The 55182-nt window shown below is 69.0% G+C and carries 55 protein-coding genes (2 of these 55 cut by a window edge); 29 read left to right on the top strand and 26 right to left on the bottom strand.

Annotation, left to right across the window (positions count from 1 at the left end):
* The 5 genes from OMP43_RS01975 to OMP43_RS01995 form a co-directional block, all read left to right on the top strand.
* Window positions 1-868, top strand: partial view of a multidrug effflux MFS transporter gene (locus OMP43_RS01975; RefSeq protein WP_280277875.1) — the 3' portion only. 365 nt of this gene lie to the left of the window's left edge; the window shows 868 of its 1233 coding nt (coding positions 366-1233); its start codon lies beyond the left edge, outside the window; the stop codon is at window positions 866-868.
* 60 nt (window positions 869-928) lie between these two features.
* Complete coding sequence (locus OMP43_RS01980; RefSeq protein WP_348538584.1) at window positions 929-1285, top strand: DNA primase; 357 nt, start codon at window positions 929-931, stop codon at window positions 1283-1285.
* 46 nt (window positions 1286-1331) lie between these two features.
* Window positions 1332-1922 (top strand): YdeI/OmpD-associated family protein, encoded by a 591-nt coding sequence (locus OMP43_RS01985; RefSeq protein ID WP_280277876.1) that lies wholly within the window; start codon window positions 1332-1334, stop codon window positions 1920-1922.
* A 212-nt stretch (window positions 1923-2134) separates the two neighbouring features.
* A complete protein-coding gene (locus OMP43_RS01990; protein WP_280277878.1) occupies window positions 2135-2551 on the top strand; it encodes a biopolymer transporter ExbD in 417 nt (138 codons plus the stop codon).
* Window positions 2552-2610: 59 nt separating this feature from the next.
* Window positions 2611-2994, top strand: coding sequence for an MliC family protein (locus OMP43_RS01995; RefSeq protein ID WP_280277880.1), 384 nt, complete (start codon window positions 2611-2613; stop codon window positions 2992-2994).
* Here the strand turns inward: OMP43_RS01995 and OMP43_RS02000 are convergent.
* Window positions 2984-3187, bottom strand: coding sequence for a hypothetical protein (locus tag OMP43_RS02000; protein WP_280277881.1), 204 nt, complete (start codon window positions 3185-3187; stop codon window positions 2984-2986). The two genes, OMP43_RS01995 and OMP43_RS02000, sit on opposite strands and share 11 nt — an antisense overlap.
* Window positions 3188-3251: 64 nt before the next feature.
* On the opposite strand from OMP43_RS02000, the gene OMP43_RS02005 reads away from it, so the two are divergent.
* On the top strand, window positions 3252-3644 hold the full coding sequence (locus tag OMP43_RS02005; RefSeq protein WP_280277882.1) for an acyl-CoA thioesterase: 393 nt from the start codon (window positions 3252-3254) through the stop codon (window positions 3642-3644).
* Between the two features lie 87 nt (window positions 3645-3731).
* Here the strand turns inward: OMP43_RS02005 and ppc are convergent, their stop codons facing one another.
* Window positions 3732-6404 carry a phosphoenolpyruvate carboxylase gene (ppc, locus tag OMP43_RS02010; protein ID WP_280277884.1) on the bottom strand — a complete coding sequence of 891 codons (2673 nt, stop codon included), beginning with the start codon at window positions 6402-6404 and terminating at the stop codon, window positions 3732-3734.
* 79 nt (window positions 6405-6483) lie between these two features.
* The gene (locus OMP43_RS02015; protein WP_280277885.1) at window positions 6484-7497 is read right to left on the bottom strand and encodes a L,D-transpeptidase; all 1014 of its coding nucleotides are present in this window, start codon (window positions 7495-7497) and stop codon (window positions 6484-6486) included.
* A gap of 99 nt (window positions 7498-7596) precedes the next feature.
* Here OMP43_RS02015 and OMP43_RS02020 point away from each other — a divergent pair, with 99 nt between their 5' ends.
* Window positions 7597-8445 (top strand): oxygenase MpaB family protein, encoded by an 849-nt coding sequence (locus tag OMP43_RS02020; protein WP_280277887.1) that lies wholly within the window; start codon window positions 7597-7599, stop codon window positions 8443-8445.
* On the opposite strand, the gene OMP43_RS02025 is transcribed toward OMP43_RS02020, so the two are convergent.
* The 10 genes from OMP43_RS02025 to recF form a co-directional block, all read right to left on the bottom strand.
* Window positions 8442-8840, bottom strand: coding sequence for a septal ring lytic transglycosylase RlpA family protein (locus tag OMP43_RS02025; protein ID WP_280277889.1), 399 nt, complete (start codon window positions 8838-8840; stop codon window positions 8442-8444). The genes OMP43_RS02020 and OMP43_RS02025 overlap by 4 nt on opposite strands.
* 132 nt (window positions 8841-8972) lie before the next feature.
* Entirely contained in the window at window positions 8973-9761 is a 789-nt protein-coding gene (locus OMP43_RS02030; RefSeq protein ID WP_280277890.1) for a DUF4198 domain-containing protein, read from the bottom strand.
* A gap of 47 nt (window positions 9762-9808) precedes the next feature.
* Complete coding sequence (locus OMP43_RS02035; RefSeq protein WP_280277891.1) at window positions 9809-10936, bottom strand: ABC transporter permease; 1128 nt, start codon at window positions 10934-10936, stop codon at window positions 9809-9811.
* Window positions 10933-12099, bottom strand: a complete 1167-nt coding sequence (locus OMP43_RS02040; RefSeq protein ID WP_280277892.1) for an ABC transporter permease — start codon at window positions 12097-12099, stop codon at window positions 10933-10935. The genes OMP43_RS02035 and OMP43_RS02040 overlap by 4 nt, the downstream gene beginning before the upstream one ends.
* Window positions 12100-12104: 5 nt before the next feature.
* Window positions 12105-13139, bottom strand: a complete 1035-nt coding sequence (locus OMP43_RS02045; protein ID WP_280277893.1) for an efflux RND transporter periplasmic adaptor subunit — start codon at window positions 13137-13139, stop codon at window positions 12105-12107.
* Window positions 13136-14500: a TolC family protein gene (locus OMP43_RS02050; protein ID WP_280277895.1), complete on the bottom strand. Its 1365-nt coding sequence runs from the start codon at window positions 14498-14500 to the stop codon at window positions 13136-13138. Before OMP43_RS02050 ends, OMP43_RS02045 begins: the two co-directional genes overlap by 4 nt.
* A 290-nt stretch (window positions 14501-14790) precedes the next feature.
* Entirely contained in the window at window positions 14791-15156 is a 366-nt protein-coding gene (locus tag OMP43_RS02055; protein ID WP_280277897.1) for a hypothetical protein, read from the bottom strand.
* Between the two features lie 203 nt (window positions 15157-15359).
* Window positions 15360-17900: a DNA topoisomerase (ATP-hydrolyzing) subunit B gene (gene gyrB / locus OMP43_RS02060; protein WP_280277898.1), complete on the bottom strand. Its 2541-nt coding sequence runs from the start codon at window positions 17898-17900 to the stop codon at window positions 15360-15362.
* Window positions 17901-17961: 61 nt separating this feature from the next.
* Window positions 17962-18483, bottom strand: coding sequence for an energy transducer TonB (locus OMP43_RS02065; protein WP_280277900.1), 522 nt, complete (start codon window positions 18481-18483; stop codon window positions 17962-17964).
* 63 nt (window positions 18484-18546) lie between these two features.
* Window positions 18547-19626, bottom strand: coding sequence for a DNA replication/repair protein RecF (recF, locus tag OMP43_RS02070; protein ID WP_280277901.1), 1080 nt, complete (start codon window positions 19624-19626; stop codon window positions 18547-18549).
* A 121-nt stretch (window positions 19627-19747) separates the two neighbouring features.
* Between recF and OMP43_RS02075 the strand changes: the two genes are divergently transcribed.
* On the top strand, window positions 19748-20503 hold the full coding sequence (locus OMP43_RS02075) for a hypothetical protein (RefSeq protein WP_280277902.1): 756 nt from the start codon (window positions 19748-19750) through the stop codon (window positions 20501-20503).
* 15 nt (window positions 20504-20518) lie between these two features.
* Here OMP43_RS02075 and OMP43_RS02080 read toward each other — a convergent pair whose 3' ends face one another.
* Window positions 20519-21283, bottom strand: a complete 765-nt coding sequence (locus OMP43_RS02080) for a Coq4 family protein (protein ID WP_280277903.1) — start codon at window positions 21281-21283, stop codon at window positions 20519-20521.
* 160 nt (window positions 21284-21443) lie between these two features.
* Here OMP43_RS02080 and OMP43_RS02085 point away from each other — a divergent pair, with 160 nt between their 5' ends.
* Window positions 21444-21662 (top strand): helix-turn-helix transcriptional regulator, encoded by a 219-nt coding sequence (locus OMP43_RS02085; protein WP_280277905.1) that lies wholly within the window; start codon window positions 21444-21446, stop codon window positions 21660-21662.
* Window positions 21625-22305, top strand: a complete 681-nt coding sequence (locus OMP43_RS02090) for a hypothetical protein (protein ID WP_280277906.1) — start codon at window positions 21625-21627, stop codon at window positions 22303-22305. The genes OMP43_RS02085 and OMP43_RS02090 overlap by 38 nt, the downstream gene beginning before the upstream one ends.
* A 219-nt stretch (window positions 22306-22524) precedes the next feature.
* Here the strand turns inward: OMP43_RS02090 and dnaN are convergent, their stop codons facing one another.
* Together dnaN and OMP43_RS02100 are read right to left on the bottom strand one after the other, a co-directional pair.
* Window positions 22525-23637 (bottom strand): DNA polymerase III subunit beta, encoded by a 1113-nt coding sequence (dnaN, locus tag OMP43_RS02095; protein WP_280277907.1) that lies wholly within the window; start codon window positions 23635-23637, stop codon window positions 22525-22527.
* A gap of 137 nt (window positions 23638-23774) precedes the next feature.
* The gene (locus OMP43_RS02100) at window positions 23775-24383 is read right to left on the bottom strand and encodes a porin family protein (protein ID WP_280277909.1); all 609 of its coding nucleotides are present in this window, start codon (window positions 24381-24383) and stop codon (window positions 23775-23777) included.
* Between the two features lie 310 nt (window positions 24384-24693).
* On the opposite strand from OMP43_RS02100, the gene OMP43_RS02105 reads away from it, so the two are divergent.
* Window positions 24694-25341, top strand: coding sequence for a histidine phosphatase family protein (locus tag OMP43_RS02105; RefSeq protein ID WP_280277911.1), 648 nt, complete (start codon window positions 24694-24696; stop codon window positions 25339-25341).
* Window positions 25338-25799 carry a hypothetical protein gene (locus OMP43_RS02110; protein WP_280277912.1) on the top strand — a complete coding sequence of 154 codons (462 nt, stop codon included), beginning with the start codon at window positions 25338-25340 and terminating at the stop codon, window positions 25797-25799. Before OMP43_RS02105 ends, OMP43_RS02110 begins: the two co-directional genes overlap by 4 nt.
* A 129-nt stretch (window positions 25800-25928) precedes the next feature.
* Here OMP43_RS02110 and OMP43_RS02115 read toward each other — a convergent pair whose 3' ends face one another.
* Together OMP43_RS02115 and OMP43_RS02120 are read right to left on the bottom strand one after the other, a co-directional pair.
* Window positions 25929-26327 (bottom strand): DUF4168 domain-containing protein, encoded by a 399-nt coding sequence (locus tag OMP43_RS02115; protein WP_280277913.1) that lies wholly within the window; start codon window positions 26325-26327, stop codon window positions 25929-25931.
* Window positions 26328-26433: 106 nt separating this feature from the next.
* The gene (locus tag OMP43_RS02120; RefSeq protein WP_280277915.1) at window positions 26434-27312 is read right to left on the bottom strand and encodes a LysR family transcriptional regulator; all 879 of its coding nucleotides are present in this window, start codon (window positions 27310-27312) and stop codon (window positions 26434-26436) included.
* Window positions 27313-27405: 93 nt separating this feature from the next.
* On the opposite strand from OMP43_RS02120, the gene OMP43_RS02125 reads away from it, so the two are divergent.
* The 7 genes from OMP43_RS02125 to OMP43_RS02155 all read left to right on the top strand — a co-directional run bounded on the left by OMP43_RS02125 (window position 27406) and on the right by OMP43_RS02155 (window position 34099).
* Window positions 27406-28341, top strand: a complete 936-nt coding sequence (locus OMP43_RS02125; protein ID WP_280277917.1) for an NAD(P)H-binding protein — start codon at window positions 27406-27408, stop codon at window positions 28339-28341.
* A gap of 28 nt (window positions 28342-28369) precedes the next feature.
* On the top strand, window positions 28370-29605 hold the full coding sequence (gene rlmN, locus OMP43_RS02130) for a 23S rRNA (adenine(2503)-C(2))-methyltransferase RlmN (protein WP_280277918.1): 1236 nt from the start codon (window positions 28370-28372) through the stop codon (window positions 29603-29605).
* Window positions 29602-30504 carry a hypothetical protein gene (locus OMP43_RS02135; protein ID WP_280277920.1) on the top strand — a complete coding sequence of 301 codons (903 nt, stop codon included), beginning with the start codon at window positions 29602-29604 and terminating at the stop codon, window positions 30502-30504. Before rlmN ends, OMP43_RS02135 begins: the two co-directional genes overlap by 4 nt.
* A gap of 43 nt (window positions 30505-30547) precedes the next feature.
* Window positions 30548-31306 (top strand): sulfite exporter TauE/SafE family protein, encoded by a 759-nt coding sequence (locus OMP43_RS02140; RefSeq protein WP_280277921.1) that lies wholly within the window; start codon window positions 30548-30550, stop codon window positions 31304-31306.
* 17 nt (window positions 31307-31323) lie between these two features.
* Entirely contained in the window at window positions 31324-32013 is a 690-nt protein-coding gene (locus tag OMP43_RS02145; RefSeq protein WP_280277922.1) for a cytochrome b/b6 domain-containing protein, read from the top strand.
* Window positions 32010-32747 carry a molybdopterin-dependent oxidoreductase gene (locus OMP43_RS02150; RefSeq protein ID WP_280277924.1) on the top strand — a complete coding sequence of 246 codons (738 nt, stop codon included), beginning with the start codon at window positions 32010-32012 and terminating at the stop codon, window positions 32745-32747. The genes OMP43_RS02145 and OMP43_RS02150 overlap by 4 nt, the downstream gene beginning before the upstream one ends.
* A gap of 89 nt (window positions 32748-32836) precedes the next feature.
* On the top strand, window positions 32837-34099 hold the full coding sequence (locus tag OMP43_RS02155; protein WP_280277925.1) for a cyclopropane-fatty-acyl-phospholipid synthase family protein: 1263 nt from the start codon (window positions 32837-32839) through the stop codon (window positions 34097-34099).
* Here the strand turns inward: OMP43_RS02155 and OMP43_RS02160 are convergent.
* Window positions 34087-34506, bottom strand: a complete 420-nt coding sequence (locus OMP43_RS02160) for a DUF1801 domain-containing protein (protein ID WP_280277926.1) — start codon at window positions 34504-34506, stop codon at window positions 34087-34089. The genes OMP43_RS02155 and OMP43_RS02160 overlap by 13 nt on opposite strands.
* 112 nt (window positions 34507-34618) lie before the next feature.
* Between OMP43_RS02160 and OMP43_RS02165 the strand changes: the two genes are divergently transcribed.
* A complete protein-coding gene (locus OMP43_RS02165) occupies window positions 34619-35836 on the top strand; it encodes an argininosuccinate synthase (RefSeq protein WP_280277928.1) in 1218 nt (405 codons plus the stop codon).
* Between the two features lie 207 nt (window positions 35837-36043).
* Here the strand turns inward: OMP43_RS02165 and OMP43_RS02170 are convergent, their stop codons facing one another.
* Window positions 36044-36772: an AraC family transcriptional regulator gene (locus OMP43_RS02170; RefSeq protein ID WP_280277929.1), complete on the bottom strand. Its 729-nt coding sequence runs from the start codon at window positions 36770-36772 to the stop codon at window positions 36044-36046.
* Window positions 36773-36923: 151 nt separating this feature from the next.
* Here OMP43_RS02170 and OMP43_RS02175 point away from each other — a divergent pair, with 151 nt between their 5' ends.
* From OMP43_RS02175 to OMP43_RS02185, 3 genes are read left to right on the top strand one after another with little or no spacing between them, the layout of a single operon-like run.
* A complete protein-coding gene (locus OMP43_RS02175; RefSeq protein WP_280277930.1) occupies window positions 36924-38636 on the top strand; it encodes a hypothetical protein in 1713 nt (570 codons plus the stop codon).
* On the top strand, window positions 38636-40186 hold the full coding sequence (locus OMP43_RS02180) for a hypothetical protein (protein ID WP_280277932.1): 1551 nt from the start codon (window positions 38636-38638) through the stop codon (window positions 40184-40186). Before OMP43_RS02175 ends, OMP43_RS02180 begins: the two co-directional genes overlap by 1 nt.
* Before the next feature lie 9 nt (window positions 40187-40195).
* A complete protein-coding gene (locus tag OMP43_RS02185) occupies window positions 40196-41977 on the top strand; it encodes a hypothetical protein (protein WP_280277934.1) in 1782 nt (593 codons plus the stop codon).
* Window positions 41978-42120: 143 nt separating this feature from the next.
* On the opposite strand, the gene OMP43_RS02190 is transcribed toward OMP43_RS02185, so the two are convergent.
* Genes OMP43_RS02190 through OMP43_RS02205 form a run of 4 tightly spaced genes read right to left on the bottom strand, consistent with a single transcriptional unit; the run spans window position 42121 to window position 46579 of the window.
* A complete protein-coding gene (locus OMP43_RS02190; protein WP_280277936.1) occupies window positions 42121-43260 on the bottom strand; it encodes a GNAT family N-acetyltransferase in 1140 nt (379 codons plus the stop codon).
* 45 nt (window positions 43261-43305) lie between these two features.
* The gene (locus OMP43_RS02195) at window positions 43306-44577 is read right to left on the bottom strand and encodes a mechanosensitive ion channel domain-containing protein (protein ID WP_280277937.1); all 1272 of its coding nucleotides are present in this window, start codon (window positions 44575-44577) and stop codon (window positions 43306-43308) included.
* Window positions 44574-45758 carry a cystathionine beta-lyase gene (gene metC / locus OMP43_RS02200; RefSeq protein WP_280277939.1) on the bottom strand — a complete coding sequence of 395 codons (1185 nt, stop codon included), beginning with the start codon at window positions 45756-45758 and terminating at the stop codon, window positions 44574-44576. Before metC ends, OMP43_RS02195 begins: the two co-directional genes overlap by 4 nt.
* Window positions 45755-46579 (bottom strand): sulfurtransferase, encoded by an 825-nt coding sequence (locus tag OMP43_RS02205; RefSeq protein WP_280277940.1) that lies wholly within the window; start codon window positions 46577-46579, stop codon window positions 45755-45757. Before OMP43_RS02205 ends, metC begins: the two co-directional genes overlap by 4 nt.
* A gap of 53 nt (window positions 46580-46632) precedes the next feature.
* On the opposite strand from OMP43_RS02205, the gene queF reads away from it, so the two are divergent.
* From queF to OMP43_RS02220, 3 genes are all read left to right on the top strand, one after another.
* Entirely contained in the window at window positions 46633-47079 is a 447-nt protein-coding gene (gene queF, locus OMP43_RS02210; protein WP_280278096.1) for a preQ(1) synthase, read from the top strand.
* Between the two features lie 144 nt (window positions 47080-47223).
* Window positions 47224-49488: a glycosyltransferase family 4 protein gene (locus OMP43_RS02215; RefSeq protein ID WP_280277942.1), complete on the top strand. Its 2265-nt coding sequence runs from the start codon at window positions 47224-47226 to the stop codon at window positions 49486-49488.
* Window positions 49489-49531: 43 nt separating this feature from the next.
* A complete protein-coding gene (locus tag OMP43_RS02220; RefSeq protein ID WP_280277943.1) occupies window positions 49532-50818 on the top strand; it encodes a glycoside hydrolase family 130 protein in 1287 nt (428 codons plus the stop codon).
* A gap of 34 nt (window positions 50819-50852) precedes the next feature.
* Here OMP43_RS02220 and OMP43_RS02225 read toward each other — a convergent pair whose 3' ends face one another.
* Window positions 50853-52877 (bottom strand): oligopeptide transporter, OPT family, encoded by a 2025-nt coding sequence (locus OMP43_RS02225; protein ID WP_280277944.1) that lies wholly within the window; start codon window positions 52875-52877, stop codon window positions 50853-50855.
* 203 nt (window positions 52878-53080) lie between these two features.
* Here OMP43_RS02225 and OMP43_RS02230 point away from each other — a divergent pair, with 203 nt between their 5' ends.
* The 3 genes from OMP43_RS02230 to OMP43_RS02240 all read left to right on the top strand — a co-directional run bounded on the left by OMP43_RS02230 (window position 53081) and on the right by OMP43_RS02240 (window position 55038).
* Window positions 53081-53404 carry a metalloregulator ArsR/SmtB family transcription factor gene (locus tag OMP43_RS02230; RefSeq protein WP_280277945.1) on the top strand — a complete coding sequence of 108 codons (324 nt, stop codon included), beginning with the start codon at window positions 53081-53083 and terminating at the stop codon, window positions 53402-53404.
* On the top strand, window positions 53401-53829 hold the full coding sequence (locus OMP43_RS02235; RefSeq protein ID WP_280277947.1) for an SRPBCC domain-containing protein: 429 nt from the start codon (window positions 53401-53403) through the stop codon (window positions 53827-53829). Before OMP43_RS02230 ends, OMP43_RS02235 begins: the two co-directional genes overlap by 4 nt.
* A gap of 141 nt (window positions 53830-53970) precedes the next feature.
* The gene (locus tag OMP43_RS02240) at window positions 53971-55038 is read left to right on the top strand and encodes an AI-2E family transporter (protein ID WP_280277949.1); all 1068 of its coding nucleotides are present in this window, start codon (window positions 53971-53973) and stop codon (window positions 55036-55038) included.
* Window positions 55039-55152: 114 nt separating this feature from the next.
* Here OMP43_RS02240 and OMP43_RS02245 read toward each other — a convergent pair whose 3' ends face one another.
* Window positions 55153-55182, bottom strand: the final stretch of a protein-coding gene (locus OMP43_RS02245) for a helicase HerA-like domain-containing protein (RefSeq protein ID WP_280277950.1). Its footprint extends 1638 nt past the window's final position; 30 of the gene's 1668 nt are visible here — the last part of the coding sequence; its start codon lies beyond the right edge, outside the window; its stop codon occupies window positions 55153-55155.

Below are 55182 nucleotides of genomic sequence, written 5' to 3' on the forward strand. Positions count from 1 at the left end.
GGCGGCGGGCGCGCGCGTCGTCTCGGTGGCGCTGGTGCGCGACTGTTTCGCCGGCCGGGCAATGGCGCGGGTGATGAGCCTGGCCTTCATCGTCTTCATGGCCGCGCCGATCGTCGCGCCGAGCCTGGGGCAGCTGATTCTCTATGCCGGGTCGTGGCGGCTGATCTTCTGGGCCGTCGCCGCGCTCGCGTGCCTGGTGGTGCTGTGGTTCTGGCTGCGCATGCCCGAGACGCTGGGGCAGGAGGGGCGGCTGTCGCTCAGCCCGGCGCGGGTGCTCGCCGATTACGGCCTGATGCTGCGCGATCGCCAGGCAGTGGGCTATACGATCGGCATCATGCTGCTGTCGGGCGGCATGTTCGGCTTTATCGGCTCGGTGCAGCAGGTGATGGACGACGTGTTCCACGCGCCCGAGCTGCTGGCGGTCGTCTTCCCCTGTGTCGCCTCCACCATGGCGCTGGGCTCGTTCCTCAATTCGCGCCTGGTGATGCGGATGGGCATGCGCCGCATCTCGCACACGGCGCTCTCCGGCATGATCGTCTTTGCCGCGATCCACCTCGCCGTGGCCTGGAGCGGATTCGAATCGATCTGGAGCTTCACGCTGCTCCAGGCGCTGATGATGGGATGCGTGGGCCTTTCCACGTCCAACTTCTCGGCGATGGCGATGGAGCGGATGGGCGAGATCGCCGGCACCGCCTCGAGCCTGCAGGGCTTCGTCACCACGCTCGGCTCGGCGCTGATCGGCGCGGCGATCGGCCAGGCGTTCGACGGCACCACCGTGCCGCTCTACACCGGATTCCTGCTTATGGGCCTCATCGCTTTCGTGGTAGTTGCCGTGACCGAGCGCGGACGCATGTTCCGCCCCAGCTAGGGAACGCTCGGGCACGATCGCCGTTCGCACTGGGAAGGGTCCGCCGCGGTGGCGGGCGCCGTGAAGCGAGGACGAGGGATGGGTGGCTATCAGGTTCCGGGGCGCGGCCCAGGCGATGACGGGTTCGACGAAGAGGGCTATGACGAAAGCCAGCGCGCCGAGATCCTCGAGGCGACCACCGACGGCCCGAGCGACGGCAATGTCCTGACCGACATGGCACCCGATCTCGGCGCCGACGCCGATGACGACGAAGACGATCTGCGCATGGTCGACGACGAGATCGGCGAGGAGGACGAGGAGGGCGGCCAGCGCCCGCGCGCCATCTCCGAGGACGAGATCCAGGACGGGTTCGATGAAGACGAGCTGGCGGACGACGATGATCTGGACGATGCCGATGGGGACGCGCTCGAGCCCTGAGCGCCGCTATTGACGTTGCGCCCGGGGCGGCGGAACATGCCGCCCCATGGCCAGCGATCCTCGGGTAGACGCCTATATCGAGAGCCGCGCCGCGTTCGCGCGGCCGATCCTGCAATGGATTCGCGCGCGCTTCCACGCCGCGCTGCCCGAAGTGGAGGAGACGATCAAATGGTCGCACCCCTTCTTCACGCTCGGCGGCCGGCCCTTCGCCAACATGGCCGCGTTCAAGGCGCATGCCAGCTTCGGCTTCTGGAACCGGCAGGACAATGAAACCGGCAGGGAAGGCGAGGCGATGGGCCAGTTCGGCCGCATCGAATCGCTGGACGACCTGCCTGGCGCGGCGGAAGTCGAGCGGCTGATTCGCGAGGCGGCGGCGCTGGCGGCCGAAGCGAAGCCCGCCCGGCCGCGCGCCGCGCCCAAGGGCGAGGCGGCGGTGCCGCCCGAACTGGCCGAGGCGCTGGCGGCCGACGATGCCGCCGCGGCCGCCTTCGATGCTTTTCCACCGAGCTGCCGCCGCGAGTATTGCGAGTGGATCGCCGAGGCCAAGCGGCCGGAGACCAGGGCCAAGCGCGTCGCCGAGGCGGTCGCCTGGATGCGCGAGGGGAAGCGGCGGAACTGGAAGTACGAGAATTGCTGAGGGGCTGACGTCCCGCTCCCCTTCGGCCCCTATCCCCTTGGGACAAGGCGTGCCCAATGGCCGTCATCCCCGTGAAGGCGGGAATGACGGAGGGATACTTGCTTCAGCGAGATACGTGCCCGCCTTCAGGGGGGGATAGCGGAGAGGGAGTCGGGCATTGCCATCCGCATTTCCCTATGTGATGTTACATCATCATAACGAGGAGAGGTGCCATGATCCGTGCCGTCCGTGCTCGCCGCATTCCCGATACCGCCCCGATCGGCGCGATCAACATCACCCCGTTGATCGACGTGATGCTGGTGCTGCTCGTCGTGATCATCATCGCCATCCCGATCGCCTCGCACAAGGTGCCGGTCGATCTGCCTTCGGGCCGGATCCCGGTCGCCGATCCGTTGCCGCCTTCCGTCCTCGCGATCGACCGGCAGGGCGCGCTCCATTGGAACGGCGTGGCGCTGCCCGACGCGGCGCTGCCCGAGCGGCTGGCGGCGCTGCAGAAATCGGGCGCAGTCCTCCATCTGCAGACCGATCCCGAGGCACGCTACGACCGGTTCGACGGGATTCTCGCCACCGTGAAGCGCGCGGGCATCACCAGGCTCGGCTTTGTCGGCAACCGGCCGCTCGAAGACTAGGCTGGCGGAACGGGCGCATCGGGCTATTCGTTACGTTTCCGGACGAAAGAGGAATCCCGATGCGCCTGACCCTGACTGCCCTGCTCGCGCTCGGCGCCTGCTCCAGCCCGCAGCCCGCCGCCGAACGCAACGTCGTGCAGGCGGAGGCCACCAACATCACCGACGACGCCTCGCCCGCGCCGGTCGACAAGGCGCCGGTCGCCGACGATCGCGCCGCCGTGCGCTTCCGCTGCATGGACGGCGTGCGCATCGTCGCGCGCTTCGATACGGAAAAGGACACCGCGACCGTCACCCGCGACGGGCGGACGCTCGTGCTGCCGCAGCAGCGCATGGCCTCCGGCGTCCGCTATTCGGACGGGAGCACGACCTTCGAGGGCAAGGGCGACGCCATGTCGTTCGAAGCGCCCGGCCGGCCGCCGATCGCCTGCACGGTCATCCGTTGACGAAATTCTCGAGCACCGCCAGGTCGCTGTTGCTGACGTTCGTGCCGGTCGCGTCCTCGATCATGGCGGCGGCCTGATGGCTCTCCTTGTCGCCGAAGCCGATGAAGGTGATGGCGGTGAAGATCACGCCCGCGGCCCAGAGCAAGGCGGCCCAGCGGCTGCGGAAGATCCGGGAGGGATGGCGCGGGATCATGATGCCGGGCTAGCAGCGCGCGGTGAAGACCGCGCTTCCGAGATTGGTTAAGCTGGAAGGACGCATGGCGAGCTATACCGCGACGATCACGGCCGGTTCCCAGGACATCGACGAGCTCGGGCACGTCAACAATGCGGTGTGGGTGAAGTGGATCCAGGACGTGGCGGTGGCGCATTGGCATGCGGTTGCCGCGCCCGCGCACCGGGACGCCTATATCTGGGTCGTGACCCGGCACGAGATCGACTATCGCGGCAACGTGACCGAAGGCGAGACGGTCACCGTCGAGACCTGGGTCGCCGAGCCGCCGCGCGGCGCGCGCTTCGACCGGCACATGAAGTTCACCGGCGCGGACGGGAAGGTCCGCGTCGAGGCCCGGACGACCTGGGCGATCCTCGACCGCGCGACTCAGCGCCTGATCCGCGTGCCGGCGGAAGTGGCGGCGCCGTTCCTCGAATAACCGTCATCCCGGCGAAAGCCGGGACCTCGGGCGAAGGCGCGGGACGAGAGCCGCGCGAGACCCCGGCTTTCGCCGGAGTGACGGAAACTACCCGCTGTTCCTGAGCGCCGTCGCGATCGCGTTGATCGAGAGCAGGATGCCCTCGCCGATCCGGGGGTCGTCCTCGCCCGCGCGGTGGCGCTTGAGCAGCTCGATCTGCAGCAGGTTCAGCGGCTCGATATAGGGCAGGCGCAGGCGGATCGACGTCTCCAGCCCCGGATGCTTCTCCAGCAGCCGCGTCTGCCGGGTCGCCTGGAGCAGCCCGTCATGCGTCTTCTGCCACCCCTCGCGGATCCGGCCGAAGATCGCGTCGCGCAGGCCGGGATCCTCGACCAGCGCGGCATAATGGGCGGCGATCTCCATGTCCGACTTGGCCAGCACCTGCTCCATGTTCGCCAGGGTCGAGGCGAAGAGCGGCCAGGCCGTCGCCATCTCGCGCAGCAGGCCCTTGTCCGCGAACGCTTCCAGCGCCTGGCCCACGCCGTACCAGCCCGGCAGCATGATCCGCGCCTGCGCCCAGCTGAACACCCAGGGGATGGCGCGCAGGTCCTCGATTGCGTCGGACTGTTTCCGGCTCGCCGGGCGCGAGCCGATCTTCAGGCCGGCGATCTCGGCGATCGGCGTCGCCTGGCGGAAGAAGCCGCGAAAGCCCTCGGTCTCGTAGACCAGTCCGCGATAGGCCCTGAACGCGCTGTCCGAGAGCTGGTCCATCGCCGCGGCGAAGCGCGCCGCATCGGCCTTGCCCAGCTTCTCGGGCTCGAGGCTGGCGAGCAGCGTGGCGGAAGCCATCGCCTCGAGGTTGGTGCGCGCGCTCTCGCGCGTGCCGTATTTCGCGGCGATGATCTCGCCCTGCTCGGTCACGCGGATGCGGCCCTGCACCGTGCCCTTGGGCTGGGCGAGGATCGCCGCGAAGCTCGAGCCGCCGCCGCGCCCCACCGCGCCGCCGCGGCCATGGAACAGCTGCATGCCCAGGCCCGCCTTCTCGAACACCGGCTTCAGCGCCGTCGAGCCGCGCGAAAGCTGCCAGGTCGAGGTGAGGTAGCCGCCGTCCTTGTTCGAATCGGAATAGCCGATCATCACTTCCTGATGCCCGCGCTTCGCCGCGATCGCCGCGACTTCGGGCAGGCCGAGCCAGGCTTGCATGATCGCCGGCGCGCCCTCGAGATCGCCGATCGTCTCGAACAGCGGGATCGCCATGATGTGCGCCTGGGGCACGTCGCCCGGGATGTAGAGCCCTGCTTCCTTCAGCAGGATGTGCACCTCGAGCAGGTCCGACACCGATTGCGACATCGAGACGATGTAATGGGTGATGCACTGGCGCCCATATCGGGCATGGGCCTGGGCCGCGGCGCGGACGATGGCGAGCTCGGACGCCGTCTCTTCCGAATATTCGGCATAGGGGCTGGTGAGCGGGCGGGCGCTGGCCAGTTCCCTGCGGAGGATCTCGACGCGCTTCTCTTCGGGGAGCGACGCATAATCCCCGGTCACGCCGCCCGCCTTGAGCAGCTCGGCGATCACGCGCTCGTGCACCGCGCTGTTCTGGCGCATGTCGAGCGTGGCGAGGTGGAAGCCGAACGTCTCCACCGCGCGAATCAGCCGGCCCAGCGCGCCGCCGGTGGCCAATGGCCCATCGCCTTCGTCCGCCAGCGCATGGGCGATCGTCACCAGCTCCTCGCGGAACTCGCCCGGATTGGCATAGGGCCCGGCGGCGAGCGCGGCGGGGCGCGGCGGCGCCTTGCCCGTCAGCTTCTGATGGGTGGCGGCGAGCCGGGCATAGATGCCGGTGATCGCGCGGCGATAGGGCTCGTCGGCGCGGCTCCTGGCCTCGTCGTGGCTGGCCTCGGCGAGCTTGAGCAGCGCTTCGCTGACCTGGACATGCTCGGTCGAGATCGAGAGCTCGGCACCCAGCGCATGGACCGCATCGAGATAATAGCCGAGCACCGCCTCGGCGGCGCGGGCGAGCGCGAACTGCAGCGAATCGGCGGTCACGAACGGATTGCCGTCGCGGTCGCCGCCGATCCAGCTGCCGGGGCGCAGGAAGGACGGCGCGCGGCCGCCCAGCGCCCGGTCCCAGCGGGCATAGAGCGCCGGGAGGACGGGCAGGAAGATGTCGCGCAGATAGGAGAGCGCGGTCTCCACCTCGTCGGCTACGCCCAGCTTCTCGCGGCGCAGCACCCGGGTCTGCCAGAGCAGGGCGATCTGGCGCAGGATCGCTTCCTCCACCTGGTCGCCATCCTCGGTCTCGGCCACGCCGCGATCGCGCAGCAGCATCAGCTCGGCGATACGGTTCTTGTGGTCGATCATCGACTTGCGGCGCACTTCGGTGGGGTGCGCGGTGAGCACCGGGGCGACCAGCGCCTGGTCGAGCAGCGCCATCACCGCTTCGCGGCCGATGCCCTCGCCCTCCAGCCGCCGCAGCGCCGAGGCGATGTCGGCGTCCTTCTCGGTCTCGACGCCCTGGCGATCCTCGGCCAGGTTGGCGAGCATCGAGAAGAGCATGAAGCCGCGCGTGAAATCGAGCGTCTCGTCCAGCGTCAGCCGGTCGAGCCCGCGATCCACCGCGCCGGCCCCGGCGACGCCGCGGGCGCGATCGACCGAGGTGGAGCGGATATATTCGATGCGCTTGAACAGCTCCTCGCCGCCATAGGCACGGATTACGTTGCCGAGGAGCCGACCGAGGAAGCGAACATCCTCGTTATTTGCGATCGCGAGGCTAGCCATGGGGCGCGTTGCTGCACTGCGAAATGTTACGGGGTCAATGCGAAAGCGCTTGGGGGCGCGTTTAGTTTCGCTTTCCGGCTCAGCGCGTGGTGACTTCGTCGTCTTCCAGCCATCCGGCGACGCCGGGATCGTTCTCGATCAGCGCTTCCGGCGCGGCGGCGGCGGGCCGCGCGAGATCGCTGCCCAGGCCGAGCGAATCGGGAATCACCACCAGGGTGGTGCCGGGCCCCACCACGCCGGCGAGCGCGCGGCGGAAGGGATCGCTGCCCTGGAAACGCCCGGCGTCCGGCGCGGCGAGGCCGGCGGCGGCGCGGCCTTCGCCCGGCAGCGCCAGCCTTTGCCAGCGATAGTCGCCAGCGACGACGTCCTGCAGCACATAGGCCTGGACCCGGTCGATCACCCCGTCGAACGCCACCGGGGCCGAGCCGATCTCGACGCCGCCGCGCAGCACCACCATCCGCCGGTCGGCACCGCTCACCACGATCGATACCGGGCCGGAGCGCGCAAGCTCGGGCCGCCACACCGCCGGGCCTGCGGGGAGGGCGGGCGACACCGGATCCGTGCCGATGCGCAGCGCCGGGGCCTGGTTGGTGACGATCACGGTCATGCCGAGATCGGTCTGCTCGAACAGCAGCCGGGCGAATTCGTGCGGCAGGCGGATGCAGCCATGCGAGGCCGGATAGCCCGGCAGGTTCCCGGCATGAAGGGCGATGCCGTACCAGGTGAGGCGCTGCATGAAGGGCATCGGCGCGTTCGAATATTTGCTCGAACGGTGCCATTTCGCCTTTTGCAGGATGGTGAAGACGCCGGTGGGGGTGCGATGGCCGGCCTTGCCCGTCGAGATGGTGGAGACGGCGATCGGCACGCCGTTGCGATAGGCGACCACGCGCTGGGTGGCGATGTTCACCACCACCAGCATCGGGCCGGCGGGAGCGATCTCGGGCACCCAGATATACTGGCCGGGCCTCAGCCGCTCGACCGAGGCCATCACGGTGCCGTCGTTGATCGGCTGCATCTGGGCGGCGCCCGCGGTGGCGAGCAGGCCGGTGGCGATGGCGAGGGACAGCGTTTTTATTCGCTTCGATCGGAGCAAGACTCACCCCATGCGATGACGTCATGACATCCTATCAGCGTGATGCCCCCGCGAAAACGGGCGGTTGCGGGAAAGCTGTTAGTCCCTAGCTTGGAAGCCATGAACCCTGCCGACGGCATCGCGAAAAGGCTGCGTGGCGCGCTGATCGGCCAGGTGCGCGCCGTGTTCAACGATCAGGCCCGGGGCGAGAAGCCGGTCCAGCGCAAGCCCGAGGAGAGCCTGTTCGGGGCCCGATCGGTGGTGTGGCGCGTGCATGGCGACGTCACCACCATGATGGTGGGCGGGGTCGCGGCGCTGCTGCTCCAGATGCTCCACCCGGCAGTGCTGGCGGGGGTGTGGGACCATTCCGCCTTTCGCGGCGACATGCTGGGGCGGCTGCGGCGCACGGCGCGGTTCATCGCGGTGACCACCTATGGCTCGGCCGAGGAGGCGGGCGCGGCGATCGCCAGGGTGCGCGAGGTGCACACCCGGGTGAAGGGCGTGCTGCCCGACGGCACGCCCTATGCCGCCGACGATCCGCGCCTGCTCGCCTGGGTGCATGTGACCGAGGCGGTGAGCTTCCTCGATGCCTGGATGCGCTATGCCGAACCGGGCATGCCGATGGCCGACCAGGACAGGTATTTCGCCGATTTCGCGCGGATCGCCGAGGCGCTGGGTACCGACCCGATCCCGCGCAGCCGGGCGGAGGCGGATGCGCTGATCGCGGCGATGCGCCCCGAGCTGCTGGTCGATGCGCGCACGCGCGAAGTGGCGCGCATGGTGCTCGACCAGCCGGCGCCCAGCCTGGCGGTAGCGCCGGTGCAGGCGCTCACCTTCGGCGCGGCGGTGGACCTGCTGCCCGGCTGGGCGCGGACGATGCACGGGCTTTCCGGCGCGGGCCTGGCGACGCCCGCGCTGCGCATCGGCACGCGCGGCGTGGCGCGTACGCTGCGCTGGGCGTTTCGTTAGTCCTGGCCGGCTTCGGCCTCTTCCGCTTCCGCCAGCGCGAGCGACACGGTGCCCCGGCCCCGGCGGGCAAGGCCGATCTCGTTCGCGGCCGCGCGGGAAATGTCGATCAGCCGGCCCTTGTCCCAGGGGCCGCGGTCGTTGATCCGCACGACCACGCTGCGCCCGCTGCCGATATCGGTGACGCGCACGCGCGTGCCGAACGGCAGGCTGCGGTGCGCGGCGGTGAAGTCGCTGGGGTCATAGGCTTCGCCGCTTGCGGTGCGCCTGCCGGCGAAACGATCGGCATAATAGCTGGCCTCGCCGGTGGCGATCGCGGCGGCGGGCGCCAGGCCGGGCGCGTTCGCATGGGAAATCGCGCAGGGCGAAAGCAGCATTGCCGCAACGGCAAATGCCATCCCCCGCTCGAACCTTGCCCCCATTTGACTCGCCTCGTCTTGCCCGGGAGGAGGCCTGCCGCCGATCGCCGGACAAATCCACCGCGCCGGGTCGATACTGCGCCATATCGTGGTTGGGCGGCGACGAGCCGCTCAGGCCGCGTCGAAGGCCAGCGTGTAGGTATAGCTGCGATAGGGGGTTTCCGACCCGGCTGGCGCCGCCGTGCGGTGGCGGACCAGGACCAGGTAGAGGCCGGCATCGCCGGGGCGCAGGGTGAAATTGCCCTGCGCGTCCGACCGGGCCGTCGCGGCGATCTTCCTGCCGTCATAATTGCCCGCGGCGCGGAACAGCGTGACTTCGGTGTCGGCGAGGGGCTTGCCGTCGAACAGCAGGCGGAACCTGGCGTCGCTGCCCGCGGCGATCTCCGCGGGATGGGTGAGCGGCTGGATCTCCAGCGCCGTGCCGATCGGCCGCAACGCCCCGGCGCTCGCCGCGCCGCGGGTGACATAGGCTTCGGCCAGCGTGGTGCTCTGCACATCGACTTCGCGCGCGCCGGCGGGCGCGGCGCCGTCCTCGCCGGCGATGATCCACTTGCCGCCCGCCTGATACATCTTGCCCTTGCGGCCGAGCCGCTGGCCGGTGGTGAGGCGATAGGTGCCCTCGGCCGGGAGATCGGCCTCGAAGATGGTGAGGTCGCGCAGATAGGTCGGCTTGCCGACCTCGCCGCGCGTGCCGTCGGGCCGGATCAGGTGGAACGGCGCGTCCTTCATGCCTATCTCCGGCACGAACGCGTCCTCGCCGAACGAAGTGGTGACGGTGACGTGGTCGCCCTTGCCGACATCGAACAGCGTCGGGAGCAGATAGGGCATGTGCGCCTGGGCCGCACTGCCCAGCACCAGCGCACCGAGCGCGCCCAGCAGCATGAGTTTGGCAAATCGCATGGCGGCCCCCGTTCGAATGCTATGGAGCCGCGTTAGAGTTGATGCTATTAACTTGCAATAGCAGATATTCGCGGAGCCTTGCGGATCCGGTAGCGCCAGGCCGCGATGCCGCCATAGAGCAGCGTGAGCAGGGCAAGGTTGAGGAGCTCGGCCCCTTGCTCGGCCAGCGTCGCGCCCATCTGGTTGATGCCGACCATCAGGCGGATGCCCGGCGTAGTCGGCAGCAGGCGGGCGATAAGGGTCAGCCAATGCGGCGTCGCCTCGGCCGGCCAGGACAGGCCGGAAAGGAAGAAGATCGGGACGGAAGTGACGATCCAGAGCTGGATCGGCCGCTCCCGCGTGCGGAAGAAGCTGCCGAGCGCCAGGGCTCCCGCCACCGTCGCCGCGACGAACAGGGCGGCGGAGACGAGCAGCGCGGCCGGATCGGCCTGCGCGCGCGGATAGTCCTGGAACCAGAAGACGAAGCCGGTGAACCAGGCGATGTTCGCGCAGCCGATGACGAAGAAGGCCAGCGCGATGCCGAGCAGGCCGGCTGGGGCAATGCCCTGCTTGCCCTGCTGCTCGCGCATCGTCGCGGCGAGCATGGCGAGGCCGATGAGCAGCGTCTGCTGGATGATCAGAAAGGCGACGCCGGGGAAGATCGTGCTGCCATAGCCTTCGCGGGTGTTGAACAGCGGGCGCTGGATCATCGCGAGCGGGGGCGGCGCGGGCGCGCCCTGCGCCATGGCCTGGTCGATCGCGGCGTCGCGCCCGGCCGCGCCCAGCGCCGCGCCGACGCCGGCCAATGCGGTCGATGTGCGCAGGAGATAGGCGCCGTTGCCGTAGAGCGCGACCACGCCCTGGCCGCCGGAAAGGATGCGCCGCTCGAAGCCCGCGGGGATCACGATGATGGCGCTCACCCGCCGTTCCTGGAGCAGGCGCAGCGCCGCGGCGGGGGAGGGCGGGCGCGCGACCAGCTCGGCCTGCTGCACCGCGCCGAGCCGGTTCTCCAGCGCGCGGCTGGTGCCGCTATGGTCCATGTCGACCACCGCGATCGGCATCCGCACCGGCACTTCGCCCGAATAGGCCGAGGGATAGAAAAAGGCGTAGAGGATGCAGGATCCGATCAGCAGCATCAGCGCCGAGCTGTCGGCGAAGATCGCGCGGAAGGTGGCGACGAAGGCGCGGCCGATCATCGCCGGCCCCAGCTTTCCGGCCGCCGCGCCGCCGCCAGGTAGCGCGGCAGCCCGATGCCGCCGCCGACCAGCAGGAAGGCGAGCATCGCCAGCAGCTGCCATAGCGACTGGGCGGCGGGGGCGCCCATGATCCATTGCTCGGCCAGCAGCTTGGCGAAGGCCGAATAGGGCAGCAGCGCGCTCCACAGCCGCGCAAAGCCGGACGCCGATTCGATCGGGAAGATCGCGCCGGCAAAGGCGAAGGACGCGCCGGCATAGAGCCCGGCGACCGACAGCGCCTTGCCCATGGTCAGCGTCAGCCCGACGACCAGCAGCGTCACGCCGACATAGGCGAGGTACATGGCGACATAGCCGGCGAGCAGCATCGCCACGCTCCCCGCCACCGGCCAGCCGCGCAGCCCGGCGACATAGCCGATCGCCAGCAGCCCCCAGCCGGTGAAGATCGCGAGATAGGGCGCGAGCTTGCCCGCCACGGCGGCGGCCGCGCGCTGGGGGGGCTCGCCGCCGATCCATTCGCCGATCGTGCCGTCGCGCAGCTCGCGGCCGAGCGCGCTGGCCACCGCGACCATGAAGATCAGGTGGAGCAGCGCGGGATGGATCAGCGCGACCAGCTGCAGCTCATAGCTGCCCTGCGGATTGAACAGCACCGCGCTCTGCACCGCGACCGGCGGGCGCCGGACCTTGCCGGGTCCCAGCGTGGCGGCGGTCTGGGTGGCGGCGAGCGTCGCGGCCAGGCTCTGCACGACATTGCCCGTCTCGCGCAGCGCCGCGCCCGACGCAGTGGAATAGCTGGCATTGTAGAAAGTGGTGATGCTGGCGGTGGCGCCGCGCAGCACCGCGCGCTCGCTGCCCGCCGGGATCAGCACCACGGCATAGGCGCGGTTCGAGCGCACCAGCCGCTCCGCCGCGCGCATGTCCCCCGGCCGCGCCGCGACCCGCAGGCCCGGCGCCGCGTCCAGCCGCCGGGTCAGCTCGCGCGAGACGGCGCTGTCGTCCTGGTCGACCACCGCGATCGGCAGGCCGTGCATCACGCCCGACGACAGCTGGACCGCCACCACCGCCATCAGCAGCAGCGGCACCCATGAGACCAGCGCGAGATCCCAGAAATTCGAGGCCAGGAACCGCGCCTCCCGCCGCAGCGCGCTGCCGAAGGCGCCCGCCATGCCGGTCAGGCCGGCCAGTCGAACAGCACGGTCATGCCCGGCCGCAGCCCCTCGACCGGGGCGACCGGCACCACGCGCACCTCGAAGCTCTTGATGTCGAACCCGGTCGATTGCCGCGTCGCGCGCCAGGTGGCGAAGTCCCCGGCCGGCGCGGTGTAGATCACGCGGAAGCGCGCCCGCTTGTTGGCCAAAGCGGGGATCGCGCCCGCCAGCTCCTTGCCGCGCGCCAGCCCGCGCAGCTGGTCCTCGCGCACGTTGAGCGTCACCCAGGGGTGGGCGGTGTCGGTCAGCATGAACACCGGGAAGCCCTGCGGCACCAGCTCGCCCGGCTGGGCCAGCCGCTTGCCGACCTCGCCATCGGCCGGCGCCGTCACTCGTGTCTCGTCGGCGGCGGCCTGCACTTCCGCCACCGCGCCGCGCGCCTGCTGCACCTGGCCGGTCGCCGCCGCCTTGTCCTGCCGCCGCGCCCCGGCCAGCGCGAGATCATATTGCGCGCGCGCCGCCTTGGCCTGTTCGGCGGAAGCGACTGCGTTGGTTCGCGCCTCGTCCGCCTTCTGCCCGGCGATCACGCCCTGCTCGTAGAGCCGCTGGGTGCGCGCGGAAGTGGTGCGGGCCAGCTCGGCGGCGGCCTGTGCCCGGCGCCACTGCGCCTCGGCCGCGCGGATGTCCTCCGGCCGGGCGCCTTCGTCCGCCTTGCTCTCCACCGCCTGCGCCGCCGCCAGCGCCCCGCCCGCCTGTTCCGACTTGGCGGCGACTTCCGGGCTGTCGAGCGTGTAGAGCAATTGCCCGGCCTTTACCGGCTGCCCCTCCTCGACATGGAAAGCGCCGATGCGGCCGGTGACCTTGCTGGTGATCCGCATCTCGCGCGCATCGACCATGCCCTGGATCTGGTCCGGCGCGGGGCGATAGGCCAGCCACAGGCCGAGCGCGAGCAGCACGGCCACCACCAGCCCGGCGACCAGCGCGACGGGAAAGCGCCTGGCGGGGGCGGGAGCGGGCGCCGGCGCGGGGGCTTCGTCCTCGATCGCGGTATCGGTCATGGGATCACCTTGTCGGCCCGGGCGAGATAATCGGGCATGCGGGCCATCTGGCCGCTCAGGCTGAGCAGCTGGGCGAGCGCCTGGACATAGTCGTTGGCCGCCTGGGCGCGCTGGACGCGGGCGCGGCCGAGTCCGAGCTGCGCGTCGATCACGTCGAGCGACGTGACCTGCTGCTCGCGGAACGAGAGCGTCTGCAGCCGCAGATTCTCGGTGGCCGAGGCAAGCGCGCTGTCGAGCAGCAGGAAGCGCCTGCGCGCCGCCTCCGTCTCGCCCCATGCCTTGGCCACGCCGATCTCGAGCTGGGTGCGCGCCTCGCGCAGGCCGGCCTCGGCCTGCGCCACCGTCGCGCGCGCGGCCTCCACCTGCTGCTGGCGGCCGGCGCCCGACATGAGCTTGTATTTCAGGCCGACGCCCACCGACCAGTCCGGATCGGTGAGCAGCGAATTGCGCGTGTCGAAATTATACTGGCCGAAGCCATAGATGGTCGGCCGCAGCTTCGACTGCTGGAGCGTCACCCCGGCGCGCGCCTGATCCTCCAGCGCCTGCAGCCGGGCGAGCTGGGGATGGGCATAGAGCGCGGCGGCCTTGAAGCTCTCGAGCGGCTCCAGCGGCTGCGAATTGACGCCGAGCGGGCTGAGCGGATGCACGCCGGCCGGCGCGCGGAGCATGCCGGCGAGCGCGGCATTGGCGGTGCCCAGGTCCGATATCGCCTTTTCATATTCGCGCGCGGCATCGTCGCGCGCCACTTCCGCCTGCAGGCGTTGCGCGCGGCTGATGAAGCGCGCCTGTTCGAGCTTCACCGCGTCGGCGACATGGCGGTTGAGCCCGTCGAGCACGTCGCGGCGGATGCCCAGTGCCCGCTCGGCGAGCTGCTGGCCATAATAGGCCTGGACCAGCTGAACGAGCGCATTGTCCACCGCGAGGTCGCGATCGGCCTTGGCCTGGGCCACCTGGGCGCGGGCGCCGGCCCGGGTCCCGGAGATCTGGCCTCCGGTGTAGAAGGGCAGGGTGGCGGTGACGATCGGCCGGGCGCTCGTCCGCTCCTGCCGGAACTTCAGCGGATCGCGGATGCCGAAGGATTCCGCCACCGGCGCCAGCGATCCGAGCGGCAGATAGAGCGTCTTCTGATATTCGAGCAGCTGCGCCTCGACGTCCACGTCCGGCCGGCCGAGCGTGCGGGTGGCGCCTTCCTGCGCCTCCTTGCCGCGCAGATTGGCGGCGGCGGCCTCGATCGCGTCGGAGCGCTGGAGCGGCCTGTCCTGCGCCGAGCGATAGTCCAGCCCCAGCGGTTCGGAAGTTTGCGCGAAGACGGGCGATGCACAGGAAAGCGTAGATAGCAGCGACAACGCCAGGATGCGCATCGACAGAACTCCCGTCACGCCATGCGCGAATGATCGCGATCATACTGCTTTTGTAAAGGGCGATTTCCCGCGTTTGGGTCCATTACGGTCGGCGATGGGCGGGCTGGGGTGCGAACTCGGACAAGGTTTCGATTCCCCGCGCCATCCCCTTTTTCTCCGCCATCCGCGCGGGGGAAGCCGGTCACCGCGCGATAGAGACGCTCGACGGGACTGCCATCGCGGGAACGGATCATGTCGCCGCTTCGGGCTGGGCGACGCCGCCCGGATGCCCTCGGAACCCGCCTCTCATATCATCTGCAAGGGCGGCCAATTCCCTCTTTCCCCACCAGGCGCAGTATCTGGGCGCCCGATTTGATGGCGGTAACCCCTCGCGCCAATGAATATTCGAACGAGATGCTGCCTCCGCCCGGGGAGTATTTGCAGGAGAACGCGATTGCGCCCGAGGATGATGCGGAGTGCTTCGTGCACTGCAGATGGTCTTTCTCCCAGGCGTTCTTTCGGCGCAGGTCCCTGTCGATGTAGATGAACCGTTCGATGAACAGGTTGCCTCCACCCCTGCCGACGGCAAGCGTGTTACTGCCGTCTCCATCCAGGCTGGCGGGAGGTTCGTCATGAACGACGACGTAAGGGTCGTGCGGGTCGAACGTGAATGTCATCGCCTCTTTGCTCGATGCATATCGGATCGGGCCAGGGGTCGAGCATTGCAGGTTCAACCGTTCGGCGCCCGAACATCCCTGCAGGGCAACCAGGATCGCAATAGCTATGTACCGCGTGCCTGCCGACCCGCAGCCTTGCGACGTCCTATTCGCAGCCCTTTGGGGTGAAATTGGCAGTGTTTTGAGCGTCCTACACCCCCAGCCTATACGTCGAGATTGGCGACGCTCAGCGCATTCTCCTGGATGAACTCGCGGCGCGGCTCCACCACGTCGCCCATCAGGCGCGTGAAGATCTCGTCCGCCACATCGGCCTGGTCGACCTGGACGACGAGCATCGAGCGATTGGCCGGATCGAGCGTGGTCTCCCAGAGCTGCTCCGCGTTCATCTCGCCAAGGCCCTTGTAGCGCTGGATCGACAGGCCCTTGCGGCCCGAGGCCAGGATCGCGTCGAGCAGCTCGCTCGGCCGCGCCACCAGCGTTTCGCCCTTGGCGGCGGCGACCAGTTCCTCGCCCTCTTCCGCGGCCGGTGCCGCTTCCTCGGGCGCGGCGGTCTTGGCCGGCACCAGCTTGGCGAGCGCGCCGTAGCTGGCCGCCTGCTCGGCGGCGAGCGCGTGGAGCTTGCGGCCCTCGGCCGACGTCAGGAATGCCGCCTCGATGACGTGGTGGTCGGTCACGCCGCGCCACAGCCGCTCGAAATGGAAGCCGCCCTCGTCGGTGACGCGGGCCGACCAGCGCGCATCCTCGTCGGTCTGGTCGAGCCGGCGGGTGACCGCGCCCAGCCGCTCGGCGCGCTGCTCGCGGCTCGCTTCGGGATCGAATGCGCCGGCCAGCGCCAGCGCCTCGACGATGTCGGGCGCGTAGCGGCGCGGCACATAGCGCATCAGGGTGCGCATGCGCCGGGCATGATCGACCAGCCTGATCAGCTCGTCGCCGAAGATCGGGCCTTCATTGGTCTCCAGCCGGGTCGCGCCCACGCCCGCCTCGACCAGATACTGGTCGAGCGCGGCATCGTCCTTGAGATATACTTCGCTGCGGCCCTTGGTCGCCTTGTAGAGCGGCGGCTGGGCGATGTAGAGATGCCCGGCCTGGATGATCTCGGGCATCTGCCGGTAGAAGAAGGTGAGCAGCAGCGTGCGGATGTGCGCGCCGTCCACGTCCGCGTCCGTCATGATGACGATCTTGTGGTAGCGCAGCTTCTCCAGGTTGAAGTCGTCGCGGCCGATGCCGGTGCCCATCGCCTGGATCAGCGTGCCGATCTCGCGGCTCGACAGCATCCGGTCGAAGCGCGCGCGCTCGACATTCAGGATCTTGCCGCGCAGCGGCAGGATCGCCTGGAAATGCCGGTCGCGGCCCTGCTTGGCCGAGCCGCCGGCCGAGTCACCCTCGACCAGGAACAGCTCGGACTTGGCCGGATCGCGCTCCTGGCAGTCGGCGAGCTTGCCGGGCAGCGACGCGATGTCCATCACGCCCTTGCGCCGGGTGAGCTCGCGCGCCTTCTTCGCCGCCTCGCGCGCCGCCGCCGCGTCGATCACCTTCTGGATGATCATGCGGGCGTTGGCGGGGTTCTCCTCCAGATACTCGGCCAGCTTGTCGGCCATCAGGCTCTCGAGCGGCTGGCGCACTTCGGACGAGACCAGCTTGTCCTTGGTCTGCGAGCTGAACTTCGGATCGGGCAGCTTGACCGAGACGATCGCGGTGAGGCCCTCGCGCATGTCGTCGCCGGTGAGCGTCACCTTCTCCTTCTTCAGCATGCCGCTCTTGTCGGCATAGTTGTTGATGGTGCGGGTCAGCGCCGCGCGGAACGCCGCCAGGTGGGTGCCGCCGTCCCGCTGCGGGATGTTGTTGGTGAAGCAGAGGACATTCTCGTAATAGCTGTCGTTCCACTCCAGCGCGACATCGATGGTCACGTCGTCGCGGGTGCCGGCGATCGCCACGGGATCGGGCATCAGCGGCTGCTTGTTGCGGTCCAGCCACTTCACGAACGCGGCGATGCCGCCCTCGTAATAGAGCTCGACCTCCTTGACCTCCTCGTGCCGCGCGTCGCGCAGGAACAGGCGCACGCCGGAGTTCAGGAAGGCCAGCTCGCGATAGCGATGCTCGAGCTTCTCGAAGTCATATTCGATCTGGTTCTTGAAGGTGCCGCCATCGCCGGGAGCCTTCTCGGTCGAGGCGAGGAAGGTCACGCGCGTGCCCTTCTTGCCCTCCGGCGCGGTGCCGATCACCTTCAGCGGCGCCGTCGCGTCGCCATAGGCGAAGCGCATGTAATGCTCCTCGCCGTCGCGCCAGATGTTGAGGTCGAGCCACTCGGACAGCGCGTTCACCACCGACACGCCCACGCCGTGCAGGCCGCCCGACACCTTATAGGCATTGTCGTCGCTGGTGTTCTCGAACTTGCCGCCGGCATGGAGCTGGGTCATGATGACCTCGGCCGCCGAGACGCCTTCCTCGGGATGGATGCCGGTGGGAATGCCGCGGCCATTGTCCTCGACCGAGACCGAGCCGTCGGCGTTCAGCTGGATGATGATCTTGTCGCAGTGGCCGGCCAGCGCCTCGTCGATCGCATTGTCCGAGACCTCGAATACCATGTGGTGGAGGCCCGAACCGTCGTCGGTGTCGCCGATGTACATGCCGGGGCGCTTGCGCACCGCGTCCAGGCCCTTGAGGACCTTGATCGAGTCTGCGCCGTAGCTGTTCTGGTTCGGAGTATTTTCGGGAGTGGTGTCGTCGGTTGCCATGCCCAGCATATAGGAATTGGCGTCACGAAACGGAAGCAAAATAGGGGGCGCGGCGGCCCCCTAGGCGCGTCTACTCGCTGTCATATGCGAAGGTGGCGATCGCGGCTGCGTGGACCGGCTTGCCCTGGAAGCTGGCCGGGGTGAAGCGCGCGCGCTTCAGCATCGCGGCACAGGCGGCGACATCGAGCTTGGCGATGCCGCTGCTGTGCTGGACCATGCAGTCCGTCGCCACGCCGCGCTCGTCGATTTCGTAGACGATGGTCACGCTGCCCGACTTGTGCTCCGGAATCGACGCGGCGGGATAGTCGGCGGACGGAAACCATTCCTCGGACGACCCCTTGGCCAGCGCCGGGGTGATCGCCGTCGGCACGCCGCGGGCGGCGAGGGCGGCGCAGGCCGCCTTCACCTTGGTCGCATCGGTGGCGGGATCGAGCGGCACACAGGAAATGATCCGGTTCTTCCGGTCGGTCGCCACGGCATAGGCGGCGCCTTCATGGCGCATCGCCGGCCAGGCGCGCAGCTTTTCGGCGGATGCGCCCGGTGCTGGCGCGAGCACCGCCGCAGCGGCACCGAGCATGAACAATGCCGGCATGATCCCCGTCTCCTTCCCCGTTGTGGGCGGAAGAGTGCGGAAGAAGTGCCCCGGCGTCCAGCCCTATTCCGCGAGCAGCGTGCCGTCGGCGACGCGGTAGCGCGTGGCGCCGCCGGGCACCGCGGCGAACAGCGCCGGCTCGGTGCCTGTCATCCACACCTGTCCGCGGCCTTCCAGCCGGGCGAACAGCGCGGCGCGGCGGCCGGGATCGAGATGGGCGGCGACTTCGTCGAGCAGCAGGATCGGCGCCCGCCCGGCGCGTTCGGCGACCAGCTCGGCATGGGCGAGCACCAGCCCGAGCAGGAGCGCCTTCTGCTCGCCGGTCGAGCAGAGATGCGCCGCCTGGTTCTTGCCGAGATGGGTGACGAGCAGGTCGGCGCGGTGCGGGCCGGTCAGCGTGCGCCCCGCCGCCGCGTCCCGCCGGCGGCCGGCGGCGAGCGCGCGGGCCAGCGCGTCCGCATCGCCCCGCCAGCCTTCCAGTGCCAGGCCGGCGCGCGCGAACGGCCCCTCGGGCTGCGTCGCGAGCCGTTCCGCGAGCGCGGACACGGCGGCGTGCCGGGCGGCGTCAAGGGCGGCGCCATGCTCCGCCATGCGCGCCTCGAGCGCGGCGAGCCAGTCCGGATCCGGCGCGGCATCGTCGGCGAGCAGGCGGTTGCGCTCGCGCATCGCCGCTTCATAGCGTGTCGAATGATGGGCATGGCCCGGGGCGAGGGCGAGGGTGAGCCGGTCGAGGAACCGCCGCCGCTCACCCGCGGCATCGACGAACAGCCGGTCCATCGCCGGGGTCAGCCACAGCACGCTCACCCATTCGGCGAGCGAGGTGGCGGCGGCGGTGGCGCCATTGATCCGTACCAGGCGGCGCTCGGGCGCGCCGGCCTGGGTGCCGGTGCCGATGTCGATGCCGCCGGACTCCGGGCCCAGCCGCGCGGCGACGCCGAACCCGCCGCTGCCGCCCTGGCGCGCCATCTCGGCGAGCGGCGCGCGGCGCAGTCCCCGGCCCGGCGCCAGCAGCGACAGCGCTTCGAGTACATTGGTCTTGCCCGCGCCATTCTCGCCGCTCAGCACCACGAAGCCGGGGCCGGGCGCGAGCAGGGCGTCTTCATGGTTGCGGAAATCGGTGAGGACGAGGCGGGATACGGCCATTATCCGCCGATAGCCGATCGCGCGGCGGGGATCACCTGCCCGTATGCATCGTCATGCCGTGCTTGCCGCCGGACGGCGCTTGCCCGATGATCGGGTGTCCGCATCCTCGGGGAAACAACATATGATGCTTGGTGCCAGGCTGTTCCTTGCCGCGCTGCTCGCGCTCGCGCCCTTGCCCGCGCTGGCCGACGTGACCGCGCGCTATGGCCTGGACGGCGACAAGGAACTGGTCGTGGAAGCGGCCGAAGGCGGGAATTCCCGCGTCGAGCTGCCCGGCAAGTTCGCGATCATCCGCCGCGACGGTGCCGACTATGTCGTGCTGTACGGGAAGACCGGGCCCAAGGTCTTCGAGCTCCAGGCGATGGTCGTGCTGATGAAGGCCATGCTGCCCAAGGCCGCGGCGGCGGAAGCGGGGAAGACCCGGTTCGTGGCGGAACCGGGGCCCGCCACCGCCGTGGTGGCCGGGCGTACCGGCTCGACCTGGCTGCTGCGGATGCTCGAGGGGCCGGAGCGGGACCGCAAGGGTCATGTCGAGATCGTGATGAGCAGCGATGCGCAGCTGGCGCCGATCGGACGGACCGTTGCCCGTGCCGCTGAAGTCGCGCTCGATTTCATGGCCGGCTTCATTCCCGAATCGACTCAGTTCGGCGCTGCCGCGCGGGATATTCTCGCCAAGGGTACGCCGCTCCGCATCCAGCCGGTCGATGCCGGGAAGCCGGGCAAGGCGGTGCTCGCGCTCCGTTCGGTGGACACCGCGACGATCGATCCGAAGCATTTCGAGCTGCCCGCGCCGGTCGTGCCGGCCGAGGAAGTCTTCGGCGCGATGGGCGGGCTGGCGCAGCCCGGCGCCGGCGGCAAGATCGGGGATCTGCCCTGAACGGGCAGGCAGGGATCAGATGCCCTTCAGGCCGGCTGCCGCCAGGCTGGCCTGGGCGGCCCGGTACCGCACCGGATCACCGATGCCGAGGCGGCGGCGCACCTGGTCGAGCGGCTCGGCGAGCAGCGTCTCGTAATCTTCGCCGTGCAGCCATTCGGCGCGCTTGCCGTGGCGATAGCCCTCGATCACCGCGCGGAAGAAATCGAGCTTGCGGGTGATGCGGATGCTCTTCAGCGCCGCGCCCATCCCGATGAAACCCCAGCCGAGCCCACCGGTCTGCGCATAGGAGAAGGCGACCAGGCAGGCCTCGCCCAGATGCTCGTCGGCCTGATAGCCGGTGATCACGTGCCACAGGTCGTGGATGTCGCGCTCGCGCCGGCCCATCCAGGCATAGGGATGCTGGATATCGGCATTCTGGAACGCGCCCTCGGCCATGCTGACGGCCACCAGCCCGTCCGCCGAAAAGCCGGTGCGGTCGAGGAAGTTGCGATAGGCGGCGCCGACAGTGCCTTCGGCGAAGCCGTCGATCCAGGCGCGGTCGGACAGCTTCTCGGCCATCTCGACATGCTGGAAGGCGATGCGCCCGCCATTGGGCATGGTCAGCAGCTTGCGATAGCTCCTCTGCGTCGCATCGCCGTTCAGCGCGCGCATGATGCGGAAGACCTGCTCGGTATCGTCACCATTGGCGAGCAGCCGCCCGAGCGCGCGGAACGCGGTGCCCCATTCCCGCTTCATCGGGATGCCGGGGTTGAAGATCTGCGGCGCGGGTTGCGTGGCCATGGAAGCGAATCCCTTACTGACAATAGTGTCAATATAGGAGTCGGGGCGGGAAATCAACCTCACCCGCCGGTTTTCGCGTGCACCTGACAAGAGCTCTTGACAATCACTGCGGAAATGACAAGAATTCTTGTCATATGGTACAGAGTTCTGGACAGCGCGAATGAAGAACCGGCTGCGCGTGCTGCGGGCCGAGGCCGGACTGAGCCAGGGCGAGCTGGCCGGGCTGCTCGGCGTGTCGCGCCAGACGATCAACGCGGTCGAGACCGACAAATATGACCCCAGCCTGCCGCTGGCGATGCGGCTGTCGAAGATTTTCGGAGTGCCTATCGATGCCATTTTCCTTGACGACTGGACCCCGCCCGAACGCATCCCCGGCTGATTCCCGCACCCGCCGGCTGCTGATACGGCTCGCCATCGCCCTGACCGGCGGCCTCATCGTCGGCTATCCCGCCGGCTATCTCCTCGGAAAGCTGCACCTGGGCGACTGGCTGGCCGGCATGCCGGGTGAGGACCTGGCATCGCTCGCGGTCGCGGCCGCGCTGTTGTTCCTCGGCCTGTTCGCCATCGTCGCCGCCTCGAACGTCGCGCTCTATCGGCGCCTGGCAGCCAATTACGAGGCGGGCGATCCGCTCGATCGCGGGACGTTGCGCTATCTTCGGCTCAGCGGGGTGATCATGGTCCTCGCCGGCCTGCTGCTGCTCGCGCCGCCCCTGGCAGCGCATCTCGGCCTGGCCGGCAATGCGGCGATTGCGGTGGCGGTGGGGATCGGCCTGCTGCTCGCCGTGCAGAACTGGCTCAACATCAAGGTGGTGCGCGACAGCGACGAGCTCAGCCGCGCGTCGGTGGCCGAGGCTTCGGCCGTGAGCTTCTGGCTGCTCCAGGGCGGGCTGTTCGGCTGGGCCGCGCTGGTCAAGCTCGGGCTCGTCCAGGCCGTCAGCATGTGGACGATGGTGATCATCGTCATGGCCGTGTACCTGGTGGTGTCGATCGTGTCGGGCGTGCGCCGCGGGCTGTTCGCCTAGGCCGAGAACCCGGATAATTCATTGATTTATCTGGAGGCCAGGCTTTCCTTCCGTCATCCCCGCGAAGGCGGGAACCCATCTCCCGGACGCGCCGCAAGCTTTACCGGCATATTGGCAGAGCGCGTACGAGATGGATCCCCGCCTTCGCGGGGATGACGGTTGCGGGAATAGGAGTGCCAAACCCCAAGCGCGCCCGAAGGCATGGATGCCGGTGCGGGATCAGACCCGCATCGGCATCAGCACGTAGAGCGCCGGCGACTTGTCGTTCTCGCGGATCAGCGTCGGCGCCGCGGCGTCGGCCAGATGGACTTCCACCGAATCGCCTTCGATCTGGTTGAGGATGTCCATCAGGTAGCGGCTGTTGAAGCCGATCTCGAAGCCCTGGGCGGCATAGTCGCCCGGCACTTCCTCGGCCGCCGCGCCATTCTCCGGGCTGGTGACCGAAAGGATCACCTTGTCGCGCTCCAGCGCCATCTTGACCGCGCGGGTCTTCTCGGTCGCGATGGTCGAGACGCGGTCGACGCCCTCCATGAAGCTCTTCGGATCGAGCTTGAGCAGCTTGTCGTTCGCGGTCGGGATGACGCGGGTATAGTCAGGGAAGGTGCCGTCGATCAGCTTCGAGGTGAGGATCGCCTGGCCCAGGTCGAAGCGAATCTTCGAGCCCGAGAGCGATACGCCGATCGAGCCGTCCACTTCCTCGAGCAGCTTGCGCAGCTCGCCCACGCACTTGCGCGGGATGATCACGCCCGGCATCGCATCGGCGCCGTCCGGCCGCGCCACGGTGACGCGGGCAAGGCGGTGGCCGTCGGTCGCGGCGGCGCGCAGCACCGGCGTCGCCTCGTCCACCACGTGCAGATAGATGCCGTTGAGATAATAGCGCGTCTCTTCGGTCGAGATGGCGAAGCGCGTCTTGTCGATGATCTGCTTCAGCGTCTCGGCCGGCAGCTCGAACACCGTCGGCAGCTCGCCCTCGGCGATCATCGGGAAATCGTCGCGTGGCAGCGTCGACAGCGTGAAGCGCGCACGGCCGGCATTGACGGTGATCCGCCCCTCGGCGGCCGACAGCTCCACCTGCGCGCCCTCGGGCAGCTTGCGGACGATGTCGAACAAGGTGTGCGCCGGCACGGTGATCGCACCGGGCTGGTCGACTGCCGCTGCAATCGTCTCGTCGATCTGCAGGTCGAGGTCGGTCGCCATCAGGCGCAGCGCGCCGCCGCCCTGTGCCTCGATCAGCACGTTGGACAGGATGGGGATCGTGTTGCGCCGCTCGACCACGGACTGGACGTGGCTCAAGCCCCTCAACAGAGTTGCGCGTTCGATCGTCGCCTTCATCAAGAACCCCCGGGGCATGTGTCGCCCGAATCTAACCCGGTACCGGGACTTTTCCGACCTTTACCCTTAACGGCAAAAAGGGCCGGAGCAAGCGCCCCGGCCCTATAGTTCACACCTAAAATACGCAGCTAAGGCTGTCAGAAGCGCACGCCGACGCCGGCGAGCACCTGGTGGCGCTTGGCATCGATGCCGGCATTGTCGTCATTGTACTTCGAGTAGCGATACTCGCCCTTCAGATAGACCTTGTCGTTCAGCTTCATCTCGGCGCCCGCGCCCAGACGCCAGCCATCGGCATTGTCCGAGGTGCGGATGTTGGTCGTGCCCGAGACGTAGCGGCTGTCGAACTTGGCGTTGGTATAGCCGCCCTTGGCATAGATCAGCGTGTTGCCGCCGACCGTGAAGCCGACGCGCGCGCCGACATAGAGGTCGCGGCCGGTGCTGATGCGGGCACGGTCGCCGGCGACGAGCACGCTGGTGTCGGTGCGCTTGGCGGTGGAGCCGGTGGCTTCGCCCTCGACGCCGAACACGGCGTTGCCGGCCTGGAAGTCATAGCCGATCTGGCCGCCATAGAGCACGCCGTCGGCGCCCTTGACGCCGCTGCCCGACGGCTTGACGTGATCCCAGCCGACCACAGCCTCGGCGCGCGGGCCGGTGAAGCCCGAATCGGTGCTCTGCGCGAAGGCAGGGGCGGCGAAGGCCGAGCCGGCGAGAAGCGCTGCGGCGGCGGCGATGAACTTGGTACGCATAACTGAACTCCTTGGGTACGCACCCGCGCTGCAAAGCGCGGGCGGGGAGATCAACCCGGCGCGAGGGACGCCGTTTCATGAACCCCCGATAAACAGAAAAAAGCGTGGCTTATCCGCAACAGTTGCGATGGCTGGCCACGCTTGGCCGTTGACGGCGACAATGTCCCCGCAATGGTCACTCCCTCTTATCGTTCTGCCCGCGAACGGGCTGGTGTCCTATTGGGATAGCGCACCTGATCCCCCGCTGAACGAAAGGGGGCGCAAATTGGGCACTTGCCTTTCTCTTGCCGCCAAGGCTTGTGCGGGGCCGATGACGAGCAAGCGCAAAGGCCGCGATTTCATCGCCCGCCACGGCGAGACCGTGTTCAACCTTGCCCGGCGAATGCAGGGCGATCATCCGCACACGCCGCTGACGCGGGCCGGCTTCGCCCAGGCCGACGCGATGGGCGCGGCGCTGCGCGAGATATTGGGGCCCCGGCCCAGGCTCACCCTCTGGTCGTCGAGCGCGGGGCGCGCGCTGCAGACGCTGGCGATCATCGCCGAGCATCTCGAGCTCGACTGGCACCAGGCGCATCGCGACGACCGGCTGGTCGAGATCGGCATGGGCGCATGGAGCGGGCGCTATTATGCCGACCTGATGGCCGAGGTGCCGGGCTTCCTCGATCTGGAGCACGGGCTCTACACCCGACCGCCGCCGGGCGGCGAATGGTATGACGGCATCGCGGAGCGCGTCTCGTCCTGGCTCGCCGACACCGATGACGATCCGGGCGACCGGCTGGTGATCATGCACGGCATGTCGAGCCGCGTCCTGCGCGGGGTGATGACCGGGCTGCCGGTGCAGCCGCGCTTCGCCGCGCCGGTGGCGCCCGACCTGCCCCAGGGCTCGATCGTGCGGATCGAGCATGGCGTGGAGACCGTGGTGCATACCGGCACCGGGCGCGGCGCCGCGCCGGCATGAGCGGGTTGATGTTCCTGCTGCTGCTCGCCCAGACACGCGTGCCGCTCGGCACGTTCGAGGGCTGGGGGGCGTTTCGCGATCCCTCCCCGTTACGCTGCTTCGCCATTGCCCGGCCGGTGGAGAAGCATGCGAACGCGCAGCCCTTCGCCAGCGTGGCGACCTGGCCGCGCGACGCGGTGCGCAACCAGCTGCACATAAGATTGAGCCGCGCGCGCGCGCCCGACGCGCGCGTGACGCTCTCGATCGGAGAGCGCCGCTTCGAGCTGCAGGCGGGGGACGCCGATGCCTGGGCGCCCGATGCGCGCACCGACGCCGCGATCGTCGCGGCGATGCGTGCGGGGCGGAGCATGAGCGTGGAGACGATGGGCGCGAACGGCGCGCCTTTTGCCGACAGCTATGCCCTGCGTGGCGCGGCGACCGCGATCGACGCCGCCGCGCTCGGTTGCGCGGGGCGGTAAGCCGAATCGACTGGCGGCCCCGGCGCGCCTTCTCCTCCTTCGTCATGCTGAAACAAGTTCAGGGTGACGGGTAGAATATGCCGAGGCGGACCGCCGCCTGTCGACGCGGTCCGCCTCATCGTCCAACCCTTATGGCTGCTTCGCCGCCGGTGCGCCGCCCGATGCGGCCAGCTTCGCGCTGGCTGCCGCCTGGATGCGCTTGTTGAGCGCGGTGTCGGTCTGCATGGCCTGGCCGATCGCGTTGAAACGCTCGGGGGTCAGGCCCGCGGCGGTGGCGGCGGCGGCCATCTTGGTGCCCTTGTCGGCCTCGGGGGTGGCGGTGTCCTTGCGGATCTTGTCGATCTCGAGCGCCGCGGTGGCGAACTGGCCGACTTCGGCCTCGCTCACCGGCCCGGCCGCCTGTGGCGCGGCGGGTGCCGGAGCCGTCTGGGCCGGATCGGCGGGGGTGGTCTGCGGCGCGGTCTGGGCCAGCGCGGCCGGGGCGATGGCCAGCGTCGCGCCGGCGAGGATGGTACCGAAGAGATTCATTACTGCACTCCAAAAAACGCAACCAACTCACCCCCTTGAACGCAAGGCTGCGGTGCGCGGACGCAACAGGACAAGCCGAACGCGGTGCGTCGTGGCTCCGCCGGGGTTAACCGAGATAGGCCTTCAGGCCGGCGACGAGCGCGTCGAACACGGTGCGCACGCGGGCCAGGCCGCGCAGATCCTCGTGGCAGACCACCCAGGTCTCAAGGTCGAACCGGAAGTCGGGCAGCAGCCGGACCAGCCCGTCGCGCCGGCCGATCGGCACCTGGCAGATGCCGATGCCCAGCCCCGCCCGGATGGCGGCGAGCTGGGCATGGTCGCTGTCGCTGCGAAAGCCCAGCTCGCCGAGCTTCACGGGAAAACCCGCCGCCTGCACCGCGCGCAGCGTGGGCGAATCGCTCTGGGGTCCGATCAGCCGGTGGCCGGCGAGATCGGCGAAGCGGACCGGGTGCGGCCGGCCGGCAAGATAGTCCGGATGCGCGTGCACCCCGAGCGGCACCGCGCCGATGCGCCGCGCAACCAGCGCTTCCTGCCGCGGCGGCACCATCCGAACGGCCACATCGGCCTCACGGCGCAGCACGTCCTCATTGCGGTTGCTCGGGCTCAGCTCGATCACCAGGCGCGGATATCGCCGGGCAAGGGTGGCGAGGACCGGCGGCAGCGCCTCCACCGCGATCACTTCGCTGGCGGTGACGCGCACCGTGCCGGCAATCTCGTCGGGCGCCGCCGAGGCGGTGCGGACGAATGCGTCGGAAGCGAGCGCCATGGCGCGGGCATGCTCGTGCAACGCCTGACCCCGCTCCGTGGGGGTGAGCCCGCCGGGGGAGCGCGTGAACAGCGGCGTGCCCAGCGCCGTCTCGAGCGCTTCGATCCGCGTCCGAACCGTCGGCTGCGCAAGATTCAGCCGACGCGCCGCGCCGGACAGGCTGCCGGTCTCGAGCACCGCCAGAAAGGCGCGCTGCTGCTCCCAGTCGATCGGGTTCATCAAATTCCTGTATACGGACTGCAAAGGTTAGGCAATTTTCTGCCAGTTCGACTCTCTCCATAGCTGGTGACGCAAGTGGTGATGGAGATGAGAATGTCTGGAATTGCATTGGTACTGGGCGCTACCGGAGGGGTGGGCGGCGAGACGGCGCGGGCGCTGCTCGCCCGGGGGTGGCAGGTGCGCGGGCTGGTCCGCCAGATCCTCCCTGGGCTCGACCCCCGGATCGACTGGCGCGAGGGCGACGCAATGATCCGCGGCGACGTGCTGGCCGCGGCCGAGGGCGCGAACGCGCTGATCCATGCGGTGAACCCGCCCGGCTATCGCGAATGGGACAAGCGGGTGCTGCCGATGCTGGAGAACAGCATCGAGGCGGCCTGGGCCAACGACGCCCGCCTCGCGCTGCCGGGCACGATCTATAATTACGACCCCGCCGAGACCCCAGTCGCCCGGCCCGATTCGCCGCAGGAGCCGGGCACCCGGAAAGGCGCGATCCGCAAGGCGATGGAGGCGCGGATCGCCGAATCCGGGGTGCGCGCGCTGATCCTGCGCGCGGGCGACTATTATGGACCGCGGCCGGGCAACAGCTGGCTCTCGCAGGGGATGATCACCCCGGGCAAGCCGGTGACGCGCGTGACCAATCCGGGGCGGCGGGGCACGGGACATGCCTGGGCCTATCTGCCCGATGTCGGCGAGACTTTCGCCCGGCTGCTCGATCGCGAGGCGGAATTGCCGCGCTTCGCCCGCTTCCATTTCGCCGGCCATTGGGACCCGGACGGCAGCGGCTTCCCGGCGGCGATCGCAGCGGCGGCGGGCGGCAAGGCGAAGCATGTCCGCCTGCCCTGGGCGCTACTGCCGCTCGCCGCGCCGTTCAATCCCACCCTGCGCGAGCTGATCGAGATGCGCCCCTTCTGGAACCACCCCGTGCGCCTCGACAATCGCGAGCTGGTGGCCTTTCTGGGCGAGGAGCCGCACACCGGGCTGGTCGAATCGCTGCGGACCAGCCTCGAGGCGCTGGGGTCACTGGAATAATCGTGCGAGATCGACTATGTGCGCGGTCATGCAGACAGCTTCGGCCGCGCCCTCGCCCGTTCACGGGCACATCGAGCCTATGCCCATTCCCGGGCACATCGACCCCGTGCCCGTGCCCCGCCCCGCGGTGGCGCGCGAGGATGGCCGCATCGACCTGATCGGCCTCGCGCGCGAACAGCTTCGCGCGGTGCTCGCCGATGCCGGGCTGGAGCCGAAACAGGCCAAGCTGCGCGCCAAGCAGATCTGGCACTGGATCTACAATCGCGGCGCGACCGATTTCGCGGCGATGACCGACATCGCCAAGGCGCAGCACCCCTGGCTCGCCGAGCGCTTCGTGATCGGCCGCCCCGAGGTGGTGGAGGCGCAGGTCTCCACCGACGGCACGCGCAAATGGCTGCTCCGCTCGGCGGACGGCCAGGACTATGAGATGGTCTTCATCCCCGATGCGGACCGCGGCACGCTCTGCGTCTCCAGCCAGGTGGGCTGCACGCTCAACTGCCGCTTCTGCCACACCGGCACGATGCGGCTGGTGCGCAACCTGACCGCGGGCGAGATCGTCAGCCAGGTGATGCTGGCCCGCGATGCGCTGGGCGAATGGCCGAGCCAGCCCGAGGGCCGCATGCTCACCAACATCGTGATGATGGGCATGGGCGAGCCGCTCTACAATTTCGACAATGTCCGCGACGGGCTGGCGATCGTGATGGACGGCGACGGGCTCGCGCTCTCCAAGCGCCGCATCACCCTGTCGACCAGCGGCGTGGTGCCGATGATGGCGCGCGCCGGCGAGGAGATCGGCGTGAACCTGGCGGTGTCGCTCCACGCGATCACCAAGGAAGTGCGCGACGAGATCGTGCCGCTCAACCGGAAATACGGGATCGAGGAGCTGCTCCAGGCCTGTGCCGATTATCCGGGGGCCAACAATGCCCGGCGCATCACCTTCGAATATGTGATGCTGAAGGACAAGAACGACAGCGACGCCGATGCCCGCGAGCTGGTCCGCCTGCTCAAGAAGTACAGGCTGCCGGCCAAGGTGAACCTGATCCCCTTCAACCCCTGGCCCGGCGCGCCGTACGAATGCTCGGCGCCGGAACGGATCCGGGCGTTCAGCAACATCGTGTTCGAGGCGGGCATCTCCGCGCCCGTCCGCACGCCGCGCGGGCGCGACATCGATGCCGCCTGCGGCCAGCTCAAGACCGCGGCCGAGAAGAAGAGCCGCGCCCAGATGGACCGCGAGGCCGAGGAGAAGATGGCGGCGCTGGGGTGAGCCTGTCCCTGGAATCGGCGCTGGCGGAACTGTGTGGGCTCCAGGCCACGCTCAACCAGCTTGCCGCCGAAGCCCAGGAGGTGGAGGAGGGCGACGAGGTCGAGTGGCTTGCCCAGCGCCTGCTCGAGCCGGACCATTGCACGCGCCTGTCAGTCGCCAACCTCGGCGGCGCGCTGGCGGTGGACTATCGCGGCTCGGAATATGAGGGCTGGGGCGAATTCCTCGATTTGCTCGGTCAGCCGGGTATCGCGCGCCACATCGTCCAGCTGCGTGTTTCCGGGCCGGACGAAGGCACCAACGGCCTGAAGGAATGGGATTTTGCCTCGCTGATTGCGGCCCGGCCCGATTTCTCGGGGTTGCGCGCCTTCCAACTGGCGATCTCCGATCCGGGCGATCACAATCAGGCCCGCGTGGCCGAAGACCAACTCCCCGCGCTGATCGAGCGCATGCCGGCGCTCCGTACGCTCGAATTGCCCCAAGCACCCGAGCCCGGCTTCTTCGCGCTCGACCTGCCTCAGCTGAAATGCATCCGCACCGGCGGCGACTGGCGCACGCGCGGGTTCATCGGCCACCTCGCCGAAGCGACTCGGCTGCCGGCACTGGGCTTCGTCGACTTCACCGATTCGAGCGCTCCCTTCCTGTCGCTAAACCCGGCCGAGACGCCCGAATGGGATTCGACATCCTTCGCCGATTATGCGCGGCTGTTTCGTTCGCCGGTGCTGGAGCGCGCCTGGGGCATCCGCCTGCGCAATGCCCGGCTCACCGAGTCGGAATATCATGCGCTGGCGGCGATTCGGCCGAAATGCCAGTTCAGCGTCGTGATCGAGCCGCCGCACGTCTATGTGTCACACTGGGAGAGCACCAACTTCCCCTATCGCCACCTGCTGCCCTTCGGCTGAGAAACTCCTCGACAAGCGCGGGGCGTGCCGGGATTTAGGGGCCGTGATCGATCCCGCCACCCTGATCCTCTCCGCCGTCGCCGGCATGCTCGGGGGCGTGATGAACGCGCTGGCGGGCGGCGGCACCTTCGCGACGCTGCCGGCGCTGATCGCGCTCGGCCTGCCCTCGAACATCGCCAATGCGACTTCCAACGTCGCGCTGCTGCCGGGCGCGGGCGCGAGCGCCTGGGAATATCGCGACGAGCTGGCGCCGGTGGGCGGCCTGTCGGTGCGGGCGCTCGCCGGGATCACCTTTGCCGGCGGGCTGGTCGGCAGCATGCTGCTCGTGCTCACGCCGACCCGGGCGTTCGACATGATCATTCCCTGGCTGCTGCTCTTCGCCTTCGTCGTGATGGCGTTCGGCCGCCGCGCCTCGGACTGGCTGCACGCCCGGGTGACCATCGGGACGCGCACCCTCGTCACCGCGCAGAGCCTGCTCGGCATCTATGGCGGCTATTTCGGCGGCGGAGTGGGGCTGATCACCACCGCGGTCTATGGCCTGCTCGCCGGCGCCGACCCGCGCTCGCTCTTCTCGATCCGCACGCTGATGCTGGCGGTCGCCAATTTCGCGGCGGCGCTGGTCTTCATCGGGATCGGCATGGTGCGCTGGTGGGCCTGCCTGCCGATGCTCGCCGGCGGGATCCTGGGCGGCTGGCTGGGCGCGCGGATCGGAAAGCGGCTCTCGCACCGGATGGTGCGGGCCTGGACGCTGCTCGTCACCGGCGGCACCACCATCGTGTTCTTCGTGCGCGCCTATGGATGATCGGCTAATATAGGGCCATGCAGGTCTATCGCCACCGGCTGGTCACGCGCATCTGGCACTGGATCAACGCGCTCGCCGTGCTGGTGATGATCCCCAGCGGGCTGATGATCTTCAACGCGCATCCGCGCCTCTACTGGGGCAATTACGGCGCGAATTTCGACCATGCCTGGCTCAGCCTGCCGCGCTGGCCCGGCTGGCTGACCCTGCCATCAACCTACGACCTGGCCGGCGCCCGGCACTGGCATCTGTTCTTCGCGCTGGTGCTGGCCTTCTCGCTGCTGGTCTATCTGCCCTGGAGCCTGGCCAACCGGCACCTTCAGCGCGACCTGCGCTTCCGCCGCGACGAGCTCACCGCCGCGCACCTGGCCGAGGATCTTCGGGCGCATTGGGAGATGCGCTTCCACGATCCGGAGGACCCGCGCGCGTACAATCTCTTCCAGAAGGCGAGCTACGCCTTCGTGCTGTTCGTACTGCTGCCGCTGCTGATCTTCACCGGCCTGGCGCTGGCACCGGGCATGTGGCCCTGGCTGGCCGACCTGTTCGGCGGCCGGCAATCGGCGCGCTCGCTCCATTTCATCGCGATGGCGCTGCTGACCGGTTTCCTGGTGGCGCACCTCGCCCTGGTGATCCTGGCCGGCCCGGTGAACGAGGTCCGCTCGATGATCACCGGCTGGTGGAAATCGCCCGAAGCGGAGCCGGAGGAATGATCACCCGGCGCGGCCTGATCGTCACCGGCGGCGCGACGCTGCTCACCGGCTGCGACGCGTGGAGCGGCAGCCCGGTGCTGCTGAGCGCCGAGGAAGCGCATCGCTATCTCCAGCGTTCGATCACCGGCCGCGCCGCGCTCGCCCGCGAGTTCCGCCCGGAGCAGCGCAGCCCGCGCTTCCGGACGAACGGCACCGCCAATCCCGATACGCCCGAATATGCCGCGCTCGCCGCCGGCCGCTTCGCCGACTGGCGGCTGCAGGTGGGCGGACTGGTGCGCCAGCCGCTCTCGCTCAGCCTCGCCCAGCTGCGGGCGCTGCCCCAGCGTGCGCAGATCACCCGGCACGATTGCGTCGAGGGCTGGAGCGCGATCGGCAAATGGCAGGGGCCGCGGCTGGAGACGATCCTCCAGCGCGCCGGGCTGCGCGACGGCGCGCGCTACATCGTCTTCCACTGCGCCGATGTGTTCGGCCGGCGCCGGATCCCCTATTACGAATCGATCGACCTAGTCGATGCCTTCCACCCCCAGACGATCCTCGCCTGGGCGATGAACGACGCGCCGCTCGGCATCGGGCACGGCGCGCCGCTGCGCCTCCGGGTCGAGCGCCAGCTCGGCTACAAGCACGCGAAATATGTGATGCGGATCGAGGCGGTGGCGAGCCTGGCCGGGATCGGGGCCGGCAAGGGCGGCTTCTGGGAGGATATCGCCGGCTATGAATGGTATGCCGGCATCTGATTTCGCAGCTGCGGAAATATTGCGGAAATCGCGCACTTCCCTAATGTGGTTACCGGGGGGCTGTTACATCGGGTGGTGGTGACGGCTTAATGGCGTTGATCGATCGTTTTTTCGCACGCGCAGTCAGGCGCGGACAACTTACCGTCATCCACGCGGATGGCACCCGGCGCAGCTTCGGCGAAGCCGATCCGGCGCTCAAGCCGGTAACGATCCGTTTCGGAGCAGGCGCGGCGCGGCGCATCCTGCGCGATCCGTCGCTGGGCGCGGCCGAGGCGTTCATGGACGGCGGCATCGAGATCGAGCAGGGCGAGATCCTCGACCTGCTGACCCTGTTCGCGTCGAACAACCGCTGGGAAGACAATGATTCGGTGCTCTTCCCCAGCGCGTTCAAAAAGGCGATCGACGCCGTGATGTTCCGGCTCGGCCGGATCAACATGGAGCGCCGTTCGAAGCGGAACGTCGCGCATCACTACGACCTGTCGGGCAAGCTCTACGATCTCTTCCTCGATACCGACCGGCAATATAGCTGCGCCTATTTCAGCGAGGCCGGCATCAGCCTCGAACAGGCCCAGCTCGACAAGAAGGCGCACATCGTCGCCAAGCTGGCGCTGAAGCCGGGCATGAAGGTGCTCGACATCGGCTGCGGCTGGGGCGGCATGGCGCTCTACATCCACCAGAAGACGGGCGCCGAAGTGCTGGGCGTCACCCTGTCGGAGGAGCAGCTCAAGGTCGCCCGCCAGCGCGCGCTCGATGCCGGCGTGGCGGACAAGGTGAAGTTCGAGCTGATCGACTATCGCCACGTCACCGGCCAGTTCGACCGGATCGTCTCGGTCGGCATGTTCGAGCATGTCGGCACGCCGCACTACCGCACCTTCTTCCGCAAGGTGCGCGAGCTGCTGACGCCCGAGGGCGTGATGCTGCTCCACACCATCGGCAGGGCGGGCGGCCCCGGCGTCACCGATGCCTTCACGCTCAAGTACATCTTCCCCGGCGGCTATATCCCGGCGCTCTCCGAGATCGCCCAGGGCTATGAGGGGCTGCGCTATTTCATGACCGATGTGGAGGTGCTGCGCCTCCATTATGCCGAGACGCTCAAGCACTGGTACGCGCGCACCGTCGCGGCGCGCGACGCGATCGTCGGCCTGTACGACGAGCGTTTCTATCGCATGTGGTGCTTCTACCTGGCGGGGTGCCATGTGAGCTTCCAATATGGCGGGCTGGTCAACTACCAGCTCCAATTCTCGCGCTCGCGCGACGCGCTGCCGCTGACCCGCGACTATATGTTCGAGGCGGAACGGGCCCTGCGCGAGCCGCACAAGGTGACGCTGCGCCAGGCCGGTCAGGCCGGGTAGGCGGCGTCCATCCGCGCGATCTTGGCACGGACGATCTCCTCGAGCACGTCCGCGTCCACATCGGCCAGCCGCTTGACGTAGAGACAGCCCTTGCCGGTCCTGTGCCTGCCGAGCCGGCTCAGGACTTCGCTCTGATCGGCATTGCCGTCGAGCAGGTAGAGGACCAGCTCGGCCTTGCGGGGCGAGAAGCCGATCCGGCACATCTCGCCGGTGCGGCCGCTGTCATAGGTGTAGCGATAGCTGCCGAAGCCGATGATCGAGGGTCCCCACATCTTCGGCGGCTCGCCGGTCAATCGCGCCATCATCGCGCAGACCGCCTCGGCGTCCGCGCGGCGCGCCTCGTCCGGCACGGCGGCGACGAAATCCGCGACGCTGACCTCGGTCGCCTTGGTCTTGAGCTCGGCCATCTGCCTCTCCCGAGTCGGTGCGGGGGAGCATGCCCCAGCCACGGAACTTGCGGAAGCGGCCCCGCGCCCCTAAGGCGCACGCCGTTTCCCCGCACATCCTTTGGAGTCGCCCATGTCGGACAAGATCAACCGCGTCGTGCTCGCCTATTCGGGCGGCCTGGACACGAGCGTGATCCTGAAATGGCTCCAGCAGGAATATCAGTGCGAGGTGGTGACCTTCACCGCCGATCTCGGCCAGGGCGAGGAGCTCGAGCCGGCGCGTAAGAAGGCCGAGATGGCCGGCGTCAAGCCCGAGCACATCTTCATCGACGATCTGCGCGAGGAGTTCGTCAAGGACTTCGTCTTCCCGATGATGCGGGCGAATGCGCTCTATGAGGGCCTGTATCTGCTCGGCACCTCGATCGCGCGCCCGCTGATCGCCAAGCGCCAGATCGAGATCGCCAAGCTGGTCAATGCCGACGCGGTGAGCCACGGCGCCACCGGCAAGGGCAATGACCAGGTCCGCTTCGAGCTGGGCTATTACGCGCTCAACCCGGACATCAAGGTGATCGCGCCGTGGCGCGAATGGGACCTGACCAGCCGCACCCGGCTGATCGAGTTCGCCGAGCAGCACCAGATCCCGGTGAGCAAGGACAAGCGCGGCGAATCGCCTTTCTCGACCGACGCGAACCTCCTCCACACCTCGAGCGAGGGCAAGGTGCTCGAGGATCCGTGGGAGGAAGTGCCCGACTATGTCTATTCGCGCACGGTGAACCCGGAAGACGCGCCGAACGAGCCCGAGACGATCACCATCGATTTCGAGCGCGGCGACGGCGTGGCGCTGAACGGCCAGGCGATGTCGCCGGCGACGCTGCTCACCGCGCTCAACGAGCTCGGCCGCAAGCACGGCATCGGCCGGCTCGACCTGGTCGAGAACCGCTTCGTCGGGATGAAGAGCCGCGGCATGTACGAGACGCCGGGCGGCACCATCTATCACCTGGCCCATCGCGGCATCGAGCAGATCACGCTCGATCGCGGCGCCGCGCACCTCAAGGACGAGCTGGCGCCGCGCTATGCCGAGCTGATCTACAACGGTTTCTGGTTCGCGCCCGAGCGCGAGATGCTGCAGGCCGCGATCGACCATAGCCAGGAGAAGGTGACGGGCACCGTCCGGCTCAAGCTCTACAAGGGCAGCGTGATCGTCACCGGCCGCAAGTCGCCCTACAGCCTCTATTCGGAAAAGGTCGTGACCTTCGAGGACGATCAGGGCGCGTACGACCAGCGCGACGCGGCGGGCTTCATCAAGCTCAACGCGCTGCGCCTCCGCCTGCTGGGCCGCCGCGACCGCTGACGCGCGACGACCGGGCCGGCGGCTGTCCGGCCCGGTGCCTCGGGCTTACTTGCCGCAGCGGCAATCGGCGCCGCACTTGCAGTCGGTGCAGGTGCAGCTGGGCTTGCAGCGCTGCTCGGCTTCTTCGCGGGTCGTCATGTCGATATCTCCTCGTTGGTGAGGCGGGCCGGATAGGCGCGGCCGCGACGCCGCGCTTGAACGCAGGGGCTAAAATCGCGTCAGCGTCGTCGCCGGCAAGCCGAAGGTGCGCTTGAACGCCCGGCTGAAATGGGCTGAGTCGGCAAAGCCCGCCGCGTGCGCCGCCTCGGTGAGCGACAATCCCTCGGAATAGCCCTGCACCGCGCGGAACAGGCGCAGCCAAAGGACATAGGTCTTGAAGGCCAGTCCGGTCTGCTCGACGAACAAATGGCGCAGCCGGCTGGGGGAGAGGGGGATGCCGGCCGCGGCGCCGGCGAGCGTGAGCGGTTCGTCCAGATGATCGGCCGCGTGCGCGATCATGCGCAGGATGCGCGGATCGGGCAGGGGGGCTTCCGCGCCGGGGACGATCGCGTCGACGATCCCATATCCCGTCTCCAGCAAGGCCGTCCGTTCCAGCGGCGCCGCGAACGTGTCCCGCAGCGCGGCGGCCGCTGCGCGCATCCTCGCCGGATCCAGCGCGACCAGCGGCGCTTCCTGGAACAGTGCGCGCCGCAGCGCCCGCCCCGTCCGGCTCTCGGGCTCGACGAAGACGAAGGCGAGCAGGCCGCGCGCTTCGAAGCGATGGCGGGCATCGGCGTCCACCGCCAGCGCGGGCCCGCGCCATCTGGTGCCGGCGCAGTCGAGCGTCAGGTCGCCGGACAAGGCGATGGTGATCTGGATCGCATGGTGCGCGTGGAAGCCGGCATCGCCGAACCCCTCCGGCGCGTCGAGCACCCAGACGCTCAGGCCCTGTGCCATGGCCAGCTTCGCACGCCCCCGCGCCATGCCGCGGGTTTATGCGGGCCCGATCGGAATGTCAGCCCTTTCGTTCGAGCCGAAGGCACCGCGCGAGCGCATGGCATCCCGCGTTCCTAACGCGCTCTTAACCATGGTGGGCTAGACCCGGGCCATGCCCGTCAGCTCCTTTCCGATGCGTTGGCGCGCGCCCCTGCTCGCGGCGCTGCTTGCAGCGGTGCTCACCTTGGCCTGGGCATGGCGCGACTGGGCGAACCTCTCCCAATTCCGCCTGCCCGATACCGACGACATGGTGCGGCTCCAGCAGATCCGCGATTGGCTGGCCGGCCAGTCCTTTGGCGACCTTGCCCAGCATCGGCTCGGCGCGGCCCCGGGGCTGGAAATGCACTGGTCGCGGATTGCCGATCTTCTCCCGGCGGGACTGATCCTCGCGCTCACGCCGCTGCTGGGCGGGCATGGCGCTATGCTGGCGGCGGTTATCGTCTCGCCGGCGCTGCTGTTCTTCGTTGCGCTCTGGCTGGCCGGCACCGTAGCGCGCCGCCTGGACGCACCGCCGGCGACCGCGATCCTGCTCGCCGCGCTCGCCTATCCGGCGACCAGCCTGTTCCTGCCAGGGCGGATCGACCATCACGGATTGCAGCTCGTCCTGATCCTGGTGCTGGTGCGCACGCTGCTCGGCACGGGCAGTGTCCGGGCCGGCGCGGTCGCGGCGCTTGCCGTGACGGCATCGCTCGTCGTCGGGCTTGAGACCCTGCCGCTGCTCGGCGTCGCCGGTGCCGCGCTCGCGCTGCTGTGGGTGGCGGGCCGGCCGGGAAGCCGCGACCGGCTGCTCGGTTTCGGCATCACCCTGCCGCTCGCGCTTGCCGGGGCGGCCATCCTGTTTCGCACGAGCGGCTGGAGCGTGCCGGCCTGTGACGGCTTCACCGGGCTGCTGTGGCGCGCGGCGCAATGTGCCGCGATGGCGCCGGCGGGCCTGGCGCTGTTCGGCGCCACGGGTTCGCGGACCGTGCGCGCGCGTGCAGTCGCGGCCGGGATCGCCGGAGTGGCGGTGGCGGCGGCGGTGCTGCTGCTCGCGCCGCAATGCCTCGATCCCTATGGCGAGGTCGATCCGCTGCTCGCCCGCCTGTGGCTTGCCGAGGTCGGCGAGGCGCAGCCCCTGTTCGGCGCGCCGCCCGCCAATGCCATCGCCTATGCCGGGCTCGCCCTGGCCGGGCTGGTCGCGTCGCTCGTAATCGCCTGGCGGCGGCGCGAGGCCGGCTGGTGGGTGCTGGCCGCGCTCCAGTTCGCCGCGCTGGCGATCACGCTGTTCCAGTTGCGCGGCGCCTATGCCGGAGCAATGCTCGCCGCGCCGGCCCTGGCGGTGACGATCGGCGCGGCGCGGGCCCGCGGCCCGCTGGTGCTGCTCGCCGCCTGGATCGCCGCGACCGGCATCCTCTATCCGATCGCCGCCACCGCGCTCTTCCCGCCGCGTGCCGCCTCCGGGCCGAGCTGCACCACGCCGGAGAGCCTTGCCCGGCTGGCGGCGCTCCCGCCCGGGCACCTGCTCGCGCCGCTCGACCTGGGCGCCTATGCGCTCGCCGCCACGCCGCACGCGGTGCTCGCCGCGCCCTATCACCGCAACAATCGGGGAAACCGCGCCATGTACGACTTCTTCCTGGGCCAGCCCGCGCAATCGGAGGCGATCGCGCGGGCATGGGGCATCGACTATGTCGCCTTCTGCCCCGACGATCTCGATCGCTTCGCCAGGGAAGCGCGGGAGCCGCGCAGCCTCGCTGCCAGCCTGCGCGCCGGATCGGTGCCCGACTGGCTGGTGCCCATCGGCGGCGGGGACGCGCCGCGCATCTACAGGCTGGCGTCGCGCCACTGATGGAGCAGGCGGCCGTCCGCTGGTGGGAGACGCGCTGGTTCGCGCTGGCCGCGATCCTGGCGTCGTGCGTGCCGCTGCTCGCGCCGGGCGTACCGCCGCTCACCGACCTGCCGGGGCATATCGGCCGGTTCCGGGTGATGCTCGGCACCGATGCGGACGTGCTTGGCCAATGGTATCATTTCCAATGGCGGCTGATCGGCAATCTCGGCGCCGATCTGCTGGTCGCGGGCCTTGCGCCGCTGACCGGGCTGGAGCCGGCGGTGAAGCTGGTCACGATCGCGACGGTCGCGCTTTCCGCCGCCGGCATCCTGTGGATCGCGCGGGGGGTGCATGGCCGGGTAACGCCCTTCGCGCTGTTCGCGCTGCCGCTGGTCTACAACTACGCCTTTCATTTCGGCTTCCTCAACTTCGCGCTGGCGGCGGCGCTCGCGCTCAACGGCTTCGCCTTGTGGCTGCGGCTCGGGCGGCAGGGCCGGACGAGGCTGCGCGCGGCGCTGTTCCTGCCGCTGGCCTGCATCGTCTGGGTCGCGCACGTCATGGGCTGGGGCATGCTGGGGCTGATGGTGTTCGGCGCCGAGCTGGCGCTGCGGCGCCGGCAGGGCGGCGGGTGGATCGACGCGGCGACGCGCGCCGCCATCGCCTGCCTGCCGCTCGCGTCGCCGCTGCTGCCGCTGCTGCTCTGGCGGCCCGGCGGCGGCGGCGGGATCACCGAGCGCTTCTTCAGCCTGCGCAAGGTGTCGTGGCTGGCGATCTTCCTGCGCGACCGCTGGTGGCCGTTCGACTTCTGCTCGGTGCTGCTGCTCTGGGGGCTGGTCTATCGAAGCCTGCGCGATCCGCGCTTCGGCCATGCGGCGGCATTGTCGGGGGCGTGCCTGATGCTGGCCGGCGCCTTCCTTCTCATCCCCTACAAGCTGTTCGGCTCCGCCTATGCCGATATGCGGCTGGCGCCGTTCCTCGTCCTGCTGGCGCTGCTCGCGATCCGCGTCGACAAGGGCATCGGCGCGCGCGAGCTGCGCTGGCTGGCGATCGCCGGCCTGGCGTTCTTCCTGGGGCGGACGGCGGGAACCACGATCAGCTTCTGGCAATATGGCCGCGAATATGATCGTCAGCTCGCCGCGCTCGACCATGTTCCGCGCGGCGCCCGGATCGTCGCGTTCGTCGGCGACAATTGCATCGATCCCTGGGCGCTGAGCCGGCTCGATCATCTCTCCGGCCTGGCGATGGCGCGCCGCGCGGCCTTTTCGAACGACCAGTGGGAGCTCGCCGGCTCGGCGCTGCTCACCATCGACGCGCCCGCGATGGGCGCGTTCGCGATCGATCCGTCCGAAGTGGTCCTCGCCGCCCCCTGCAAGGACAAGCAGGACCGGATGACCATCGACCAGGCGCTGCGCGGCTTCCCGCGCGACGCGTTCGACTATGTCTGGCTGATCGCGCCGCCGCCCTTCGACGCGCGGCTGCTCGCCGGCACGACGCCCGTCTGGCGGGACGGCACCAGCGGGCTGTACAAGATCGACAGGAACCGCTTGTCGGGCGGCGCCCCTGCGCACTAGAAGGCGCGGATGGACAGGGGCGACGCGTTGCAATGGTGGCAGACACGATGGTTCGTGGCGCTCTGCACCTTCATAGCCATCATTCCGCTGCTCTGGCCCCAGATCCCGCCGCTGGTCGATCTGCCCGGCCATATGGGGCGCTACCGCGTCCAGTTCACCTATGACCAATATCCCTTCCTCCAGGAATGGTACGACTTTCGCTGGAGCCTGATGGGCAATCTGGGCGTCGACCTGCTGGTCATCCCGCTGCACCATGTCTTCGGGCTCGAGCTGGCGGTGAAGCTGATCGTCATCGCGATCCCGGCGATGACGGTGGCCGGCATGCTGTGGATCGCGCGCGAGGTGCATGGCCGCATCCCGGCGACGGCGCTGTTCGCGCTGCCGCTCGCCTATGCCTTCCCCTTCCATTTCGGCTTCGTCAATTTCGCGCTGTCGATGGCGTTCGCGCTGCTGGCGTTCGGCTGGTGGCTGCGGCTGGCGCGGCTGGGCAAGTTCGTCTTCCGCTCGATGGTGTTCCTGCCGATCTCGGTGCTGATCTGGGTCTGCCACACCTATGGCTGGGGCCTGCTCGGCATTCTCGCCTTCTCGGCCGAGCTGATCCGCCAGCACGATCTGCGCCGCAATCCGCACGTGCCGTGGTACAAGGACCTGGTCGGCGGCTGGATCCTGCCCTGGTTCCATGCCGGCCTGCAGTGCGTGGTGCTCGCGCCGCCGGCATTGCTGATGGTGCTGTGGCGCTCGGGCGGGCACGTCACCGGCCAGACCTTCGACATGTTCAACTGGCGCGCGAAGATGCTGTGGATCACCCAGGTCTTCCGCGATCGCTGGCAGCTGTTCGACCTGGCCTCGGTGGGGGTGCTGTTCCTGCTGCTGTTCAAGGCGGTGCGCGATCCGAACATCCAATATTCGCGCAACCTCGCGCTGTCGGGCATCTTCCTCACCCTGGTCTATATCCTCCTGCCGCGCGTCGTGTTCGGATCGGCCTATGCCGACATGCGGCTGGTGCCCTTCCTGCTCGCGATCGGCATCCTCGCGATCCGGCCCAAGCCGGGCCTGTCGATCCGCGGCGCCGCGACCGTGGCGGCGCTCGGCATGGCCTTTTTCTGCGTCCGCATCGGCGCCACGACCTGGAGCTTCCTGCTCTACAGCGGCACCTATGACCGCGAGCTCAAGGCGCTCGAGCGCCTGCCCCAGGGGGCCCGGCTGATCAGCTTCGTCGGCGAGACCTGCCGCTACGAGTGGAAGCAGACGCGCCTCCAGCACGTTCCCGCGCTCGCGCTCGAGCGCAAGCTCGCCTATACCAACGATCAATGGTCGATGGCCGGCGGGCAGCTGCTCACCGTGCGCTATGCCGCCGCCAAGCGCTTTGCCCATGATCCGTCGCAGATCGTCACCGACGTGCAGTGCCCGCGCGAATATTGGCGCCCGGTGGCCTGGGCGCTGGCGCGCTTCCCGCGCGATGCGTTCGACTATGTCTGGATGATCGAGACGCCGGCCTATAATCCGCGCTTCGAGCAGGGGCTGATCCCGTTGTGGCGCGACGGATCGAGCGCGCTGTTCAAGATCGATCATTCGGTGCCTGCGCCGGTGATCGAGCCGGGCGAGCTGCCGGTGCCGCGCTGGGAGCGCGACATCATCCTGCGCGAGGGACATCAGGGCGGCAGCAGCCTGCCCGATCCGGAGGCGAGCCCGGTGCCGGAGGAATCGCCCGAGCCGGTCGCGTCGTCCAGCCCGTCGCCCACGCCGAGCCCGACGGCCCGGGCGAAGCACCGGGGCAGGGTCCGCCACTAGGCCGGATCCGCCCCGGCGCGCCTTTCCCCCTCGATCGAACCCGCGCGGGAAGCGAAGACAGGGGGCCGTGGCGTAAACTTCCGCGGCGCGCGCCTGCGGCGAATCATTCCGGTGCCGGGGCGATGCGGCGGCGCGCGCCGCGCCTAGCAGCCGTGCCGGAAGGGCGTCAGTTCGCCGAGATATTCCTGTTCCTGCGCCACTGCCTCGCGCTCGCGCTCCAGATAGTCGGCGACGGCGCGGCGGAAGCCCGGATCGGGGAGGTAATGTGCCGACCAGGTGGTCACCGGCGCATAGCCGCGCGCGAGCTTGTGCTCGCCCTGCGCGCCTGCCTCCACCCGAGCCAGGCCGCGCGCGATCGCGGCGTCGATCGCCTGATAATAGCAGAGCTCGAAATGCAGGAAGGGCACTTCCTCGATCGCCCCCCAATAGCGGCCGTAGAGCGCGTCCGCGCCGATCAGGTTGAGGGCGCCGGCGATCGGCCGCCCGTCGCGCTCGGCCAGGATCAGCAGCACCTTGTCCGCCATCTCGCCGCCCAGCAGCGAGAAGAAGTCGCGGGTCAGATAGGGGCGGCCCCATTTGCGGCTGCCCGTGTCCTGATAGAAGGCCCAGAAGGCATCCCAATGCGCCTCGGTGATCTCGGCGCCGCACAGATGGCGGATGGTCAGGCCCGCCACCGCCGCCGCGCGCTCCTTGCGGATCGCCTTGCGCTTGCGGCTGGCAAGGTCGCCCAGGAACTCGTCGAAGCTGCGATAGCCTTTGTTCGCCCAATGGAACTGGGTGCCGGCGCGGATCAGCCAGCCGGCTTGCTCGAACAGGGGCAGCTGGTCCGGCTCGAGAAAGGTGACGTGCGCCGAGGACAGCCGGTTCCGGTCGGTCACCGCCTCGATCCCCGCGATCAGGCCGGGCGCCAGCGCGCCGTCGCGCAGCAGCAGCCGCGGGCCCGGCACGGGCGTGAAGGGCACGGCGATCTGGAGCTTGGGATAATATCGGCCGCCCGCCTGCTCCCAGGCCTCGGCCCAGGCATGGTCGAAGACATATTCGCCCTGGCTGTGGCTCTTGGCATAGGCCGGCGCGATCGCCGCGGGGATGCCCCGCGCGTCCTCGATCACGATCGGCAGCGATTGCCAGCCGGCGCGCGGGCTCACCGATCCCGAGCGCTCGAGGATCGAAAGAAAGCCATGGCCGACGAACGGGTTGCGCGCACCCGCGCACGCGTCCCAATCCCCCGGCGGGATCGAGCTTACGCCATCGGCGATACGAGCGGTCACGGAAGCGGCGGACACGGCATCCAGATAGGGATGAGGCCCGGCAAAGGGCAATGGCTTCGTCTAGCCTCGCCTCGCTTCGTCCCCGAGCAGCCGTACCTCGCGCTGCGGCAGGGCGAGGGAGATGCCGTGCTCCTGGAACATCACCCAGAGCCGGTTGAGCACGTCGCTCTTCACATTGCCGACGCCGCTTTCGGGATCGCTGATCCAGGTGAGGATCTCATGCTCCACGCCGCTTTCGCCAAAGGCGGCGAGGCGCACATTGGTGGGCGGATCGTCGAGCGCGCGCGGGCTTTCCTTCGCCGCGCGCAGCATCAGCGCCTGGGCGAGCTTGAGGTCGGAATCATAGGCGACGGTCACCGGGATGCGGACGCGGACGTTGCGATCGGTGTACGACCAGTTCTCCACTTCCTGGGTCATCAGGATCTCGTTGGGGATCAGATGCTCCTTGCCGTCGCGCGTGACGACGCTCACCGCGCGCACGCCGATCTTGTTCACCCAGCCGAAGCTGTCGCCCACCACGATCACGTCGCCCGGCTTGATCGAGCGATCCATCAGCAGGATGATTCCGGCGATCAGGTTGCCGATCGTCTTCTGCAGGCCGAAGCCGATGGCCAGGCCGAACGCGCCCGAGAAGACGGTGAAGGCGGTCAGGTCGATCTCGAGCAGGTCGATACCGACGAAGAAGGCGACGACCACCGCGGCGATCGCGGCCAGCTTCTGGAAAAGCAGCTTCTGCGTGGGATCGAAGCCGCGCGCGCCGGCGATCCACCGCGTCAGCATCCGGTTGAACAGGCGCACCCCGGCGAAGAGCAGCAGCACGGTGACGGCGATGCTGAGCAGCGACAGCAGCGTGAGCCGGCGCTGGCCGATCTGGACGCCGACCCGGTCGAGCGTGTCCTGCGTCGCCGCGAACCCGCCGATCGCGTGGCTCAATATGGCGGCGAAGGCGATGGCGGCCACACCCCAGGCGATCCAGCGCGGCAGGTTGAGCCCGCGCAGCACCGCGACGGTGAACAGGGCGGCGGCGGCTCCGGTGGCGAAGCCCAGCCCCAGCGCGGCGAGCGGGTGCCAGGGCCAGGCGGAGAGGAGGATGCCGAGCAGCAGCGTCGCTACCCCGTGGCGAATCACGTCGCAGATGCGCCCGCTGAACAGGGGGCCGTGATCCGCGTCGCGCGACCAATATTCGGCGATGCGCCCGCCGATCCTGCGGCCGGCGAACCAGCCGAGCGCCAGGGCGACGATGGCGAGCGCGGCGGCGATGCCGGCTTCGGACAGTTCGGGCGGTGAGGGAAGGTCGTGCCCCGCCAGCCAGTCGCCGAACCGCTGCATCATCCACGCATCCGGGCGAAGCGGGCCAGCCCCTGTTCGAGGTCGGCGATCAGGTCGTCCGGATCCTCGAGCCCGATCTGGAGGCGGACGACCGGCCCTTCCGCCTTCCACTCGGTGGCGGTGCGGAAGCGTTGCGGATCGACCGGCAGGGCGAGGCTCTCATAGCCGCCCCAGCTATAGCCGATCCCGAAATGCTCCAGGCCGTCGATCAGTGCGGCGCGTTCCTTCTCGCCACCGCCGGCGAGGACGAAGGAGAACAGGCCGGCGGGGCCCTTGAAGTCGCGGTGGAAGATTTCGTGCCCCGGGCAATCGGGCAGCGCCGGGTGGAGCACGCGCGCCACTTCGGGGCACGTGCGGAGCCATTCGGCGATCCGCAGCGCCGCCCGGCCATGCTGCTCGAGCCGGATCGCCATGGTGCGCAGGCCGCGCGCGCCCAGCCAGGCATCGTCGGGGCTGGCCGTCTGGCCGAGCTGGTAGGTGGTGTCGCGCAGCGCCTGGTACTTGCCCCGGGCGGCGGTGACCGAGCCCAGCATCACGTCGGAATGGCCGACGACATATTTGGTCGCGGCAAGGATCGTATAGTCGATCCCGCGCGCGATTGCCGGGAAGAGCAGGGGCGTCGCCCAGGTATTGTCGAGCACCGTGGCGATGCCGCGATCCCTGGCCACCGCGACGATCGCCGGCACGTCCTGCACTTCGAAGGTCAGGCTGCCGGGGCTCTCCAGGAAGATCACCCGGGTATTCTCGCGGCACAGCGCCGCGATGCCTTCGCCGATCAGCGGATCATAATAGCTGGTCTCGATCCCCATGCGCCGGAGCAGGCCGTTGGCGAAGTTGCGCGTCGGGTCGTAGCTGCTGTCGGGGAGCAGCAGATGATCGCCCGGCGAGAGCAGGGCGAGCAGGGTCGAGGCGATCGCGGCGACGCCGGACGGGTAGAGCAGCGTCGCCTCGGCGCCCGGCTCGAGCTCGGTCAGCGCATCGGCGAGCGACCATTGGGTCGGCGTGCCCCGCCGGCCGTAGAACAGCCGGTGATGGGTATCGCTGGCGCCGCTGGCGCGCAGATGCGCCACATCGTCGTAAAGGATCGTCGAGGCGCGCCACACCGGCGGGTTGACGATGCCCTGGGTCCATTCCTTGCGCCGGCCGGCGGCGACGACCTTGGTCTTGTCCTGCTTCTCGCTCATGCCGGGCCCAATGCCTTGGCGGTCTCCGGACGGCTACCCCATTCGGTCCAGCTGCCGTCGTACAGCGCGGCTTCGTTGTCGAGCAGGTGTGCGCCGAACGCCAGGATCGCGGCGGTGATGCCCGAGCCGCAGGTGGTGACCAGCGGGCGAGCGAGGTCGATGCCATGATCCTCGAACACGGCGCGGATATGATCGCGGGGCTTCCAGGTGCCGTCGGGGTTGAAGAATTTCGGATAAGGGACGTTGCGCGATCCCGGGATATGGCCCGCCGCGACTTCGGGGCGCGGATCGGCTTCCTCGCCGGTGAAGCGCGCGGCCGAGCGGGCATCGGCGACCTGCCCGGTCTCGGCCTTCATCTCGTCGAGCGTGCGCGCCCGCGCCTTGGGCGGGCGAGGCTGGAAATTGCCCGGCTCGGCCCGGTGCGGGCCGCTTTCCACGGCGCGGCCTTCCGCCTTCCACTTGGCCATGCCGCCGTCGAGCAGCGCCACGTCGACGCCGGCGAGCCGCAGCACCCACCAGGCGCGGCACGACGTGTGGTGCGGGCCATTGTCGTAGAGGATGATCGGCGTCTCGGTGTCGGCGCCCAGCGCGCGCAGCCGCTCGGCGATCCTGGCGACGGTCGGCATGGTCGAGGGGAGCGGGCTGGTCTCGTCGATCAGCGTGTCGAGATCGAGGAAGCGCGCGCCGGCGATATGCTCCGCCTCGAACTCGGCGCGGGGGTTGCGCGGCGGCGATCCGGGGATCGTCGAGCTATAGGTTGCATCGAGCACCAGCACATCATCGGCGCCGGCCAGCCATTCGGTCGTAACGAGCCCGTCCATGGAAAGCGTCCTAGAAGGATGCAAAGCGCTCCGCAAACGCCTACATGGCCGGGATGGACGCCAAGCATCTCGGAAAAGCCTCGATCCTTCCCGCCACGCCGGAGGAAGCCGAGCTCGATTACGTGCCCAATCCGCGCAAGGGCACGCGCTATCTCATCCGTTTCGCGGCACCCGAGTTCACTTCGCTCTGCCCGATCACCGGCCAGCCGGATTTCGCGCATCTGGTGCTCGACTATGTGCCGAACGACACGATCGTCGAGTCCAAGTCGCTCAAGCTGTTCCTGGGCAGCTTCCGCAACCATGGCGCCTTTCATGAGGATTGCACCGTCGGCATCGGCCAGCGCCTGTTCGACGAGATGCAGCCGGAATGGCTCCGGATCGGCGGCTATTGGTATCCGCGCGGCGGCATACCGATCGACGTCTTCTGGCAATCCGGCACACCGCCGGAGGGTGTCTGGATACCGGATCAGGGGGTTCCGGGCTATCGCGGCCGCGGCTGAACGCCGGATTTACAAGGCGACCGGACGGTCGTATTCTGCTGCATTGCAGCATGATGAAACCTTATTGAAAATAGTTGGTTTGGAAGGGCGAGCGTGGGGCTTACGCGCAATTGAGTTTGCGATAGCGAAGGGAAAGATCGGCGCATGAAAGCCCCGAATATCCAGCACATCGCGCTGATCGGCAACTTCCTGCCGCGCAAATGCGGGCTCGCCACCTACACGACCGATACCCATGCCGCGCTCAAGCAGCGCTTCCCGGATCTGAAGATCGACGTCTATGCGATGGACGATCATCCGGGGCGGTACGACTATCCCGACGCAGTGACTGCCGCGATCCCGGAGCAGGACCGTGCCGCCTATCTCGGCGCGGCCCGCATGATCGAGGCTTCGGGCGCGCAGGCGCTGTGGGTGCAGCATGAATATGGCATCTATGGCGGCCCCGCCGGCGAGTATCTGATCGCGCTGCTCGACCGGCTGTCGATCCCGGTGATCGCGACGCTGCACACCGTGCTGGAGAGCCCCAATCCCGATCAGCGGCGAGTGATGGAGGCGCTGCTGCGCCGCGCGGCGCGGGTGATCGTGATGGCCGAGAAGGGGCGCGAGATCCTGAAGCGCGTGCACGGCACCGACGACAGGAAGATCGCGATGATCCCGCACGGCGTGCCCGATCGCCCCTTCGCCGATCCGCGGGACTTCAAGCCGCGCTTCGGCTGGCAGGGGCGCGAAGTGATCCTCACCTTCGGGCTGCTCGCGCCGAGCAAGGGCATAGAGACGATGATCGAGGCGATGCCGGCGATCGCGCGGGCGCGGCCCGACGCGCTTTATGTGATCCTGGGCGCGACGCATCCGAACCTCGTCGCGCACGAGGGCGAAGCCTATCGCGAGCGGCTGAAGGCGCTGTCCGCCGATCTGGGCGTGGCCGGGCAGGTCGCGTTCATCGACGGGTTCGTCGAGCAGGACGAGCTGCTCGACTATCTCCAGGCGGCGGACGTCTATGCGACGCCCTATCCCGATCCCGCGCAGATCACTTCGGGCACGCTCTCCTATGCGGTGGCGGTGGGCAAGCCGGTGGTCTCGACGCCCTATGTCCATGCAACCGAGATACTCGCGGACGATCACGGCGTGCTTGTGCCTTTTCAGGACAGTAGCGCCGTCTTCGCCCGCGAGATTGTCCGCCTGCTCGCCGACGCGCCGGCGCGAGGGGCGCTGGCCGCGCGCGCCTATGCCCGCGGCCGCACCATGTTGTGGCCGCGCCTCGTCGAGGCCGCGATGGACATGCTGGGGGGCATCGTCGCCGCCAGGCCGCGCCGGTTTCCCCCGCCGGCCAAGGCGCTGGTGCCGCTCGCGCCGGACATCGCCGCGGTCGAGCGGATGAGCGATGCCACCGGCATGCTCCAGCACTCGATCTATTCGGTGCCCGATCGCCGCCACGGCTATTGCATCGACGACAATGCCCGCGCGCTCATCCTGATGAGCAGGATCGAGACGATCGACGAAGCGGAGCGCGACAGATGGACGAGCGTCTACGCCGCCTTCGTCCAATATGCCTGGAACCAGGAGCTGCGCCGCTTCCGCAACTTCATGAACTTCGACCGGACCTGGTGCGAGGATGTCGGCTCGGAGGATTCGAACGGCCGGGCGCTCTGGGCGCTGGGCGTGACGGCGCGCGATGCCCGGGCGCAGAAGCATCGCGACTGGGCATCGGCCCTGTTCGACGCCACCGCCTCGATCGCGCTTGAGCTGGGCAGCCCGCGGGCGCGCGCCTTCGCGATGCTGGGCGCGGCGGCGATGCTCGGCGCGCATCCGGGCCATGCGCTCAGCCGCGAGATACTCACCCGTTTCGGCGAGGAGCTGATCGCGCTGCTCGACGGCAATCGCCGCCCCGAATGGCAATGGTTCGAAATCGTGCTCGCCTATGACAATGCCCGCCTGCCCGAAGCGCTGCTGCGCGCCGGGATGGCGCTGGGCCGCGACGCGTTCGTCAGTGTCGGGCTCGAGACGCTCGAATGGATCGTCGCCCGGCAGACTTCGCCCGAGGGCCGGTTCCGCGCCGTCGGCACCGAGAGCTTCGGACGCGCCTATGCCCCGCCGCTCCAGTTCGACCAGCAGCCGCTGGAGGCGCAGGCGACGGTGGAGGCCTGTGTCGCCGCCCATGAGGCGACGGGGGACGCGCGCTGGGTGGAGGAGGCGATGCGTGCCTATCGCTGGTATCTCGGCGCCAACGACCTCGAGCTGCCGCTGGCCAGCGCCCAGGACGGAGGATGTTTCGACGGGCTGATGCCGCATGGGCTCAACCGCAACCAGGGGGCCGAGTCCATTTTGGCGCTCCAGCTCGCCAACTGCGCGATTTCGGCTCTTTCAAAGGCGACCGGAAACGTGGCAACACCGGTGCGAGCCGCCGTCGCCTAGTTACAGCCTGGGCGACGGTGCGGGGACAATGGCTGGGAGCCGAATGCTCGAACTTTTCAATCATGCGCTGCGTCTGCGTGCGGATCCTTCGCGCGTTGTGGTGCGGCCCTTCCACATTGCCTGGGCCTCGAACGGATCGGCGCCCAGCCGCACCGAGCGGCTGGTGAGCGAAGTGCTGGCGATGTCGCCCGGCGAGGCGCGCGGCCAGCTGGAGATCGTGCTCAAGGACTTCGAGGCGCGCCACTGGCAGACGCGCCGCGTGTTCATGACGCGCTATGACGAGATCGAGGCGATGCTCGGGCTCGACGGCAGTCAGATCGGCGACGAGAAGCGCCAGCTGATCGGCGCCTATTTCTGCCACGAATACAGCTATGCCGCCGCCGCGCTGATGAACCCCAGCGCGGTGCCGCATTACGACCAGACCGGCATGCCGCCCGGCTCGCTGCGCATCCTGATGAGCCTGCGCGCCGTGGGCGAAGGGCACATCTCCTCGGTCGCCTTCCGCGAAGGCATCATCACCGAGAACAACGAGCTGACCCTGGCGCCCGAGCCGCCCTTCGCCACCGCCGCCGATGCCCGCGAGGAGGACGAGGAGCATGTGCCCGAGGGACCGGTGACGGTCTATCGCCACCGCGACTCCACGCTGTCGGGCACGGTGATCTTCCCGATCACCAAGGCTCAGTCCAACGGCCTCGAGGACCTGCGCATCACGCATTTCCGGCACGAGGACGGGCAGGAGGAATGGATCGGCACCTACACCGCCTATAACGGATCGGTGATCCAGTCCGAGCTGCTGCGCACCCGCGACTGGCGCAGCTTCGACCTGGTGCCGATGTCGGGCAGCGCGAGCCGCAACAAGGGCATGGCGCTGTTCCCGCGCACCGTGAACGGCCGCTACATGATGCTCGGCCGGCAGGACGGCGAGAACATCTTCCTCCACGCTTCCGACGACATCACCCGCTGGGAAGGCGGCGAGCTGCTGATCAAGCCGAAATTCCCCTGGGAGCTCGTCCAGATGGGCAATTGCGGCCCGCCGATCGAGCTCGACCAGGGCTGGCTGATCCTCACCCATGGCGTCGGCGCGATGCGCAAATATTCGATCGGCGCCGCGCTGCTCGACAAGAACGATCCGTCCAAGGTCCTCGCTCGTTCGAGCGAGCCGCTGCTCGCCGCGGCGGACCAGGACCGCGAGGGCTATGTGCCCAACGTCGTCTACACCTGCGGCGCCATCCGGCATGGCGACAAGCTGTTCATCCCTTACGGCGTGGCGGACAGCTCGGTGGCGTTCGCCTTCGTGCCGATCGGGTCGATCCTCGCGCAGATGAAGTGAGCGGCGGCGGGGCGATCCCCGCCGCCTTCACCAATCAGCGATAATTCGCCTCGCCCTCGGCCGGGCTCTCCGGTCCGGCGCTCGCCGGCGTGCCGCGCACCAGCCTGCGCGTCATCGCATAGGCGATGGCGATCAGCCCGAAGAACAGCAGCGGCGCGACCCACATCGCCACGCTCTCGAAGCTTTCGCCCATCACCGCCAGCGGCGCGTCGTTGGGCGGGATCGGCGCGTTGCGGTTGGCCCAGGCGAGGATGCCGGCAAAGGCGACGCCGAACAGGCTCTCGCCCACGATCAGGCCGGTCGCCGCGAGCACGCCCATCCGCTCGGCGAACTCGGGATTGGCCTGGCGCTTTGCCCAGCGATCGTAGAAATGGCCGATCACCGCGCCGACCGGGATCAGCAAGGTGAGGCCCATCGGCAGATAGATGCCCATGCCCACCGCGAGCGGCGGCAGGCGCATCCTGCCGGCCTTGCCCAGCACTTCGTCGACGATGATCACGCCGACGCCGATCAGCGCGCCCAGCCCGATCAGGTTCCAGTCGATATCGCCGCCCAGCACGCCCTTGGCGATCGAGGAGATCAAAGCGGCCTGGGGCGCCGAAAGCGCATTGGGGCCGGCGCCGGGCATGCCGACAAAGCCGAGCGTGTTCTTGAGCAGGTCGAGCACCAGCGGGATCGCCAGGCTGCCGAACACCACGCCCAGGATCAGCGCGAGCTGCTGCTTCCACGGCGTCGCCCCGACGAGCTGGCCGGTCTTGAGGTCCTGGAGATTGTCGTTCGAGATGGTCGCGATCGAGAAGATGATCGCGGTGGTGAACAGCGCATAGGCGATCAGCGCGTTGGTGCGCGCCGGATCGCCCTCATGCCCGAAGACCGCGACCAGCAGCAGCGAGGCGCCGAGCACCGCGAGGATGCCGACGCCCGAGACCGGCGAGTTCGACGCGCCGATCAGCCCGGCCATATAGCCGCAGATCGCGGCGATCAGCACGCCGACGATCAGGACATAGGCGAGCGAGCCGCCGATCACCGCGAGCGGATGGTCATGGACCGGGCCGCCGGCCGAGAAGCTCCAGAGCAGCCAGGCGATCGGAACGAGCGTGGCGAGGGTGACCAGCGCCACCACGCCGATCGGCATGTCGCGCTCGGTGATGTCGAGCACCTGGCCGCCCTGGCGCGCGCGCGAGGCGGCGAGGGCGGAGCGCAGGCCGGCGACGATCGGCCCGATGATCTTGAGCAGCGACCAGATCGCCGCGACGCCGATCGTGCCGGCGCCGATGAAGCGGACCTGGCCGCGGAAGGTGGAGCTCACCAGCGCATCGACCGCGCCCAGGTCGCCGCCATGGGCGAAGTAGGGCACCAGCACCGTCCAGGAGATCAGCATGCCGAAGAACATGGCGGCGCCGACCGAGATGCCGACGAGATGGCCGACGCCGATCAGCAGCATCGACCAGCTGGTCGACCAGCCGGTGGCGGTGCCGCCGATCGCGAAATTCTTGCCCGCTTCCTCGGCCACCAGCTTCATCTTGGCGAGCAGCGCGAACAGCCCGGAGAAGATCGTGCCGGCGATCAGCGTGCGCAGGCCCGCGGCATTCTCCCGGTCGCCGGCGCCCGAGGCCGAGCCGACCTTGAGCACTTCGGCGGCGGCGACGCCTTCGGGATAGGGCAGGTCGGTGCCGGTCACGAGCGCGCGGCGCAGCGGCACCGAGAACATCACGCCGAGCACGCCGCCGGTGATGCACACCGCCACCGTGGTCCAATAGGGGAAGCCCGACCACCAGCCGACCATGATCAGGCCGGGCAGCACGAACACGATGGCGGCCAGCGTGCCCGCGGCGGACGCGATCGTCTGGACGATGTTGTTCTCGAGGATCGTGCCGCTCTTGAACGCCTTGAGGATCGCCATCGAGACGACCGCGGCGGGGATCGAGGTGGCGAAGGTGAGGCCCACCTTGAGGCCGGCATAGACGTTGGCGGCGGTGAACAGGATGGTGATCAGCGCGCCGAGGAGGATGCCGCGCAGCGTGAGCTCGGCCATCGGGCGAGACGATTGGGTGGCCATCGGGTCAGATCTCCGCGCGGAAAGTCGCAAAGGTCGCGATATCATCGCACGCGGGGGTTTCTCCCCGCGGCAAGACGCACGGGGCGGCCGGATCGGTAAGGAATGCGTTGGTCATCGGCGGAGCGTGGCAGCTGCGCGTCCGGTAGGACAGTGTTTTTTGCGCGGAGGTTGATTCTGATAACCTATGGGTTATGGGTTTGCGCATGGAGCCGACCGCTTTCGACACGCTGTTCCGCGCGCTGGGCGACCCGACGCGCCGCGCGCTGTTCGAGCGGCTGGCGCGCTCGGAGCTGACCGTGCGCGCGCTGACCGATGGGGCGGGCATCTCGCAGCCGGCGGTTTCCAAGCATCTCGCGGTGCTGAAGGGCGCGGGGCTGGTGCTCGACCGGCCACAGGGCCGCGAGACGCATTACCGGGCCGATCCCAAGGGGCTGGCGCCGCTGCTCGACTGGATGCGGCTGCACGAGACGCTCTGGGCCGGCAGCTTCGACCGGCTCGACGATCTGCTGAAGAGGATGGACCAATGACCGAGGCGCGCACGCTGGTGATGGAGCGCGAGTTCGCGCACGCGCCGGATAAATTGTGGCGGGCGATCACCCAGCCGCATCTGATCGCGGAATGGCTGCTGCCCAATGATTTCGCGCTGGCGGACGGCCATCGCTTCACGCTGCGGAGCCCCGGCGCGCCCGGCTGGAGCGGGCGGATCGATTGCACGGTGCGCGAGATCGAGCCGGGCCGGCGGCTCAGCTATAGCTGGAACACCGGCGGCGAAGGCGAAGCGATGCCGCGCTTCGAATCGGTGGTGACGCTGACGATCGAGCCGGTGGCGGGCGGCACCCGGCTGCGCATGGAGCAGACCGGCTTCACCAATGCCGCCAATTATGGCGGCGCGCGCCATGGCTGGGGCATGTTCCTCGATCGGCTGGAAGGCGTGGCGGCGGGGCTGGATTGAGCTTCCCGTCCCTGGAAGGGAGGGGTGGGTCGGGTCCTGGCGATATTGTGCGGTGGGTGCACGCGGCGACGTATCGCCGGGACGCCACTCACCCCAGCCCCTCCCTTGAAGGGAGGGGAGCGAAGAAGCTACGCTCCGCCCATGAACACCCGAACCGAAACGGCGCAGCGCGCCGCACGGCTGGCGCTGGTGGGGCTGCTGCTCCTCATCGGCCTGTGGATCGCGCATGGCTTCGTGCCGGCGCTGCTCTGGGCGGTGGTGCTCACCATCGCGGTCGATCCGCTGCACCTGAAGCTGCGTGCCTGGATGAAGGGCAGCCATCGCATCGTCATCCCGCTGATCATCACCGCGCTGGCGGCGCTGATGGTGCTGGTGCCGCTCGCCTTCGGCGTCGCCCAGGCGCTGCGCGAGGCGCATGACATCTCGAGCTGGATCGCCCAGGCCCAGGCGCAGGGCGTTCCGGTGCCCGACTGGGTGGCGCGGCTGCCGCTTGGCGGCGAAGCGGTGCGCGACTGGTGGCAGACCCATCTCGCCCGGCCCGAGGATGCCACGCAGCAGCTGCGCGCGATCCGCGGCGGGGAATGGCTGATCCATTCGCGCATGATCGGCGCCAATGTCGCGCATCGCGCGGTGGTGTTCGGCTTCACGCTGCTGACTCTGTTCTTCGTGCTGCGCGACCGCGACGCGCTGCTGGCGCAGGGCCGGCGCGCGGTGCTCAAGCTGTTCGGCCCCACGGGCGAGCGCGTGGGAGCGCAGGCGATCCGCTCGGTGCGCGGCACGATCGACGGGCTGGTGCTGGTGGGGCTGGGCGTGGGCGCGCTGATGGCGATCGTCTATCTGGTCGCCGGCGTCCCGCACCCGCTGCTGCTCGGCGGCGTCACGGCGATCGCTGCGATGATCCCGTTCGGCGCGCCGGTGATGTTCGCGATCGCGGCGCTGCTCCTGCTGCTCCAGGGCTCGGTGGGCGGCGCGATCGCGGTGGCGGCGATCGGCACCGCGATCATCTTCGTCGCCGATCACTTCATCCGCCCGGCGATGATCGGCGGAGCGACGCAGCTGCCCTTCCTCTGGGTGCTGATCGGCATATTGGGCGGCGTCGAGACGCTCGGCCTGCTCGGCCTGTTCATCGGCCCCGCCGTGATGGCGGTGCTGGTGATGCTGTGGCGGGAGTTCCTGGCCAATGGGGTGGCGGAGCAACGCGCGGAATAGCTTTTCCCCGGCGAAGGCCGGGGCCCAGTCTTGAAAGTCACGCGCCCTTGCGCGTCTTCGCGCGCACTCTGAGTCTGGGCCCCGGCCTTCGCCGGGGAAAGCGAGAAGGCGGACTTATCTTCCCTTGAACAGCCCGCCGAGCAC

Origin of the sequence: Sphingomonas sp. CBMAI 2297 (assembly GCF_029870595.1) — a bacterium.
Taxonomy (GTDB): domain Bacteria; phylum Pseudomonadota; class Alphaproteobacteria; order Sphingomonadales; family Sphingomonadaceae; genus Sphingomonas.

What these genes read in the sequence shown, in the direction of transcription:
- OMP43_RS02195 (WP_280277937.1), bottom strand. Translation starts at nt 44,577, where the DNA reads ATGATGCAGCGGTTCGGCGACTGGCTGGCGGGGCACGACCTTCCCTCA.
- OMP43_RS02000 (WP_280277881.1), bottom strand. Translation starts at nt 3,187, where the DNA reads ATGATCCCGCGCCATCCCTCCCGGATCTTCCGCAGCCGCTGGGCCGCC.
- recF (WP_280277901.1), bottom strand. Translation starts at nt 19,626, where the DNA reads ATGGCCGTATCCCGCCTCGTCCTCACCGATTTCCGCAACCATGAAGAC.
- OMP43_RS02170 (WP_280277929.1), bottom strand. Translation starts at nt 36,772, where the DNA reads ATGGCACAGGGCCTGAGCGTCTGGGTGCTCGACGCGCCGGAGGGGTTC.
- OMP43_RS02025 (WP_280277889.1), bottom strand. Translation starts at nt 8,840, where the DNA reads ATGGCATTTGCCGTTGCGGCAATGCTGCTTTCGCCCTGCGCGATTTCC.
- OMP43_RS02150 (WP_280277924.1), top strand. Translation starts at nt 32,010, where the DNA reads ATGATCACCCGGCGCGGCCTGATCGTCACCGGCGGCGCGACGCTGCTC.
- OMP43_RS02145 (WP_280277922.1), top strand. Translation starts at nt 31,324, where the DNA reads ATGCAGGTCTATCGCCACCGGCTGGTCACGCGCATCTGGCACTGGATC.
- OMP43_RS02215 (WP_280277942.1), top strand. Translation starts at nt 47,224, where the DNA reads ATGAAAGCCCCGAATATCCAGCACATCGCGCTGATCGGCAACTTCCTG.
- OMP43_RS02105 (WP_280277911.1), top strand. Translation starts at nt 24,694, where the DNA reads ATGACGAGCAAGCGCAAAGGCCGCGATTTCATCGCCCGCCACGGCGAG.
- OMP43_RS02040 (WP_280277892.1), bottom strand. Translation starts at nt 12,099, where the DNA reads ATGGCGGGCGCCTTCGGCAGCGCGCTGCGGCGGGAGGCGCGGTTCCTG.
- OMP43_RS02225 (WP_280277944.1), bottom strand. Translation starts at nt 52,877, where the DNA reads ATGGCCACCCAATCGTCTCGCCCGATGGCCGAGCTCACGCTGCGCGGC.
- OMP43_RS02160 (WP_280277926.1), bottom strand. Translation starts at nt 34,506, where the DNA reads ATGGCCGAGCTCAAGACCAAGGCGACCGAGGTCAGCGTCGCGGATTTC.
- OMP43_RS02120 (WP_280277915.1), bottom strand. Translation starts at nt 27,312, where the DNA reads ATGAACCCGATCGACTGGGAGCAGCAGCGCGCCTTTCTGGCGGTGCTC.
- OMP43_RS02005 (WP_280277882.1), top strand. Translation starts at nt 3,252, where the DNA reads ATGGCGAGCTATACCGCGACGATCACGGCCGGTTCCCAGGACATCGAC.
- OMP43_RS02065 (WP_280277900.1), bottom strand. Translation starts at nt 18,483, where the DNA reads ATGCCGGCATTGTTCATGCTCGGTGCCGCTGCGGCGGTGCTCGCGCCA.
- OMP43_RS02030 (WP_280277890.1), bottom strand. Translation starts at nt 9,761, where the DNA reads ATGCGATTTGCCAAACTCATGCTGCTGGGCGCGCTCGGTGCGCTGGTG.
- OMP43_RS02100 (WP_280277909.1), bottom strand. Translation starts at nt 24,383, where the DNA reads ATGCGTACCAAGTTCATCGCCGCCGCCGCAGCGCTTCTCGCCGGCTCG.
- OMP43_RS02080 (WP_280277903.1), bottom strand. Translation starts at nt 21,283, where the DNA reads ATGGCCACGCAACCCGCGCCGCAGATCTTCAACCCCGGCATCCCGATG.
- OMP43_RS02180 (WP_280277932.1), top strand. Translation starts at nt 38,636, where the DNA reads ATGGAGCAGGCGGCCGTCCGCTGGTGGGAGACGCGCTGGTTCGCGCTG.
- OMP43_RS02165 (WP_280277928.1), top strand. Translation starts at nt 34,619, where the DNA reads ATGTCGGACAAGATCAACCGCGTCGTGCTCGCCTATTCGGGCGGCCTG.
- OMP43_RS01995 (WP_280277880.1), top strand. Translation starts at nt 2,611, where the DNA reads ATGCGCCTGACCCTGACTGCCCTGCTCGCGCTCGGCGCCTGCTCCAGC.
- ppc (WP_280277884.1), bottom strand. Translation starts at nt 6,404, where the DNA reads ATGGCTAGCCTCGCGATCGCAAATAACGAGGATGTTCGCTTCCTCGGT.
- OMP43_RS02050 (WP_280277895.1), bottom strand. Translation starts at nt 14,500, where the DNA reads ATGCGCATCCTGGCGTTGTCGCTGCTATCTACGCTTTCCTGTGCATCG.
- OMP43_RS02115 (WP_280277913.1), bottom strand. Translation starts at nt 26,327, where the DNA reads ATGAATCTCTTCGGTACCATCCTCGCCGGCGCGACGCTGGCCATCGCC.
- dnaN (WP_280277907.1), bottom strand. Translation starts at nt 23,637, where the DNA reads ATGAAGGCGACGATCGAACGCGCAACTCTGTTGAGGGGCTTGAGCCAC.
- OMP43_RS02035 (WP_280277891.1), bottom strand. Translation starts at nt 10,936, where the DNA reads ATGATCGGCCGCGCCTTCGTCGCCACCTTCCGCGCGATCTTCGCCGAC.
- OMP43_RS01985 (WP_280277876.1), top strand. Translation starts at nt 1,332, where the DNA reads ATGGCCAGCGATCCTCGGGTAGACGCCTATATCGAGAGCCGCGCCGCG.
- queF (WP_280278096.1), top strand. Translation starts at nt 46,633, where the DNA reads ATGGACGCCAAGCATCTCGGAAAAGCCTCGATCCTTCCCGCCACGCCG.
- OMP43_RS02075 (WP_280277902.1), top strand. Translation starts at nt 19,748, where the DNA reads ATGATGCTTGGTGCCAGGCTGTTCCTTGCCGCGCTGCTCGCGCTCGCG.
- gyrB (WP_280277898.1), bottom strand. Translation starts at nt 17,900, where the DNA reads ATGCTGGGCATGGCAACCGACGACACCACTCCCGAAAATACTCCGAAC.
- OMP43_RS02110 (WP_280277912.1), top strand. Translation starts at nt 25,338, where the DNA reads ATGAGCGGGTTGATGTTCCTGCTGCTGCTCGCCCAGACACGCGTGCCG.
- OMP43_RS02185 (WP_280277934.1), top strand. Translation starts at nt 40,196, where the DNA reads ATGGACAGGGGCGACGCGTTGCAATGGTGGCAGACACGATGGTTCGTG.
- OMP43_RS02125 (WP_280277917.1), top strand. Translation starts at nt 27,406, where the DNA reads ATGTCTGGAATTGCATTGGTACTGGGCGCTACCGGAGGGGTGGGCGGC.
- OMP43_RS02085 (WP_280277905.1), top strand. Translation starts at nt 21,444, where the DNA reads ATGAAGAACCGGCTGCGCGTGCTGCGGGCCGAGGCCGGACTGAGCCAG.
- OMP43_RS02020 (WP_280277887.1), top strand. Translation starts at nt 7,597, where the DNA reads ATGAACCCTGCCGACGGCATCGCGAAAAGGCTGCGTGGCGCGCTGATC.
- metC (WP_280277939.1), bottom strand. Translation starts at nt 45,758, where the DNA reads ATGAGCGAGAAGCAGGACAAGACCAAGGTCGTCGCCGCCGGCCGGCGC.
- OMP43_RS01990 (WP_280277878.1), top strand. Translation starts at nt 2,135, where the DNA reads ATGATCCGTGCCGTCCGTGCTCGCCGCATTCCCGATACCGCCCCGATC.
- OMP43_RS02230 (WP_280277945.1), top strand. Translation starts at nt 53,081, where the DNA reads ATGGAGCCGACCGCTTTCGACACGCTGTTCCGCGCGCTGGGCGACCCG.
- OMP43_RS02220 (WP_280277943.1), top strand. Translation starts at nt 49,532, where the DNA reads ATGCTCGAACTTTTCAATCATGCGCTGCGTCTGCGTGCGGATCCTTCG.
- OMP43_RS02055 (WP_280277897.1), bottom strand. Translation starts at nt 15,156, where the DNA reads ATGACATTCACGTTCGACCCGCACGACCCTTACGTCGTCGTTCATGAC.
- OMP43_RS02175 (WP_280277930.1), top strand. Translation starts at nt 36,924, where the DNA reads ATGCCCGTCAGCTCCTTTCCGATGCGTTGGCGCGCGCCCCTGCTCGCG.
- OMP43_RS02045 (WP_280277893.1), bottom strand. Translation starts at nt 13,139, where the DNA reads ATGACCGATACCGCGATCGAGGACGAAGCCCCCGCGCCGGCGCCCGCT.
- OMP43_RS02240 (WP_280277949.1), top strand. Translation starts at nt 53,971, where the DNA reads ATGAACACCCGAACCGAAACGGCGCAGCGCGCCGCACGGCTGGCGCTG.
- OMP43_RS02235 (WP_280277947.1), top strand. Translation starts at nt 53,401, where the DNA reads ATGACCGAGGCGCGCACGCTGGTGATGGAGCGCGAGTTCGCGCACGCG.
- OMP43_RS02205 (WP_280277940.1), bottom strand. Translation starts at nt 46,579, where the DNA reads ATGGACGGGCTCGTTACGACCGAATGGCTGGCCGGCGCCGATGATGTG.
- rlmN (WP_280277918.1), top strand. Translation starts at nt 28,370, where the DNA reads ATGCAGACAGCTTCGGCCGCGCCCTCGCCCGTTCACGGGCACATCGAG.
- OMP43_RS02155 (WP_280277925.1), top strand. Translation starts at nt 32,837, where the DNA reads ATGGCGTTGATCGATCGTTTTTTCGCACGCGCAGTCAGGCGCGGACAA.